Raw genomic sequence first — 52200 nt, forward strand, 5'->3', positions numbered from 1 at the left:
GCGTCTGTCGAACTCCAGTATCTGAGCCTTCAGTGCTCGCAACTGACTGCCGAGAGCAGCAAGACATGCACGGCCGACCTCTGGAAGCCGGCGGTCGGCTGTATCGGCGACGACTTCCAGCAGCTGCTCGACACCCCTGCGTCCGACAGGGGCGACGATCCCGAACTCGGCAAGATAGGCGCGGATCGAGTTGATCACGGCTGTCTGCTGGCGAATGAAGAGATGGCGCGCCCGGTGAAGCATCAGACAGCTCTGTTGCTCGACCGTCTTGGTCGGCACGAACCGCATGTTGGGTCTCGTAACCGCCTCACAAATCGCTTCCGCGTCCGTGGCATCGTTCTTCTGCCGCTTGACGTAGGGTCTCACATAAGCCGGAGGCATCAATCGCACCGAATGCCCCAACGCCTGCAGCTCGCGGGACCAATAGTGTGACGACGCGCAAGCCTCGATCCCGACGAGGCATGGGGCAGCTTCTGGAAGAACGCCAGGACGTGCCGACGCCTCAACTGACGGCGTATGACCACCTGGCCGGCTGTATCAACGCCATGCACTTGAAAGACCGACTTCGCGATATCCAGACCGATTGTCGAAATTGACTGCATAGCTTGCTCCTCCGAATCGTGGGAGCCTCAAACGGCGCCCACTCCTTGGCACTCTCGTGCCCGTGGAGGAGCCGTCCACAGCATCACAAGCCGACGTAGGCTAGGTGCGCGAGCGTCGACAATCGGCACGCCCTTAGCCGCAACATAGACTGTCTCGCTTTCCCGCCAGCCTGGGTCTTGAAGCCATTGACCCGCGCGCTTACTCGCAGTCCTGGTCGGCCGCCGTAACCTTTTTCTGAGACGGTGCGGGCTCGGCCGTGCCTGCCGTTGCCTTCTTTGATTGTTCAGTGGGCGCGGGACGGGTCTGCTCGACGGTGCCTGCCGTCCGATCCGGTGACTGCGCAGAGGGTGCGGGGTGGGTAGCCTTTGATTGTTCGGCAGCGGTGGGCTGGCTCTGCATCTGGCGCTGCGCATCTTCCGACGACGTTGCGGTATTCTCCGAGCCTTTGCTCATCGAAGATGTCGGCGGTTGCTGCCTGGAATCAGTTGCTGTGGAACCAGTGGTTTGTCCCGTATAGCCCGGGACATTCCCTGATCCTGCATCGCGGCTCACCGTGGTGCAGGGACCGGCATAAACGGAGTTGGCGCTGAAGGCGAGCACCGCACCTAAGATCATAAGTCTGTTAGCGATCATAAGCCCTTCTCCTTTAAACTCTCTGGACGATTGAACAAAAGGATGGCGCCTTTCGTTCCCGACTCGCGAGAGAGCCAACATTGGCGAGTGGCTGAGTTCACCGGGGTAAAATCGCCTACCTAAAGTAAGGCCGCTCAGTTGGCGGCCTCATTATCCTCGTCTTTTGCCCACTTCGCCTTTCGATACAGGTTTTCGCCATGGGATCGGAGCTGGAGGTTGTTTGAATCGATGTCGACGACGATAGATTGATGATTGACGTGCGACATGTTCTCCGAAGCTAGGAACCCCCCTGGAGCGGCCAAGTTAAGCCAAAAACCTACCTGTGAGGGAGACGAAGCCATGGCCCGCGCAACAGCCCATCCGGATCATCAATGCATCTCAAGCGAAGACATTCAAGGGACCGAAGTTTATGGAGCAGATGGAAAGAACATCGGTGAGATTGATCACCTCATTATCGACAAGGTGTCAGGTCGTGTGGCCTATGCCGTCATGAGCTTTGGCGGATTTGTTGGGTTGGGCCACAGCCATTACCCCATTCCTTGGGGAGCTCTAACATACGATACGTCGCTTAGTGGTTTTCGAACCAATATCACCGAACAACAGCTGAAGGACGCGCCTGAGTTCAGTGATGACTCGTGGCAGGATCGAGACTGGGAAACGCGGACCCACCAGTACTACGGGACACCTAGTTACTGGGAGTCGCGAGGTGGCTTAATACGCTAGGCAGCGCATGAGCCAGCCAACCCATTAAAAGGCCCGCAGTGTTGAAAACACTGTGGGTCTTTTTGTGGCCAGCTGGATGTCCGCTTAGGATCCAGCAGCTGATTTGACGGCATCGATTTTGGCGGTCCGCTATGGGCCACAACCAGACCTCAATCAACGTAGGGCGTGCCCCCTGCGGCCGCGAAGCAAAGCCTTCCACACCAGGTCGGCCTAAGTGGGAACTGCCTCGATAACCTGGAAGTGCGAGCCCGCGCGAGTCGTGCTGCGCGTTTCGAATCCGGCCATTCGACACAGCGCGGAATACTCGTCGTAGGTCCGTTCTAGCGCACCGAGCATGACGAGCATATTGAGATCACTGAATTTCGAGATTAGCCCCTCGTTCGGCGGCTCCACGACACGTTCAACGAGCAGCAATCTGGCATCAGCCGTCATGGCACGACGGCAGGTCTTCAGAATGGAAATTGCTTCCTCGTCATCCCAATCGTGGATGACCGCCCGCATCACGTAGGCGTCAGCACCCTCCGGGATGGTTTCAAAGAAACTGCCATCAACCACTTCGCATCTGTCGGCGACACCATGTCGCTTCAGAACTTCGGCCGCCTTGACTACTACGTGCGGCTGATCGAACAGCGTTCCGCGCAGGCTCTTGTTTGCGGCGAGAATTCCCGCCAGCAGTTGGCCTTGACCACCCCCGATGTCCGCGACGTGACGAAAGCGGCTGAAGTCGTAGGCGGCGATGGTAGCCTCGATGGCGCCGCGAGAATTGGCCGTCATGGCACGGTTGAAAATCGCGTTCTCATCTGAACGGGTGCTACGATACTCCCAGACGCTCTGACCGTTGAGGTGCCGAAAGGCGTTCTCGCCGGTGCGGACGCTGTGTTCAAGGTGGCCCCAGGCCTGCCAGGCATAAGGTCGGCCAGGCTGAACACCTTGCAGTGCTCGCATCCGCAGTGGAGCAGGCTATCGGTGAGAGCACGGGCAGCGACATCGCTCCTGATCTGCCGCCCAGGCCGCAATAATGTGGCGCCGCTTGACCGGGTCGCCTTAAGCTCCATCTCGTAATCGGGCATCGAATGCCTATTTTTCCCACATGCGTTCATTTGAGTTTTGCCTGCCGAGCAAGGGCATTTCGGTCCCGGCCGGCCCCGATTGGCTCCATGAGGTGAAGTACGACGGCTATCGCCTCCGTCTGGAGCGCGATGGCGACCGCGTGCGCCTGATCACGCGCGGCGGTTACAACTGGGCCGACCGATATCCTTGGATCACGGAGGCCGCGCGCAAGGTCCGCCAGAAGCACTTCGTGCTCGATGGCGAAGCGGTAGTGCTGGGCGTCGATGGTACCTCAGATTTCAACGCGCTTCACTCGCGCAAGCACGATGATGAGGTTCAGTTTTGCGCCTTCGATATTCTCGCCGAAAGTGGCGACGACCTCCGCATGCTTCCGCTGTCGATGCGAAAGGCGAATTTGGAGCGCTTGCTGGCGCGGCGTCCTGAAGGCGTGTTCGTCAATCCGTTTGAGCGGGGCGAGCTTGGGCCTGAACTGTTTCGCGCTGCCTGCAAGATCGGCCTTGAAGGATTAGTATCGAAACGCCGCGACCGGCCGTATCAGGCCGGGCGCAGCAAGTATTGGGTCGAAGTGAGAAACCGTAGTCACCCGGCGATGGAGCGAGTGCTTGACGCATTCGCATGATGACCTTAAGGCGAGAACCCAAATCACGCCGGAGACGATCAAGTGGCAAAAAAGACTAAGAGCAAGCGCAAAGAGTACACCAAGGACGACGTCAAACAGCTCAAGGCACATTCCAAGGCCCGCACCCCGGTGGCGAAGCTCTCAAAGCTGATGAAACGATCCGAGGGCTCGTTGCGTCAGAAGGCTCTCAGCCTTGGACTTGGGCTAGGCCATCAGCGTTAAGCGAAAGGCCCCGGCGTGCTTCACTCGCCGGGGCCTTCCTAGGATCATACCGTGACCCTTGGAACCCTTAAGCCTTGAAGAAGGTCGCAAGAGAAAACACGACAGCCAGAACAACGGTGATACCGATGGCTGTCAAGGCGGCCTGATTGGTTGAAACGTCGCGCATATCAAAGCCTCCGTCAGTTGGACACCCCTAGCACCGTCAAGGAGCGCTTGTTGTGGCCCGGCGTTTGAAACTCGATGGCTTGACCAACCGACAGGCCGATCAACGCAGCGCCGACGGGCGTAAGAACCGAGACGCGTTTTAATGTTATGTCCGCTTCATGCGGATACACCAACACCACGTCCCGGACTTCACCGGTCTTCTCATCGCAGTACCGGACCTGCGAGCCCATGCGGACCACCCCTCGCAGTTCGGAATTGTTCGCCACCACGCTTGCACGCTCTATCTCCCGCGCAAGGAAATGGGCCACGCGCGGAAAGAGTACCGCGCTCGAACTGGCCAGAGCGCTTAAACGCCTGGCCTCATCCTCCAACACTGTGACGGGCGGCAACACGATTTCAGGCTTGTCCTTGTAAGTAGTCTTGCTCATCACTTCTCTCCCTTCTTTAGGCGGCTGATGGTCCCGGATCATCGTCATCGAAAAGCGTTCTGTCCGGGAACGTGTGATTGCTAAACAGAACCCCGACAACATCATTCGGATCACCTCGACTGACGCGTTCGATCCTGACGACGTTGGTGCGCCCGAAGGCAAAGAAGGGAATTTCACTTCCGACCTTCAGCCCCACCAATGCTGCGCCCAACGGTGACATCACGGGGATTTGGGTTCACTCGGACGTGTAGTCTTCGGGATACACCAGTTGCCTCGTCTCACGCGGGAAACCCCAGTTGATCCAGAACGTCACCCACGAACCCATGGTGACGACGCTATCCAATCTGGCTGCGCGATCAGGGACGACTTCCGCACGGTTGATCTCACTCAACAGAAAACGTGCGTCCACGTGGCCTTGATTTGCTCCCACGTGCGCGAGCCTTTCCAAGCGGCGATGGTCAGACGCCGGAAGAGTGACGTTCGGGAAAAGCGGGTTGTTCACGACATGCCTCCTTGTTGGCTTCCCTCCCGGGAGAGCCACACACCAAATCTGATTGATGAAGGAAGGGGGTAAATCCGGACGGCACCAACTGCCGTCCGGCTAAGCTCCTGCTTGGAGCCGTCCGGCATGCAAGCAACGCCGCGCAACGCGCGGGTCGATGTCGAGGACGTGGATCATGTCCTAGCCAACATAGGACCTTCCGTTGTCCTTGTAACGCGACCAAAGAGCGCACACGCATGGAAGGCGTTGCACCGGCCTGTTCTAGCATCCAGCACGGATGCGCCCAAAGCAATGGCCCCAACGATGTTGCACGTCGGGGCCCTTCAGGATCATCAGGCCGGTTACATCCGCCGTGCCTTACGATCCTTGATGTCGTCGATTACCGCACGCGATCTGGCGCAGACCGTGGCAAGGCTGCGGTATCAGCGTGATCACATGCGGCGCGAAAGCGCTCGGCGACCAGCTCCGCCTTGCGCCACTCGGCTCGCCGCCGGCGCTCGGCCGCCAACTGTAGACCCGCGACCGTAGTTGCGATCACGTCGTCGATCTCCGCTCCCGTCAAGGTACGACGAATTTTCAGCACAATGCTCAAGGCCATGATGATCGGACCATGGGGCGGCAAGAGGTCGTGGGCTTGCTGCTCGCAGAATGCCAGGAAACGCTCGACCGCCTCCGCCGACTTGCAGACCAATGACGCGAGCGCGACCGCTTGCTCAACGTCACTAACAGACGGCACGGGCTCTCCTGGCAGAAGCATGCGCTCTGCGACGGATGCCGCAGCCAGTTCGATGCAGCGGTCAAGCACGCGCAAGTACACGTCTGCGGCATCGCTGCGATCTTCGCCCTCCTGCGGCATCAAATCCTGCAAATTGTCGCACAACTCTGGCACATCATCGCCGTCGTCATCGCTACCGAAGGCGACGCTGTGACGCGGCCCCCACACCAATCCGCCGTACTGGCCGGTCGGATCAGGATTGATTGTCGCTCCGCCGAGCGGTTTGCCAAGCAAGCAAGCGGCCACGGCGTGACCGGCCTCATGAATAGCAATCCGCTCGTCCTCACCAAAGCAATGAAAAGCCGTGTTTGCCCAGCCATCCTAACACGGCCGAGCAGACGAGAGAAAACAGGCCGGCCCACAGCCAAGAACGCCCACGGACTGCATTGATAGATCTTAGATACAGGACTGCGCCAAGCAATGTGCCGTAGTTCTTCCTGAAGTCTCCATTGAGCTTCGCAATCTTGGACAGCTCGGAAGAAGTCTCGACTTCAGCCGCCATGGCGCTGGTTCCTATCACGACAGTTAGAGCCAGCGCCTTATGAACCACTGTTTTGCCCGACAGAGCAAGCGGAATTTCGGTATATCGAAAGCCTCCTTTTTCGACTCGAGGTGCGCGCGTTTTCCACACCCACGACCGGCAGTAGCTCGCGCGCTTCCCGAGCCGCTAGGAATCGATAATTTGCAAGGTGCTCACGACGGCGCTTTGATCTCGGCATGCCTCGTCCTGTTCGACGCCACACGCCCGCGCATGTTGACGGCCGTCCCGTCAAGATCACCTTCGGCGAGATGCGCGAAATGGGCTTGCGTGGCGTCCTGGTTTATTGCCATTGCGGCCATCACGTTGCCTGGGATGCCGACCGTTGGCCTGACAATGTAAGGCTATCGGATCTCGAGCCGCGATTTGTCTGCCAGGGCTGCGGATCTCGCGGTGCCGACGTTCGGCCGGACTTCGAGCGGGGCAACCCGCAGTTTGCAATCATGGGGTACCGAAACATGCAATGATCAAAGGCTGGGGGCGCCCTTTCGAGGAGCCGATCGAGGTCGATGGTCGCAGCCTAGCCACGCTGCGCGAGGCCGGCGAGTACATCGCTGGGCTGCCGAAGAAAGAGCATAATGCGCCCGAGTGGCGCGCGGCGATGGAAGCCTTGCTCCTGGTGGTCGAGCGCGGCGGGCCGACGATGTTCGCCCGTATCGGGGTCATGCGGGCGCTGAACCGACACTACGTCCCGGAGCTCAATCCCAAGGGCAAGGAACCGCATTGGGGACGACGCAAGCTGAAGCGGGATCAATGAAGAAGCCGCCAACTGAGGCGGCCTCAATGCAGCAGCCTCTGACGGAGCTTCCTGATGATCTCCCGGAGTTCAGCAGCGTACTCTTCAACGGCCTGCCGCACCTCATCCAAGCGCGTCGGTCGAGGAGGTTGCGGCTTAGCTGAATCCGACTTGTCGGATTGGTTCATGGCCCCAGCGAGCGGGCGGGACCAAGCGGGGTCATTGAGCTAAATCAAAGACCGACGGCGACGGCTACATCGGCGGCCGCAACCGCACAGAGGGGGCAGCGAAAAAATCAACTAGGCGATTCACATATGTGGTTGCGAGAACCTTGAGGATCGGGAAAAATCGGCAATCCGGGGCTGGCTAGGCCATTTGATCTCGGAACTATTGAAACCCGGACGGGGCCGCTGACGGCAAGTCGGCGGCCCTTGTTTTTGAGGAACGACAAGGCGCCTGCCAAGTTTTCCCGGTGCCCTTCCCCAAGGGCACCCTGAGTGGCCCCAGCTCCAACGCCCCCCCGCGAGCTGGGGCCTTTTTTGCCGCCTCAATTGGCGGCCTCTTTCATGCACATCGAGACCCGCCCCTTCGCAGATCCGCAGGTTGCCGCGCGCAAGCTCCTCGAGCTTGCCGCCGGTTTCGAACCAATCAACGGCCGCATTCACATCGAGAAGATCAACGCGCGGTTCCTCTCCAAGAACGGCTGCAAGGCGACCGGCGCGGAGTTCGGCGCCGGCATTCGCTACGCGGTCGAGAAAGGCTGGCTCGAGCTGCATGAGAGCGGCACCTTTGTGAAGTTGCTTCCGCAGGGCGAAGATCTGCTCAAGCGCTGATGGCATGGCCCACCGCGTTCGCGCCGACCGGAGCGGCAGGCCGCACCGGAGGCGCTGCCATCGCGTGGGAAATTTACGGGTTGACATTCCTTGCAGGAACCACGCGGGCGCGCGGTATTTGAATCTCGCCGGCTCGCTGTCCGAGCTGGCGGAGCGGCCCCGGCCTACCCCAAACGCCCCCCTGAAGCCGGGGCCGTCTCTCCGCCACGGTCTGTGTTGGAGTTTGCGTATGCGTTCCTCGCCCTCGATCGTGCCGGCCGACCGCCTCGACCGCGACATCTATCTGGTCATCCAGGACTTCGGCGTCCGCGCCGGCTGCGCCTGGCGCGAGACCGACGAAACCGATACTGATCTCGAGACTATCCTCAGGCATCTCCTGTCAGGCCAGTACGCCCATCCGGTTCGGATTGCGTGCTTCAATCCGGGCGAAGGCTGGTCACGGGACGCCACCTCCGATGTCGCTGACGCGCTGGCACAGCGGGCAACTGATAACGACGTCGATATCCCGCCAGCGCTGCAGGAATTTATCGCCGCCAACGCCACTTCCCGCTTCGACGTGCAGCTCGCGCTGCCGCTGCTGGGTGCCACGTGATGCCAGGACAGACGCAGGCTAAGAACGACCCGATTGCCGTCGGTACGCGTTTCAGAATGAGCAAGCTTGGTGCCGCTCGATGTCCGGGGCTGGCTGATCGGAGTGGCATCGTCGTCGAAGTGGGCCGCCGGACCACGGGCCTCATCGTTCTGTTCGACGGTGCGCGAAGACCAACTTGCCTGCACAGAGACTTCATATCGCCCATCTCGGATGGGACGATCGCTGTCGCTTCAGACGAATGGTCACGTTAGCTTGGCCGGCCGGAGCCCGGGCGAGGTCAACCAATCGCTTAGATGCGTGCCAGTCTCTGCTCGGCCAGCCTCTCCTCAAGAGAGCGGACTTGCGCCTGTAATCCAGGCGGCAAAACATAAGGCCGCGTCGGTCGAGCGGCCTTAGCCAGCCTGCTTAGACTTCATTGCCAGCTCTACCTCATCAGCAAGCGTGCTCAAATGTGCGTGCAACCGACAGAGCGCCGATGGGCATGAAACGTTGCAAGCGGTCTCCAGGATCACCTTGCGGAGTACTCACAATTTGCCGCCGCTCAGTCTCCGACGAGACTCGATCGACGGTTCTTATCTCAAATCCTTTTGCGTAAACTTGCTCAAAGTGACTTCGGCACGTCCCAAGACCGTAACAGGAGAGGAAGTTATGAGCGACGTCGATCTTCCGGTAGCTGTCATCGGTGCGGGGCCGTTTGGCGTCTCAACCGCGGCTTACTTGCGGTCTCGCGGCGTGGAGTTCCGTATATTTGGCTCACCAATGCATCGCTGGCGGACGCAAATGCCGGCGGGCATGCTCCTCAAGTCTGAAGGATTCGCTTCCAACCTCGCGGATCCGGCCGGCCGTTGCACTCTGCAGCAGTTCTGTGAAGAGGAAGCGCTGCCCTACGAGGGTATACCCGTATCACGTGAAACATTTTCCCGATACGCCGTAGCGTTTCAGCAGCGGCTCGTTCCAATGGTTGAAGATGTATCAGTCACCATGCTGGATCGACAGACCAACAGGTTTCAATTGCGACTGGCCACGGGTGAAGAAGTAAGGGCCAAAAAGGTGGTTGTCGCAACTGGTCTGTCGCATGCCGAATACATCCCCGCTAAACTGGCGAAATTGCCTGCGGAGTTGCTGTCGCACAGCAGCAACCATCACGATTTGGACAAATTCAAGGGGCGCGAAGTAGTCGTCATCGGCGGCGGTCAATCCGCGCTCGAGACGGCGGCTCTCTTGAACGAGGCGCAAGCGACGGTAACGCTGCTGGTGCGGCGTTCGTCAATCGAGTGGCATGATATCCCCAAACCTGGGCCACGATCGTTATGGCAACGGCTGCGCCGGCCCGAGTCGCCGATGGGAAATGGGCTTAAATTATGGCTCTGCGCCGCCGCTCCGCTGGCGTTCTATCATCTGCCCGAGCAAATACGCGTCGATGTGGTGCGGACGTACGGGCAACGTCGCGGGACGTCTCTAGAGGTGCTTGGCCCATCGGGTTCCTGGTGGCTTAAAGAGCGGGTCGTGGGCCGTGTCCCGATACTGCTCGGTCAGGGCGTGCGAGAAGCCGAAGCGAAAGGCAGCAAAGTGGTTCTGCACGTCGATGGCCCAGAAGGGACGTCCCGCCAACTGATCGCTGACCACGTCATTGCCGCGACCGGCTATCGCTTCAATGTTGGATCACTCCCATTCCTGAGTCAGAGGCTGATATCCGAGTTGCGCTGCGTGCAAGATGCTCCGTCGCTGTCGCCCAGTTTCGAGTCCTCGATCCCGGGCCTTTATTTCACCGGCATAGCCAGTGCATACAATTTCGGACCGGTGATGCGGTTCTTATGCGGCACTCAGTATGCAGCCGAGCGCATCTCCAGCGCCATTGGCCGTGAGCAACGTCGCTCTCCGTCGTCAGTTTCTGTCGAAATTGCTTCCACACGCAATCGAACCGCTTGATGAAGCAAATGGCGAGTGCGAACGAAGGCTTGCCGCCCTTCCCGGTTCTCATCCTGAAAACGGGCCGCTATGCCCTGCATCATGGCGGCCTCGGTATCATTCGAACCTTGGGAATGCTCGATGTTCCAGTATTTACAGTCATCGAGGATCGCTTCGCACCGGCCGGCCTTTCCAAATATCTGACGGGAAAATTCGTTTGGGACACCCGCGACTTGCCAAGATCGCGGCTGCTCGAAGGACTGGAAAGGATTGGACGACAGCTGAAACTGCCGACCATCCTCATTCCAACGGACGACGTCGGCGCGATCCTGATTGCCGAAGAGGCTGTCACATTGCGGCAGTGGTTCTTGTTTCCGAAGCTGCGATCAGACATTCCACGGAGCTTAGCCGACAAATCTCAGCTGCACACACTGTGCAAGCAACTCGGGGTACCATGCCCTCAGGCAATATCACCCGGCACGATTTCAGAGGTCTACGAGTTTATTGAGACCGCAGCTTTCCCGGTTGTGGTGAAGCCATCGAAGCCATGGCTCAATCCTAAGATCAAACCCTCCATCGTTTCCTCCCCTCGGGCACTCCTAGATCTCTACCGCCGATCGGAAGCACAGGTTCCTCATAACCTGCTGATCCAGGAATACATTCGTGATGGCGAGGATTGGCTCTTTGATGGATATTGCGACGCGGACTCGAAGTGCCTGGCCGGCTTCACTGGCAGAAAGCTGCGCTCTTATCCGTCCCGCTTCGGTTCTGCAACATTGGGCAGATCTGTCACCAACCCCGCGCTCCTCCAACAGGCCGAGGCTCTCGTCAAAGCGGTTTCCTATGCAGGTATAATAGACATCGACTATCGGTTCGATAAACGAGACGGTCAATACAAGCTCCTCGACTTCAACCCGCGTATCGGCGCACAGTTTCGATTGTTCGAGGATAGCGACAGAATTGACGTTGCGAGAGCGCTTTATCGCGATCTCACGGGTCAGTGCGTGCGGCGATCGCCACAGATCGATGGCCGAGTATTTGTGGTCGAGCCCTATGACTGCCTAGCCAGCGTACACGACCTCTTGGGCCGCCAGCTCTCGGTCAGAGATTGGTGGCGATCACTCAAAGGCGCCCGGGAATTCGCCTGGTTCAGACGGAGTGATCCCTTTCCCTTCATCGTGATTTGGATACGCCTTGCCATGGCAGGCGTGGCGAAAGGGATACGTTTTTTGCATTACCTATTCCGGAGGTCGGAAGCCGAGGGCAGCAAAATCCGAAGAGCGCCCCATGGGTGACGCGCACCTGCACCTCCTGTTTCACTTGATTGAGAGTGGAGCGTTCGATCGGGTGCCCGGGTCGCTGGTCTCGCAAGGACCGTCGCCGCCAACCAGCCGCGGACCTGGCTAAAGCCCCAACTGACTGCAGCAGGTTTGAAGTAAGAAAACCAGAGAAGTTGTTTGGAATGTTTTTGCACTCTGCAACCTGCTGCGCAGGTTCTGCGCGATGTCAAGCAGCGCCGGATTGCTTTTCACGAAACGCTTGGCTTCGTTGACGGTGGATAGCATGATCTATTCGATCACTTCATCCGCGCGTGCGAGCAAGCTCGGTGAAAGGCTGATACCAAGCGATTTATCCGCGCGGGTATTGGCTGCAAGCCAGACCGACGTTGGAAATTCGATCGGCAGATCGCCTGGCTTTGCGGAAGCCTCACGTCAACCACCGTGACGTCGGGATGCTTCTGCAGGTACGCGCGGTGGCCCTCCTTTGCATTGAAGGCCTCCAGGATCTCGACGGAAGGGTCCGACGTGAACAAAGCCCGGCAGCCCGTTACCACAACGGGATGGTCGTCGACGATCAGTACCCGCATGTCTTTCTGGCCCTCATTATACGTCCTCACGTCCTCCAGTTGTGGAAAACGTCGCGAGCGCTGGAATGGTTCACTTTCCGAGCGTAGCTGGGCAATCCAACCAATGGAGCACGAAGTACAGCAGGCCTTCGCGGAACCTAAGCAAGAGCAGAACCGGTGGTTCATGCACCGTTCGAATCTCGAGCTTAGCCAGGCCCTTCCACGGGGACAACTGTGAAGCGGACTGCACGCCCAAACATCGAACGCCTTAACTTCGGTTTTTTCGGACACCAAAGAGTATCACGTTGATCTAATCATTAGTCAGAAGGCGGCGAACACCAAACTCAATACGGTTGCGCTGCGCAAGGGTGTGAACAGGAAGGCGTCGAGCGCGAGCGTGGATCGACCTCAGCGGCTTCGCCCAATCGCGGAGCCGCCGCCTTTTTGTTCCGTCCGCCCTCTCCGCACTGATCGCGTCTTGCGCCGCACGTACCAGGCCACCATCGAGATGACCAGCCAAGCAAGCGATGCACCTATGAAGGCGGCTGCGATGCTGGTTTCCGCCGTCAACGAAAAGACCATCGCAAAGGCCAGCATGCCGAGCGCGCCGAGCGCGGCGCCAGCGGAGTCGACCGCGGCCGCCGTTCGCCCGCGGCGCTCGCCGGCGAGGCCCGCCTCCCGCTTCCGGCGGATTTCATGCTTCTCGATCAGCGTGGCGCTGGCGCAGAAGATCGCCGGAAGGGCGAGGAAAAGCCCGCCGATAGAGGCTCCATAGCGACTGCTGACGAGGCCGGCGAAGACTGTCGCGGTGCCGCCGAGCGCGAATCGGATCAGGTATTCGTACCAGCGGCCTTCCTTGAGAGATGACGGCGAAAAGCGGATCGGCATCATGTCTGTCCCCCGGCAAGGGTCAGCACGCCGAAGGCTACGATCAGCCAGACGACGAGAGATAGCAAAGTGGCGGGCAACGCTCGCAGTCGGGCGCGAACGAGGATTTGACAAACGACGACGCTGTAGACGGCGAGCGCGATCGACCCCGCGAGCATCGCCTGAGCTTGCAGGGTCGCATAGTGCGCCCCGTGCTGGTGTACCGCAATCCCGAGCGTTGCGAGCGCGACCGAGGGTGCGGCCGCGAAGAGACCGGCGAAGCTCTTAGGACGTAGAAGATCTCCCAGCATCGCGAAAGCTGATACAACGGCGCCCCCAACGAGAAAGCGGACGATGTATTCGGTCATTTTGTCGTCTTCCAGAGTCTCCCGAGCGGCCCGCCGGCCCCGTAGACCGGATCCTTGCGCGGCGGCGGCACCTTCGGAATGCTCTTCAGGGCGCGTGGACGGTCCTCCACCGTCGTGCATTCGTCGTAAGTCCCCGCCGGCGGGTAGGCTCCGATGACGAGGAAGTCATCGTCTGCCCCCAGGCACTGGTGCCCTGTGCCGGCGGGCAGGACGGCGACATCGCCGGCCTTCAACGTGAATATTCTACCCTTCTTTTTTCCGCCAAATCGAACGCGCCCCTTGCCGCGCGCGATGCCGAGCACCTCATGGATCCGGGAGTGGTAATGAACGTAGTCGTAGATGGTGTTGCGCCAAGTATCGCCCCATCCGTTCGCCTCGAACAGGTCTTCGATCTCCGCCGCGGGGTCGTAGCGTTCATCGAGATTGACTGCCCGGCGATAAATGACTAGGGGCCATCGCGGATGATTGGGGATGAGACCGTCATCCTTGAAGCGGACAGTGTGCGGGTTTCGCGCTTGCGCGAAGTCCATAGCTTTCCGCTTACCGGGGCGCCGCAAACCGGTGGCGCGTTCCGCATACCGCTTTAGAGACTCAAGGGTCGGCATGATCGTTCTCCGTTGATGCATCGAGCGGGTAGCCGGTGCACAGCCGCAGGAACCGTTCAAGAGCCGCTCCCAATGCGAAACCTGCGACGACATCGCTCGCCCAGTGCGCCAGGACGACTAAGCGCGTCAGCGAGATGCCGACCGCAATGGCGCGGATCGCCCGACGGGGGCCGGCCGGCATCGCACCGGCCGCCGATGCCAAGGCTCCCATGTGCAGTGCGTGGCCGGAGGGAAAGGCGTCCTCACTTTTCCCGGAAAATGGGACGCCGTGGAGGTGTCCGATCACTGTCCTGCGGTCCGGTCGGGTCTGGTCGAACAGAAGCTTCAAACCATGGGGCAGCAGCGACGCCGCGACCGTGACCAGCAGAGCATGGTTGCCGGCGCGCCGCAGCGGCTCGCCTCGCCCCCGCGACGCAAGCCAACCAGCCGCCGCGAGGACCAGAAGGACCTTCTCGTCGGCGCCCCAAGTCAGGGCGCGGGCTACCATCTCTGGAGCCGGCGCAGTGTTACGGGCGATGAAGCGTGCGGCCACGACATCCGCTCTGGTCGGCCGGACAGTGACCGGAAAGCTTGGCCCTCTAAGGCGACTTGCTGAAACTCTAGCAATTTTGAACATGGCTCAAGCGATCAACTTCGCTCCATAAAGACCTCTGATCGCGCTCCGCTGCTTGTCATCGACAATCAGCCTTCCGCCGTATGATTCTCGCCCAACGCAAGCGAACGCTCGGAACAGCCCTTGCTACCCATTGCGGGTAGATCACATCGAACTCCCCGAGGATCCGTCGGACGCGAGCCGATGTCATGCCGCGTGAATGGGGAGTCCGCCGAAGTAGACGATGTGGCAGGCCTCTTCCTCCGCGGCTGTCACCTGTCGCTATTCCGCTGCCTGGACACTCGGTGAACTTTCCACCGGCGCGAGCGGAGATACGGCGGGCCCATTGAGCGCGGTACCGTCCGGCGCGAATTGAGAACCGTGGCAGGGGCAATCCCAACACTGCTCCAGCGAATTCCAATGCACGACACAACCAAGATGGGTGCAGCTCGCCGACAAAAGGTGCAATTTGCCATCGCGGTCGCGGCAGGCGGCAATCTTCTTCAATCCGCTGCGAACGAGCCGGCCCTCTCCCAGGCGGAGCCGCTCCACCGAGGCGAGTGCATCGGCGCTGAGATATTCGGCAAAGTTCTTGAGTGGCGTGATGTTCTCGCTGATGAACGTCGTGATATTCTTGAAGACCTTGCGCTCGGGTAAATAGACGGCCTCCCAGTTATTGCCGCCGATTGTAATCAGGTCCGCAATCAAGAGACCTGCCACCAGGCCGTTCGTCATGCCTTGCCCGGAATCGCCGCTGACGAGGAACACATGCTCTTCGTCCGGGCTGCGTCCGACGAAGCCGGTGAAGTCCGTGGGTTCGAGCACTTGGCCCGACCAGCGATGGGTGATCTTGCCGATCATCGGCAACCGCGCGCGCGTCCATTGTTCGAGCGCGGAAAAGCGCGCCTGACCATCGTCGGCTTCGCCGGACTTGTGGTCTTCACCACCGACGATCACGATGTCCTCATCCGCCGAGCTCGGCTGCAGGCGGACATAGTGATAGGGATCGAGCGTGTCCCAATACAGCGCATCCAGCAGCGAGCCCGCCGGGACTTTGGCCGCAATCACATAGGTGCGATAGGGCGCCTGTTTGGTATGGATCGCGACGCGCAGACTGACGGGCGAGTTCGTCGCAACGACGACGTCCGTGACCCGCACCTCGCCGCCTGACGTCCTCAGAACGATTTCTCCGCGGCCGTGCTCGATCGTCTCGACGCAGGTGTCACCGTAAAGCCTGGCGCCGCGCCGATGCAGCGCTTTCGCCAATCCGGCAAGGTATTTGGTCGGATGAAAGCGCGCTTGTCGGGGAAAACGAAGCGAGCGCGCAAAACCGCCGTGATGGATTGGTGTCGGATCGCTGCAAAGCTCGACGGGGATTCCCAGCTTCCTGCAGCTTTCGAATTCCTCATCCAGATGCGATGGCAACGTCTCCGGCGCCAACACCCAATAACCACCGACGCGGCGGAAATCGCAGTCAATGCCCTCGGCAGACTGGATCGCCTGCGCGCGGTCGATCGCGGCGGCGACGCTCTGGTAGTACAACCGGGCGCAATCCTCACCCCGAACCCTGATCAATTCCTTGTAGTCGTCGTCCAGGGCCGTTGCCAAATGGGCGGTGGTGCGCGCCGTCATTCCGCTGCCAATTCTGCCGCGGTCGAGCACGATGACCGAGCGCCCGCGCGCGGCCAGTTCATAGGCCACCGACAGACCGGCGATGCCGGCGCCGATCACGCCGACGTCGGCACGTGCCTGCCCCGAAAAGCGCGAAGCCGCCGGGATGAACGTCTCCATCCAAAGCGACTTGGTATCTTCATCCAGCACGTTCATGGCGTTTGTCCTCCGGAATACAAACGAAGGGCAAAGCGCAACCGTTCCTTTGAACAGAGGCCTCCGCGTTCGAGCCCATATGTGCCGACGAGGCCCGAATGGACTGTCATGGTGCAGCTTTAGCATTTGCGGAAAGAAGAATGCCTTCTCGCGTCCGAGGCCGGTCAGAGGATGCGCACATAGGAGGTGGCACGCCCGGTTCCGGGTTCTTCTGAGCCGATCAGAGATCAGAGTCGCGAGAAGCGTCCAATCCCCGCCTGGCGCTGCCGCCAACTGGCGTACAAAGCCCTCATGAGCCTCCATATTCGTTGTCGGGAAGCAACTCGTGGCGGTCGAACGCGAACTGTCACTCGAATGACCTTCTCGCCACGGACAGCTTCGGCCGCGGCCGCAGTGGATCGTGCGGACGCGATTAACGCTCCGCGGTACCGCGGCACAAAAAGAGCCCCGCCGAAGCGGGGCTCAGCATCACGTCCTCAATACTTCTTGCCTTGAGAATTGTCGGCCGGCTGGCTCGATGCCGGAGGATTGCTCTGGTTGGGCTGCCCGGACGGCATATTCTGGTTGGCGGCCGGCGGATTGTTGCCTTGGGGCGGAGGCGCCGCTTGTCCGGTCGTCTGACCGGAAGGCTGTTGCGTCCCGCTCTGTCCCGTCGTTGCCGGCTGGTTTTGCTGGGCCTGTCCGGTCGTTGCCGGTTGATTCTGCTGAGCCTGCCCGGTCGTTGCCGGTTGGTTCTGCTGAGCCTGCCCGGTTGTCGTGGGCGGGTTCTGCTGCGCTTGGCCCGTTGTCGGTTGGTCCTGCTGCGCCGGAGCATTGGCCTGACCGGTGTTCTGTCCGGTCGTGCCCTGTTGCGCCGGCTGCTGTTGGCTCGTCTGTCCCTGACCAGTCGTGGTCTGGCTCTGGGTGGCACTGATCTTGTTGGAGACGCCAAGCGCCGAGACCGTGCTGATATCGATCGAGCCGCTGGCCTGGATGCCTTGCTGCCGCTGGAAGGTGATCAACGCCTCGCGCGTCCGCGGGCCGAGCACGCCATCCGCCTCACCGGTCAGCAATCTGCGCTCGATCAGCACCTGCTGCACGACACGAATTTCCTCGGGGCTCAGATTAAGCGCAGCGGCGCTGCCGCCGCTGACACCGCCACCTCCACCGCCGATCCTGCCGGCGTGGCTGAACCGCGTCCGCGGCCCGGCCGGAACAACATCTACAATCCGGCGGCTGCGATCGAGGACCACGATCTCGTCGTCGACGACGAAGAAGCTGTCGTCGCGGAAGGCCGGGAACACATCGATCAGCGCCGGAAAGGCCGAGACGGACACCACGTTGATGCTTCTCGGCACCACCACGCCGGTATTGACCTGGAAGTTGATCGAGCTGGCGTTAACCCGCGCCACGTTGCGCGAGCTGAGCACCGACTGCTGCAGCGTTGTCTGCTGTTGCGCATTGACCGACACGCGGCCCGACATGCTCTGGGTCGTCGTACTCTGGTTTTGCGCCGGCGCAGTGGCTTGGGTGCCGGTCGCTGCGCCCTGGTTCTGCTGCGAGATCTGACCCTGCGTCGTCTGACCCTGCGTGGCCTGACCCGGGGCAGGAGCATTGCTCGGTCTGGTGTTGGCGCCGGTTGTCGTGCTCTGGTCCTTCTGGCCCTGTGGCGCCTTTTGCTCGGACTGTCGCGTCTGGTCGCGCTCGCCGCGCCCCTGTCCGACGGTCTGACTGTTTTGCTTGCCCGAGGACTGAGCCTTGTCTTGCGACTTTTGCTCGGATTGACGAGTTTGGTCGCGATCGCCACGACGCCGGCCGATGGTTTGGTCCTTTTGCCCCTGCTGATCCTTACCGGCCTGGCCTCTCTCCGTAACGCGGCCGCCCTCTCTCATACCTTCGCCACGCTCGGTGCGTGACTGACCGCCCGCAGGGCTTTCCGCCCGGCCTCCGCGTGGCTCCGCGGCCCGGCCCTGCGTCATGCCTTCACCGCGCGATGCACCGCCCGGACCTTGCGACGTTCCGCCTCCGGACTTGTCGTGCTCCGCGGCGCCGCCGGCACCCATTCCGCCGCCTCCACCTTCACGCATGCCTTGCGCCGCCGCCAGGCTGACGCCAGCGAGCAGCACTGCTGTGGACAACAGGAACCTACTCTTTCTCATGCTCATCTGCATCTCCTCCAATATTCATTGCTCGCAGTGTCTTCGATCGGCACTTTCGGATTCACAAAACTTGAAATCCATCGCGCGCTACGACGCGGCGCGAAGTGCAATCCGACTTTCTGTTCGGACAACGAGACGGTACTGGGAACGTTCCTGACCGCAGCACCAGACGGAACTGGTCAGGCTGAGGAAGCTTCATGTTCCCTACGGGGTAAGTCCAACAGTGCAGTCAGGATAGTTTTCTCGGGCGAGTCACCCGGACGAGGCAAGAAGCCGTTCAAGAAAAACCTTGCTTTGATGGCGGCCACAATGCGCTCGACAAGCTTGCCGGCGCCCTCGCGGCGGAGGGAGTGTCGGGACGCGCTGGCGCCGTCGCCCTCACGAGCCGGATATCGGTGGAGATGGTGCAAAGGATCGCCGCAATCGGCGCTCATCATCGCAATTTCAGCGCCTGCCGCGCTCGCAATACGGACGGCTGCAACGCCAACAGCTGGTCGGCATCGCAAGCGGACGCGAATAGAGTCTTCAGCCATTTCGCCGGAATTCTCTGATCCGGAATTCTCTGATGATGTGCCGCACGATTATCTGGCCCGAAAGGCCGCAATCGCTGCCCTGGCGTCCGGCGGCACCGCCACGATCGAATGGGCTGGCACGCCGGTCTGCCCACGGACTGGAGCCTATGGCACGGCCGTTCTCTTTGGCTCTAATCCGGCAAAGGCGATCCACTCCGGGAGCGGCGCGCCGTCGCGGTGCCGACCGCCGGCAACTGCCGCCGCCCAAGCGCTCACAGCCCCGAGCAGTGTGGCCGCGGCCAAGGAGAACGCGAGAACGATCGTGCTGCGACGCACATGAGCGATTGCTGTTTTCGAGCTCGCTATGGCCTGATCGACCCGCCGCTCGGAGTCGCCGGCCGAAAGGCCCGTCAGTGCCTGGATCTGCTGGATCAGATAGGTCCGGTCATCTCCGTTCACACCGTTGTGGCTCGACGAGGTCATGAGAATCCGGCCCGCCTCGGCGCGTTCGGCGCTGATCTCGGCATTCGCAGGCCGACGCGGGGAGCGCAACAGCCGATCGAGTTCGTAGCTCAGGAGCGGCTCGGCAACCGTATTGTTGGCCAATGTCGTCGATGAAGACGCGCGATTGACCGCGGCCGCGCCAACAATGCCTGCCAGGACAGCGCCAAGTAGAACCGCGAGCGCCCATGCCGCCAGCCCATGAAGTCCGTCGCGCATCTCCCTTTCGGCACCGCTCGTCGCATCGATGCCGCCGCGAACTCGCCCTGCAATGTAGCCGCCCAGACCAAAACTGACGATCGCCTGCAAGATCAAATAGAGCCCAGAGAGTAGCGACAGCGCGGGAGACGCGTCTCGCCAGGTTGGTGAGGTTGAGCTGACACCGAGACCGATGGCGACGCCAAAGGTCACCAGAATAAAGGTAAATGCCGTCGCGACGAACGCGCCTGCGACGATGGGCGTCCATCGCAAATGTCGCCCCTGATCGGGAATTGTCAGCGCTTCGTCTTCGATGAGCGTGGGAGCTTCGATGGTCATGATCGAAGTCCTCAGCGCAGACCGAAGAACGAAAGGATGGCCATTATCACGACGATCAGCCCGATCAGATAGATCAGCTGGTTCATTTCAGTCCTCCAGTTCCGCTCCGGCCTGATAATTGCACTTGGTTCGGAAGGTTCCTGTCGGATGCTAATGATGCCATGCAACACGCTAGCGCTATTCGCTGCGATTGCCGTGCGTCATTGCTGCGACTGTCGCCGAATAGGCTCTCGGCAGCTTATCGATTGGCTCGCCGTCGCTCAAACGCGCCCGTTAGCCCGTTCGCTTGCTCAATGGCCGCCTAGCGCCAGAAGCCGCTTCCCCGCCCCGACATTCTGCTTTCGGCACCCGTCGAGCGTAGGTTCAGCCGAAAACGGAAATAGCGAGAGAATACGGTTCGCACCTGGTAGCGTGATGCTATGTCCGCGATCGCAGGTAAAACCCGGTCCATCCAGGGAGTTTCCCAGAGGCCGCCAGGGGCGAAGATGTTCTGCATGTCAATGCAGAGGTGAACCGCATCCCGGATGTCGGGGATTTCCGACTCGCTGTCCCTCGTCGATGCACCACTTGCCCCACCCGGGATTCGAATGAGATCGTGAGGGCCCAGGTTCCGTTCCGAGCAGCCGCATGGAACCAAGCGATTGGCCGACCGTTGGGCGCGAATGGCGAGCGGAAACTGGCGCACTCGCGCCAGCAGGTTTGACTTCTCAGCTCGGCCTCCACCGCAGGGAAAACGACATGGCTGATGTCGCAAATCAAGTTGCCAATCGCATCCCAACCAACCTCGTCGTCAATGGCGTCAGGCGCACGCTGGACCTCGTGCCCTGGACCACGCTGCTCGACGCATTGCGTGACCATCTTGCGCTGACCGGCACCAAAAAAGGCTGCGATCACGGTCAATGCGGCGCCTGTACGGTGCTGGTCGATGGTCGGCGGGTCAATTCCTGCCTGACGCTCGCCGTCATGACGGACGGCGCGGAGATCACGACCATCGAAGGTCTTGCCAGGGATGGCGCGCTGCATCCATTGCAGCAGGCCTTCATCGACCACGACGCCTTCCAATGCGGCTATTGCACGCCGGGACAGATTTGTTCGGCGGCCGGTTTGCTCGCCGAAGGTCGCGCCGGGGATCCTGACGAGATCCGGGAGCTGATGAGCGGAAATCTCTGCCGCTGCGGCGCCTATCCCAACATCGTCGCCGCCATCCAGCAGGCAGTGGGGCGGCCATGATCAACTTCCAGTACTCCCGCGCCGCCGACGTCGCCGATGCGATCCTCCTGCTCACCGCCCATCCCGGTGCCAAGCTCATCGCCGGCGGCACCAATTTGATCGACCTGATGAAGAAAAACGTCGAGCAGCCGTCCTGGCTGATCGACATCTCTCGCCTGCCGCTCCGCAAGATCGAGGAAACGGCTGACGGAGGCCTGCGCATCGGCGCCTTGCTGCCGAACTCCGATCTTGCCTACCATCCGCTCATCGAGCAGCGCTACCCGCTGGTCGCCAGCGCCATCCTCGCCGGAGCTTCGGCGCAATTGCGCAACATGGCCTCCGTTGGCGGTAATCTGATGCAGCGAACGCGTTGCGCCTATTTTTATGATACGGCAACGCCCTGCAACAAGCGAACTCCCGGCAGCGGTTGCTCGGCGATCGACGGCCTCAACCGCAATCATGCGATCCTCGGCACGAGCGCCGCCTGTATCGCGACCAATCCGTCCGACATGAGCGTGGCGCTGGCTGCGCTCGGCGCGCTCGTGCACATCGCAGGCCCATCCGGTGAGCGGACGATGGCATTGACCGATTTCCATCGGCTGCCTGGCGACACGCCTCACATCGATACCAATCTCGATACCGCCGAGATCATCACGGCAATCGAACTGCCGCGACGCGGCTTTGCCCATAACTACAGCTATCTGAAAGTCCGCGACCGCCTGTCTTATGCCTTCGCCCTCGTCTCGGTCGCGGCCGCGCTCGAACTCGAGGGCAACGCGATCAGCGAGGCACGCGTGGCGCTCGGCGGCGTGGCCCACAAGCCCTGGCGCAGCTTTGAGGCCGAAGCGGCGCTACGCGGCCAAGCGGCAACAGTGGAGCATTTCTCGCACGCTGCCGATCTCCTGCTGCAGGGCGCGAGGGCCTCTGCCCATAACGGCTTCAAGGTCGAGCTGGCACGCCGCGCCATCGTGCGGACGCTGATGCAGGCCGCAAGCGCCACGCCGCAATCGCAAGCTCACAAGAAGATCGCGTGAGGGACCGATGAACGCCTATGTCGGAACAGCAACGTCTCGCGTCGACGGTCGGGCCAAGGTCACCGGGGCCGCCAAATATGCCGGCGAATTCACCGCCGACGGACTCGTCCACGGTTTCGTCGTCGAGGCCACAATTCCACGCGGACGCATTGCCCGCCTCGACACCAGCGAGGCGCTGAAGGTCACGGGCGTCCTCGACGTGCTCACCCATGCGCATCGCCCGCCGCTCGCCGACAAGGACGAGGCCTGGAAGGACGAGGTGGCGCCGGACGAAGGTTCGCCGTTCCGTCCGCTCTACGACGACAGCATCAAATTCAACGGTCAGCCGATCGCGCTGGTCGTGGCGGAGGAGTGGGAAACCGCGAAATTCGCCGCGACGCTGGTGCGTGTCGAATATCAGCAGGAACAGGCGTTTGCGACCGATCTCGAAGCCGGGCGCAACAAGGCGACTGAGGTGAAAAAGCCGCACGAGCCGCGGGGCGATGCCGCAGGCGCGCTCGCAGGATCGGCTGTGCGGCACGAGGCGGACTACTTCATTCCGACCGAGCATCACAATCCGATGGAGCTCTATGCAACCACGGTCGTCTGGGACGGCAACGGCAGGCTCACGGTCTACGACAAGACGCAAGGCGTCCTGAACGTCCACAAATATCTCTGCAGCGTATTCGGCAAAAAGCCCGATGAAATCCGCGTGCTCTCGCCCTATGTCGGTGGGGCCTTCGGCTCCGGCTTGAGGCCGCAATATCAGGTGGTGCTGGCAACGCTTGCCGCGCTCGCTCTGAAGCGCTCCGTTCGCGTGGTGCTGACGCGACAGCAAATGTACGGGCTCGGTCACCGGCCGGCGACGATCGAGCGCGTCGGGATCGGCGCCAAGCCTGACGGCACGCTCGAGGCGGTCACGCACGAGGCCACGGCCATCACCTCGCGGTACGAGGATTTCGCGCGCAACGACAGCGGCTGGGCGGAACAGCTCTACATGAGCCGGAACAGCCACTATTCCCACAAGCTCGCGCGCCTCGACGTCTCCACCCCCTGCGACATGCGCGCGCCCGGCGCAGCTTCGGGCGTCTGCGCGCTCGAATGCGCCATGGACGAGCTGGCCCTCGCGCTCAACCTCGATCCCATCGAACTGCGGCTGAAATGCTACTCGGATCGCGACCAGAGCGAAGACCTGCCCTACACCAGCAAGCAGCTGCGCGAATGCTACGCCCGCGGCGCGGAGGCCTTCGGCTGGAGCAAGCGCAATCCCGCCGCACGCTCGATGCGTGATGACAAGGAGCTGGTCGGCTGGGGTATGGCGACAGGCGTGTGGGAGGCGCTGCAGATGCCGGTCGCGGTCCGCATCGTGCTGAGCGCCAATGGCCATGCCGAGGTATCCTGCGCGGCGTCCGACATCGGCACCGGCACCTACACCATCGTGGCGCAGGTGGCGGCCGATGCACTCGGGCTGCCGATCGAGAACATTAGCGTCAAGCTCGCCGACTCGACCCTGCCGCAAGCTCCCGTCGAGGGCGGTTCCTGGATGGCTGCATCGAGCGCGCATGCGGTACTGGGAGCAGCCGAAGACATTCGCCAGGAGCTCGCGCGCCTCGCCAGTGCAATGCCCTCTTCGCCCCTCGCCGGTATCGATGCGGCCGAAGTCATCCTCGTCGACGGCACCATCGCCAGCAACGGCGAGAAGAGCCGTGCGGTCCCGATCACGGATGCGATGCGCTACGGCAAGCTCGAACGGATCGAGAAGCACAAGCTCAACCACTTCGCGGAGGACAAGTCGCACGCCCGCAACACGCATTCAGCCGTATTCGCAGAGGTGAAGATCGACGAGCAGCTCGGCGTCATCCGCGTCACGCGAGTCGTGAGCGCCGTCGCAGCCGGGCGGATTCTCAACACCAAGACCGGCCGCAGCCAGATCATGGGCGGCGTGGTCTGGGGAATCGGGATGGCCCTGCACGAGGAGACGGTGATGGATCACCGGTTCGGCCGGATTATGAACGCGAATATCGCCGAGTACCACTTCCCCGTGAATGCCGACATTCACGACATCGATGTGATCTTCGTCGAAGAGCGCGACGATCGCATCAACCGGCTGGGCGTCAAGGGTCTCGGCGAAATCGGCATCGTCGGCGTTCCCGCAGCAATTGCGAACGCCGTCTATCATGCCACCGGAAAGCGCATCCGCCGCTTCCCGATCACGCTCGACAAGCTCCTCGCCTGATGCGCTAGATAAGTGTTCCCGCAGCGAGGCTCGTCGCGCATCCATGCCGTATGGCCAGCGCGTCTTCTACGCGACCTGATGGAAGCGCATACCCGGACGTCGTAGTCCTGTGGCGCGCTCTGCGTATTCCTTCAGATCTTCAATGAGCGGCATGGTCGTCCGCCGGCGAGCGAGAGGACGGCTTCGAGAAGATGGCAGCCCGCGTAGCCCAACTGGAACAGCAGATGGGCATTCACGACCTGAACCAATTTACGCCGCGGTAACTGCAGAACGCCGTGCCTCCATCAGGCAAGCGGAGAATAGCGGATGTCGCAATCCCGAAAGGTAGGCAGCTTAACCTCGCCGGCGTTCCTCTTCGTGATGACCACGGGCGTCGTCAACCTGTTCGGCCGACATCACCTACTAAGGCGGCGCCAGCATCAACGGACCGTTCATGGCGACGCTAGGCGCCAGCGCCGCCATCGTCAGTCACGGCGGGGCTCGGCGAGTTTCTCGGCTACGCTCTGCGTTTGCCTGCCGGCTACGCGGCGGACCGGACTGGGCGCTACTGGCTAATCACGTTCATCGGCTACGTCATCAACCTCTTCGCGGTGCCGGCCATGGCGCTCGCTGGAAGCTGGCAGGTCGCGGCCGCGCTTGTCCTCGCCGAGCGGATAGGGCGCGCGCTGCGCAAGCCCACGGTGGAGGCGATGCTCTCCTACACGACGGGCGAACTCGGCAAGGGTTGGGTGTACGCGCTGAACACCTCGCTCGACGAGATCGGTGCGACCCTGGGTCCGCTCATCATCGCGCTGGTGCTCCTGCTGAAGGGGGACTTCCGGACCGGGTACGCCTTCCTGACGATCTCGGCCGTGATGGCGCTCGTGGCGTTGGTGGTCGCCAGGGTGAGCTTCCCATTGCCGTCGCGCCTTGGGCAGGGCGATACGGCGCCGGCCAAGGACTTCGGCAAGGCCTATTGGCTGTATATGCTGGCCGGCGCCTTGTTCGCCGCTGGGCTGATGAGCTTCGAACTGATCTCCTATCACCTGACCAAGGCGAAGATCACTTCCGAGCAGTGGATCCCGGTGATGCTCGCGATCTCGACCGGCTTCGGCGTGCTGGCGAATCTGGCCTTCGGAAAGGCCTACGATCGCATCGGGCTTCCGGTCGTGATCGCCGCAGTGAGCGTTTCGGCGGCGTTCTCGCCCTTCGTGTTTCTCGGCGGTTTCTGGCTTGTGCTGTTCGGCATGCTGCTCTGGGGCGTCGGCTACGCGATCCAAGACACGCTACTCAAGGCGATCGTCGCTGAAGTGCTGCCGGACGGAAAGCGCAATTTCGCATTCGGACTGTACTATGCGGGCTACGGCGTAGGCTGGCTTGTCGGCAGCATCGTGGCGGGTCTGCTGTACGAAAACTCGCGGGCCGCGCTGATCGCATTCTCCATCGTCGCTCAACTTGCCTCCGTGCCGGTCTTTGTCCTGGCGGGGCCGCAGGAGGGCTCGCGATGAGCGCGGGTCATTGGCGGACGCTACGCGCTGGCATTATCGTGCTGCGGTCACCTCGCCGTCCTTCTTGACGAAGCGGCCCTACCGGATCCTCCAGAATCCGGCACATTGGAAAATGTATGCGGCCGCGCGACAGCAAGCCAGCAAACCACCGCAAGGATCAGAAGACGTTCTCGTCGACCCCCAAAGTCAAAGCGCGGGCTACTTCCACCGGAGCTGGCGCAGTGTTGCGGACGATGGAACATCCGACCGCGACATCCGCTTTTGCCATGACCGGAAAGCTTGGTCGTCTAAGGCGACGCGCTTGGTACGGCTAGTTGGTCTTCGTGAGGTCACGCTCGGAATGCGAGCGAGGAATCTCTTGCAAGAGCATCCTTCACTTTCCTGGAACGGAAAGCCGCCGTTCCGGTTACTCCACCTTCAAGTGTGCTTGAGGCCCGGTCGGTTGATCGCCTGCCGAGGGGGGCCGAGTGGCAATATGAGCCGAAGTGGGACGACTTTCGCTGCCTTTTGATCCGAAGCGGATCGCGCCTTCGGATGCAGTCCAAATCGGGGCGAGAGCTTGCTCGTTACTTTCCGGAAGTGGCAGTCGCGGCCCTGAACCTTGCCGAAACACAATTTGCGCTGGACGGCGAGTTAGTCATTCCAATCGGCAAGCGCTTTTCGTTCGATGATCTGCTGCAGCGCATCCACCCAGCGGCAAGCCGCGTCAAACGGCTTGCCACGGAAACGCCGGCCGTATTTCTCGCGTTTGATCTTCTTGGCTGCGGGACCGACGACATTGCGGGGCTCCCGCTCACGAAACGGCGCCCTGCGCTGGAACGGTTCGCCAAACGGCATTTCAAGCGCAGCGAGATCTTTGTCCTCTCTCCGGCAAGTCGAAATCATACCGATGCCGAACGGTGGCTCGCTCGGGCCGGTGGTGGTAGCGATGGTGTCATCGCCAAACGCATCGATCTTCCCTACCAGACCGGCAATCGCGAAGGCATGCGAAAGATCAAACGCATCCGCTCCGCGGACTGCGTGATTGGGGGTTTTCGCTACGGAGAGAGGCGTACTGCCGGGCGCAAAGTCGTAGGCTCTCTCTTGTTGGGCCTCTATGATGAAAAGGGCCAATTGAACCATGTCGGGTTCACGTCCGGGCTCAAGTCTGCAGCGAAGGCGGCTTTGACGGATCAGCTTGAGACCATCGTGAGCGACCACAGCTTCACCGGAAACGCGCCCGGCGGCCGCAGCCGGTGGTCGACCAAACGATCGACGGAATGGCAGTCGGTGAAACCGAAATTCGTTGTTGAAGTTTCCTATGACCACTTCACCGCCGGACGATTTCGCCACGGCACCACGATCATCCGGTGGCGTCCTGACAAAAAGCCGCGCCAATGCACTATGGACCAACTTGAACAGTATTCGGTTCTGCCTGCGGCATTGCTTCGTGCTCCAGTGTAGGAACGTCTACGCCGGACAGCTTGGCTGCCCTCGCGCTCCCTCTCGACGTGCTGATCGCCGAAGACCGCCTCACCTGTCGCCGGTACGGTCCATCATGATCTGGATTGCCATGATCGTCCTCCTCGGAATGCTGATGGCCAAGGACCTGATCCAGTATCCAGCCGAAGCTATTTCCAGAGAAGAAGATTTTCATCGCGAACGCCTGTCGCCGACGTAGGTCAGTCGGCAGGTCAGACTGTTCGGCGAAGCGCACCTCGATCCTGCGGAGCGCTTTAGGGCCACGCCCGGCTTTGCCATGGCCGCGGCGACCGCGTCGGGTCGCCCGTCTCCCTGCGCAGCTCCATCATTCGCCCTCCGCTAACGCCGACGGGCTACCAATACTCCCAATAAGAACGCCAGCAAGAGCGATTGCAGCGGCGCCTCCACGGCCATCTTGCGCAAACGGTCGGACAACCGCAGTGCTGTCTGTTGGGAATCCGGCTCGCGTCGGCCTGGCGTCCCTACCACATCCCTCTCGCCGCATCGCTTCGAAACCGAGCTCAATACCGCCCTGATCGTTCACGAGGACAGAGGCTTCCGTCATTGCAGAGGCTCCCTCATGTCCATGCGCGTCCTCCCTGTGGTCGTAGCGAAGCAATTGCCCCCTGGACATCTTGGTTTCTAGTGACCGCACGTGTCCTCGCGCTCTTCGAAGTAGTCAACCCTTACGTCGACAACTCGCCGCCGATGCCCTATCCAGCGCCTATGATCCGAAACACGGAAGCCGGAAGCGAGATGACGCTGATGCACGAGGGAATGCCACCACCGCCGCGCACAGGTGGCCCGCCAGTCACCAACATTCGCAATACGTCACAGCCGCAGGAGCGGTTGGCTCAAGCATCAGAACCGCTGCTCCAGCTAGGTGTCCTGCAAACAAAAAGTCGCGCCGAGAGGAATAGGCGCGACCCTTCTCGAATTCGCCAAGGCCGTCGGTTACTTCTCTTTGATAACGGTCGTGCTGCTGCTACCAACAGTGCCTTCCTCGCAGACTTTGGTCTGCTTGATGCGGTCTTCAGCTTCCACGCGGGTCTTGAAGGCCATCGGACCGATCTGCGTCACGACTTCCTTGTCCGCCGGACGTGTGGTGGTAATCGTGCATTGATGGCTCGGACCTTGTACGACGTAGTACTCATCTGCTAATGCTGGGGCGGCGCATCCGATGATTAATGCGCCAGCAAGAAGAAGTGGTGCTTTCATTGTCGCCTCTCCATTTTGTACTGCCGAATGGAGGACGAGTGCGATCAAGAGAAACGCCGTGCGCTACTGCGCACACGATCGCTCATCCTTCATCCCCTCGGCGGTTCTGTAACTCGCCCGACAGTTCGGAGTTCCCCGATTTGTGATGGATCCAAGCCAGCACCAAACCTGCTGAGAGGTTGGTGCGCTATCCGCTAATTCAGTTTGCCCTTTTGGGCACCGGGCGATGGATGTGTGGCCTTCGCCGAACTGCGCGCCTCCATCGGGTCAGCCAGCATCCGGAAAAGCACTTTTTCCGCAGTCTCAACGATCCACACTCTTTCAATGCCGGGAAGGGCCACGCTGTCCGCGGCCGGACTTCCGGCGAGATGAATCATGTTTCGCACGGGCCGTTGCTCAGGAGTGGCGCCCCGTCTCGACCACTACCAGGTCGCCCTCTGACCGTCAGCATCAGCCCGTCGGCGTCGATCCATAACCCTGTCGCTGCAAGCCGCTCGAGCAAACGCAAACTCAAGTGCCAATGGGAGTCGAAACGGTAGTTGATTTTGAATCGAAACTGCAGTCGTACGTCATTCAGACGCCGAATGCCGATCCCATGGCATCGGAGTGGATGCACTCTCTTGCTTCAATTGCGATGACCGCGTGGCGACGACTGTGACGGTAGGTGGTGTCCATTCCGAATGTGTCCTTGTTATTTGTCATCCCGGTTATCATCGCTGGCGTTCGGCTTCGGCTTGGATCTCACTCTGCTCGGCGATACTTGACGCTCTGGCTTACAATTTTTTTCTTACTGAGCCTCGCCTCCAACGGGCCGCCGCTGCAGGAATAGCCACGGAGCCCGCCGTCGTCTTATCCGCGAGCGGCGTGTCATCGAAGCGTGCATAAAGGGTGGCCGGCCCGGGGTACACATCGACGCAACCGGCATCCCGCAGCGAGCTTTCCGTAAAGCCGCCGCAGAGGACGCCGATGGTCGGGATACCTGCCTTGCCAGCCGCGATGGAGTCGTACGGCGTGTCGCCGATTGCGACCGCTGCGCCGCCCTCGATGCCGAGCTTCTCCAGCACGATTTCGAAGATGTCCGGTGCCGGCTTGGACTCGTCGACGTCTTCGGACGAGGTCGCGACGTCCACCAGATCGACGATTCCAGCAATGGTAAGGTACTTCTCCAGCTCGTCCTTCTTAGCGGAGGAAGCGATGGCGATGCGAAGTCCTGCGCCTCGCGCGCGCCGCAAAAGGTCCGGAACAGCCGAGAAAGGACGGACGAGCGGTAGATACGCCGACTTGAAGCGCTTGCCGCGCCACTCATCGAGTGTCTTGCCATGGTCCCGTTGCGCGGCCTCAGAGAGAAACACAGGAATGAGCTTGTCTCCGCCTTTCCCGATCTGGCTTCGCGCCTGCTCGAACGTGACGTCGTGGCCGAATTCGACCATCGCCTCCTGCCAGGCGAGCGCGTGCAGGTCGACCGAGTCCAGTAAGGTCCCGTCGAGATCGAAGATGGCGGCTTTGGGCATCGCAAGGTTTCCGGTCCCAAGGAAGGGGGCGCCTAGCGCCGACGCGCGACCCAGATCCCAAGCAGAAACGCCACAAACAGGGATTGCAGCGGCGCCTTCAAAGTCATCTCGCGCAACTGTTCGGCCCAGCGCATCGCAGCATCCTGCGAATGCGACGGGCGACGGCTCGCATCCGCTTGGCGGATCGGCCTCGATGAGGCCTGCTCTATGCCGCCGTCATTATCCGTCAGCCCGGAAGCTTCCGTCATTGCCGAGGTTTCTTTCATATCCATGCGGCCCTCCTATGATGGTGTCAAAGCAACCGATCTCCCGACGGCTCGTTCCTACGCAGTCTTCCGCTGCGTCCCGGCGCTGACCTGCAGAAGCGACTGAAGCCTCTCATCCGAAGGACGCAACCCTACACCAAACGCATCCCAGAGGTATCTGGGTCGAGCCGAAGCTTCTGGCGGAGATCGAGTACCGGGCGAAGTCGGCAGAGGGCAAGGTCCGGAACCCCTTCTTCAAAGGAACTGCGGGAGGACCTGTGATGGATGCCTTCCGCTTTTGGCGATGGGCGGACAAGGCGCTCGAAAGTGGGCTAACCACCCCCGCTGAGCTCCATCGGGTGGTGATGCGCTCAGCCTGAAGCATAGGCAAAACCCCGCCACGGTGACGGCACGTCTTCAGGGACCGTCGGACGAGAGCGGAACGCCATCCCACACCGGCCAATAGAAGAACATCCCGCTCACGCTGCGAACCGATCCGGTGAACCGCCGTGGAGCAGCCGCTGCTAACGCGATCCGGCTCCGATAGAGTTGGCGCTCGCTTTCGGTTTTGGCACGCGCCAGCAGGAGGCGATAGTGTCCGATGACCCTTTCGCTGCCGCGGATGAGGAGCTCATGGACGTCGCTCATCGCCCAACCCCCATCCTTGTGGATCCTGACCTTCCGGAAGCGTGAAAGCGACGGGGAATTCGGCGGCCAGAGCATCGAGCGCGGTCTGCTCCTCGGCGAGCCGCCGTTCGATGAACTGACGTTCCAGCTCCGATAGCCTAGTCCGAAGCAGACGTCGATAGCGGTGGATGTTGTTGCGGTGCGCACGAATGCGCGGCAGATCTTCGTCGAGCATCGTCGTCACTCCTGACGGTCGTCACGGTCCTTCTGTGTTTAGAAAACCGGGAAAGAGAATTTCCCGGCGCAAAAATATTCGGGGCGATACCGGAGTCAAGTGTCCGGCGGTCGCCGAACATCCAAACCCTCGGCCAGATCACCAAGCGGCGTTTGCGGTGCCGCAATGGCCGCGGCTCTGCACCGCGACCGAGCGCCACATCATTTTTTTCGATCCGCCCCTTGAAACCACTTCTCGTTTTTCTAATTGATTTTTCGCCGCGACAGCGGTGTGCCGGGCGCCTTCACGGGTCCGGCACGGGCGCCCGGCCGGGTACCAGACCCGCTCTGACTCCAGCCTTGCGCTCCTTGTATCCATCTTGCTCTTTGGAGGACTTGGTTATGAGGACCACCTTTGACTTCGCGCCCCTGTGGCGCTCCACTATCGGCTTCGACCACCTGGCCGACCTCGTCGACAGCACGCTCCGCCAGGCGAGCGAAGACCACTATCCCCCGTACAACATCGAACGCACCAGCGAGGATCACTACCGGATCTCGGTCGCCGTCGCCGGCTTCGGTGCCGACGACATCGCCGTGACGGCCGAGCAGAATGCGCTCACTATCGAGGGCAGGAAGCCCGAGGAAGCGGCCGGCGAATACCTGTACCGGGGCATCGCCGCGCGTCCTTTCCGGCGCGTGTTCAACCTCGCCGACTACGTTCAGGTGAAGGAGGCCTCCTTCCGCGACGGACTGCTGATCATCGATCTCGTCCGCGAGGTGCCGGAAGCCATGAAGCCGCGCCGGGTCCAGATCGGAAGCGGCGCCTCTCCCGCCTCGCAGATCGAGCAGAAGAAGGCAGCCTGACGCCTGATCGAGGTTCGACAGCGGAACGCGGCGCGCGCAAGCGCGGCCGCGCTCCCTGGCCCATGCAACGAAGGAGAAAAACCATGGCAGTTCGTGATCTCATTCCCTGGTCCAGAAACCAGGAGCTCGCGCCGGCGCGCGGCAGCCACGATCCGTTCATGACGCTGCATCGCGAAATGAACCGACTGTTCGACGATGTCTTCCGCGGCTTCGGCAGGGCGGCCCTGTCGCCGCCCATGGAAGGGCAATTCGGCTGGCCCAAGATCGAGCTCAGCGAGACCGACAAGACGCTGACGATCTCGGCCGAGCTTCCCGGCATGACGGAGAAGGACGTCCAGATCGAAATCGCGAACGGGGTGCTGACCATCCGCGGCGAGAAGAAGAGCGAGCGCAAGGACGAAGGCAGATACTTCACCGAGCGCTACTACGGCTCGTTCCAGCGGCAGATCGCGCTCGAGGACGTCGCGGAGGACAAGGCCCAGGCCTCGTTCAAGAACGGCGTCCTGACGATCTCGCTGCCGAAGTCCGAGAACCCGCGGGCCGGCGTCAAGCGGATCGCGATCAACGCGCAGTAACGACGACGGGGGCGGCCGCGCCGCCGTCCGCCCGTCAGACGAGCGACACCTTCCCTAAGAAAGGAGCGTAAAGGTAAAGGGAGACCAACCGATGAGCGACACCAACACGAACAACGGCAATCTCAATCCATTCTTCCATCCGGCCGCACACTATGCGTCTCCGGAGGATGTCCTGAACGATAGCGAGCTCTCCGCGCCGGAGAAGCGGATCATCCTGTCGTCTTGGGCGTCCGACATGTTCGCCGTCGAATCCTGTCCCGCGCTTCGCGAGATTCCCGGCATGGGCCACACAATCCGGCTCGCCGACATCCTCGCGGCTCTGCGGCGGCTCGACGGCGAGGACGATCCGCCGCCCCCCGGGGGCGTGCCGATGCGGCTGCGGCGGCCCTGGGCCGCCGCGCAGCGGAGCTCCGCATGATGCTCACGCAGGCTGTCGTGACGATGGTTCTGCTGGGGCATGCTTCGGCGACGTGGGCCGTTCCGCTCATTGCTTTCATGAGCGAGTTGGGAGCTGGCGCTGGCGAAGCAATACGAAGCCAAAGGCGGCAAGCCTTCTCCAGCGTCCCGGTCCGACGAGCACCGTTGCCGCCGCTGCGCATCGTCTCGCAGGCCACGGCCCTACCCGGATCGGGCGAGGCTTGAGGGACCTCTCCCCCCTCGCCCTTGGCGGCTAGAGCGCCTCTCACTTGGCCCGATCGGCGGTCTTGACGCCGTTCATCATAGTCGACATGAGCAAACCCGTCGTGAACCAAACAATCGCTCTTGCCGTTGTCCGCATCCGGGCGCCTTCGACCGAGTGCGCCGAGAGACAATCATGAAGGCCGATTCACGCCAGCATTTCGATTCAGGCGGCGCTTGGGACCGGACCTACCTCGAGTCCTTGATCCGCCAGGATTTCGAGCGATGTCATCCAGGCGAGACCCTGGAGGATCTCAAGCGGCGCGCGTCTTTTTCGAAGGAGGACAGAGGCCTGCTGCGAGATTGGATGGCGGTAGCGGCCGCTCGCGCGGCGAAGGGATCGCCACCCTAACTGACGACCTCGTGCGCAGCTTCCCCTGATCCGCCGTCCACTGCCGAAGGCCCGATCGAAAAGGTTCGAGAGCCTTAGCACGATCCCAGTTCAGATAGGCGTGTCGAGTAGCTGCGACACACCGCGGCAGCCAATTGCGCCGGCACGAACGGCTTCTCGATCAGCACGCTGTCCGCAACACCCTGCGATTCCCACTCTCGCGCGTTGGCGCCCGTCATGTAGACCACGGGAAAGTCAGGCGTGATTTCCCTGATCTGCCGGGCCAGCTCCCATCCGCTGATGCCGTCACCCGGATTGACGTCGGTCAGCAGCGCGCGACACCGCTCCCGGCCATCGCGAAAGGTGGACAGGGCCGCCTCTCCCGAATGGACCATGCAGGCCTGGAAGCCGCCGTCCGATAGGGCGTCCTCGATGAAACTGCAGATCGGAGCTTCATCCTCTACGACCAGCACGCGAACGGGATCGCCCACTTCCAAATCTCCTTTCCCTCGCCTTACGGCCGCGCGCCGCGTTCGCGGCAGACCCGGCATCGGACAGCTCGTGCCGCCTCAAGCCACCGGCACGCCGTAGTAGGCGTTCACGGAGCGCGTGGTGGCGGGGTCGCTCCAATTCCAACTGCTCTCGTCGGCATACTGGGTGATGCCGGTGACATAGCCGCCGAGGTTGGTGTCGTACTTCAGCGCCTGCCAGGGCAGCGGATAGTGATCGTCGCCGATGCCGAGCAGGCCGCCGAAGCTCAGCACCGCGTACGACACCTTGCCGCTGATCTTGTCGATCATGACGCGCTCGACGTAGCCGACCTTTTCGCCGTCGACCCCGTAGACATTCGTGCCCTCGACCTTGTCGCTTCCGATCAGGCTGAAGGTCTCGCGATCTTCCATGGTCATGTTGACCTCCCGGATGTTGTCTTCTGGAGTCAACGGGAGGACGATGGCCCCGTTCCTGGCTGAAAGCGTCGGTGGCCTTGTTCTGGATGAGCGGAGTTCGAGGATGGAGCTGGCCGAGCTGGAGCGCGAATTTTTGAGGAAGCTGCTCGGCGAATCCTGGGTCAGCCCGCCGATGTTCGACCATGAGATCGTGGCACGGCTGGTGGAGCTGGGTCTCGTGGAAACCGAGCCGCTTCCATCTGGCGATATCGAATACCGGATCACTGACGCGGGCCGAGCGGCGGCTACCGCGTAAACGTAGATCGGCAGATGCAGCAGGTCCTGAAGGGCATCGGCCGGTGATCAAAAGGGTGGAACGGAGGCAAGGCTGGGGCGGCATCGTCGGAGCTTGCACGGCACTAGGCCGCACACGCCTCAGGACCAGCCACGGGGAGTGCGGATCTTAGCGCCCTGTGATGGCGATCGCCGGACAAGGACGCCGACGGAATTCAGGCCTCCAGCCCCAGGCTCGCGCCACATCCTGAAGTTCGTTTTTGCTTCGCCCCCGCTGCGCCCTTCCGACGACCTTCTTCGGGTCGCATGATGACCTGTTCAAGCGCATCCAGCCGACCTATCGCGGGCGACCCTTCCAAACTACGCGCGGCCTTCGCGGATAAGGCGGCAACGGCCGAAATCTTGGTCTGCCGCGCAGCGTGGCTACGGAGAATGGAGTGGTAAATTTTCACGTAGTCCGATGCCATGCGACGGGAGGAGAACCGCTCCTCGAAGCGCATCCGGATCGCTTTCCGGTCCAACGCCAACAGCTCTGGAATGGCCTGCACCGCCTCATCGAGGCTTGAGACGATGCGCCCGGTCAGCCCGTCCTCGACGATCTCCGGGACCGATCCGCAGCGGAAGGCAAGCACCGGCGTTCCGCAGGCCATGGCCTCGATCATGACCAGCCCGAACGGCTCGGGCCAATCGATGGGGAAAAGCAATCCGGCCGCCCGGCCGAGAAACTCGGTCTTGGCGCTCTCGTTGATCTCGCCAACGAACTCGACGTCCGTCCCGTTCAAGAGTGGCGCGATGACCTGCTGGAAGTAGGCCTCGTCGACCTTATCAACCTTCGCCGCAATCTTAAGCGGCACGCCCGCAGCCCGCGCAATGGCAATGGCGCGGTCGGGCCGTTTCTCGGGCGAGATGCGACCAAGAAACGCAAGGTAGCCGCCCGCCGACGTCCAGGTCGACTTGTGAAGATCGACCGGGATGCCGTGATATACGGTTCCGACGAATTTCGCGCTGGGCAATGGCGCCCGTTGCGCGTTGGAGATGGAGATCAGCGGCATCTCCGAAAACCAGCGATAGAACGGCATGTGATCGGCAAGGTCCTGCCGGCCATGCAGCGTCGTCACTGTCCGTCCGGACTCCGATCGGAACAGAGGAAAGTGCAAGTAGTCGACGTGAAAGTGCAGGATGTCGAAATCGTCAGCGCGCTCCCGCACCTTGTCGAGCATCAGCGCGTGATGCGGGATCGGGTCGCGGGCGTCCGGATCGAGGCGCAACGCCCGGGGCACGCACGGAACGAGTTCGGCGGAGGTGATGGAATCGCCGCTGGCGAAAAGCGTGACCTGATGACCTTGCCTGATCAGCTCCTCGGTCAAATATGAAACGACCCGCTCCGTTCCGCCATACAGCCGTGGCGGGACGCTCTCGAAGAGCGGCGCAATCTGCGCGATCCTCATTCATTCCTCCCGTACAGCCAGTCACACCCGTTAAAGGCCGACGCCAGTTCAGTGGCCCCGAGCGCGGGGATGACCCGCGAGCCGTCGGTCTGGACGTGGCGCGCCTGCACGGGCTTCTTTCTGTCGATGCTCCAGGTCTTCGCATCCTGTTGCAACCGGCTCGTCCAGCGCTGCTCCAGACGGTCGATTACGTAACGGGGTAGACGGATATCTTCCATGGGATCCTCCTCACGCCGCCAGCACCCGCGACGTGGAAAACCGTCGCTTTGGCTTTCCGCCGGGCGGATTTCGCGGATTGCGTGGGCCGCCATCCAGATCGCATAATGCATCCAGGATGGCATCGATGCTGACAGGCGCCTTCAGTCCATGGGGCGCACGAAGCCCCGGACATGACGCAATCGCCGAAGCGTCGGAAGCCCAGGAGGCGAGGATCGCCCGCTTCTCGGCCAGCGAAAGCGACGGATGCCTAACCACGTCCTTGGGATGCTCGAAGACGGTGCCGGGGTGCAGGAGCGCTTGGAAGTCGAAGACGTTGTCGGTGGCGGTCGTCGGCCGCATGTTTTCCTCCCTTCGAAGACGAGTGGATGGACGGCCCGTAGACCGGGCCGCCGCAATACGTACTGGTTCAAGCCGCCCTGGATTCGAGCTTGTGCAGGTTGTCCGGCGTCGCTCCATTGATGGCGATCCGTCGCGGCTTCATGGCCTCGGGAATCTCCCGGACGAGTTCGATCTTGAGCAGACCGTTGTCGAAGGACGCGTTCTTGACCTGAACGTAGTCGGCCAGGTTGAACTGGCGCTTGAACGCGCGGGTCGAGATGCCGCGGTACATAAATTCGCGTTCAGTCTTGTCCGTCTTGTTGCCCTCGATCGTCACGACGTTCTGCTCGGCCGTCACCGAGATTTCGTCGGGAGAGAAGCCGGCCACCGCGAGCGAAATCTGGTAGCGATCGTCGCCGAGCCGTTCGATGTTGTAGGGCGGGTAATTGTCCTCGGTCGCGCGCTGGGCGGATTCAGCGAGGTCGAAAAGGCGGTCGAAACCGATGGTCGAACGCCAGAGCGGTGAGAAGTCGTAACTGCGCATAGCCAGATCCTCCACGGAGCAAAATGGTTACGAGCGGCACCGGACACGACCGGTGCCCGTCTCTGGATTCGCCGAGCCCGTCAGGCGCCCGGAGAGCCGCCCTGCGGCGGCGACTCGAAAATTAGAGAAACCGAGTTTGGTTTCAAGGGAGGGCCGGAAAATTTTCAGCCATCCGGGGCCGTCTAGATAACGGGCTTCCGCAGTGCCACCAGGGCGGGGCTACATGAGGCCCGCTCCGAGTCTTTGCCCGTCGTCGGCCGACGCGGCGATGTTCGACTTTCCAGGAGCCTTCGTGTGGCATGACCGGTCCGTCGGCCGGTCGCTTCTCTGTCCTACACTCCTCTTGAAACAAAATCGCCCCATCCTAGTTTTTGTGCAGCCACGCGGGTGCGTGGCGCCGGATGCCTCTCGGGTCCGGCAGACGCCATCGGGCAGAATCCGATGTTGCTCCTATCCATATTGCTCAGAGGAGGATGTGGTTATGAGAACCTACGATCTATCACCCTTCTGGCGTTCGACCATCGGGTTCGACCGCCTCTTAAATCTGGTGAACGATACGGTAGACAACGGCGACACTTACCCGCCGTATGATATCGAGCGCACCAGCGAGGACCAGTACCGGATTTCGCTGGCGCTGGTCGGCTTCACCCCGGACGACGTGGCGATCACCGCAGAGCGCTCGACGCTCACGGTCGAAGGCCGCAAGACCGACGAGGATGAACGCGACTACCTGTATCGTGGAATCTCCGTCCGGCCCTTCCGGCGCGTATTCAACCTGGCCGACTACGTCCAGGTCAAGGACGCGACGTTCGAAGACGGCCTGCTCAGGATTGCCCTGACTCGGGAAATGCCGGAGGCGCTGAAGCCGCGTCAAATCGCGATCGACGTTGCCGGCAACGACCACCAGAGGAGCGATCGGAGGCAGGCGGCCTGACACTGGCTGCTGCCCATCGAACCGCTGCGCGGCTAGGTCCGCGCTGCGGACTGCTGGCCCATTGACGACCAAACCCAAGAAAGGAGGACCACAATGGCACTACGCGAACTCATTCCGTGGAACAACGGCTCCCGCAATCTGCCTGCGCGACGCACCGAGGTAGACAACCCGTTTCTCTCGCTGCATCGCGAGATGAATCGGCTGTTCGACGACGTGTTTCGCGGCGTCGATATCGGCCAGTTCGCCCCGCCGGCGACAATGGGGTGGCCGAGCGTCGAGTTCAACGAGACCGACAAGGAAGTGAAAGTTATCGCCGAGCTTCCCGGCATCGAACAGAAAGACGTCGAGGTCGAACTTGCCGACGGCGTGCTGACGATCAGCGGCGAGAAGAAGAGCGAAACGAAAGACAAGGAGCGTCGCTTCAGCGAGCGCTACTACGGACGTTTCGAGCGGCGCATTCCCGTCGACGACGTCGACCAGGATAAAGTCGCCGCGTCCTTCAAGGACGGGATCCTCACCGTCACGCTGCCGAAGTCGCCTACGGAACAGCGGAAGGTGAAAAGGATCGCAATCAACGGAAAGTAAGACGAAGCGGACGGGAGCCCAGCTCCCGCCCGCCCGGCTCGAAGGAGGCGTTCATGAACGTCACGCCTTTATCGGCACATTCGGACTTTACGGCGCGCCGGCCCGTCCCGGAGCCGGTGGTGACGAAGTCGGTATTTCCGGCGGATGCGCAGGCCGTGATCTACAAGCCTACCCCCTCGCCGATGACTTCGGGACGTGCGCGCGCCCAGCGCTGGACGCTGCGTTTCGAGCGCCGCTCGGCCCCGTACATCGAACCCCTGATGGGTTGGACCGGCGACGACGATCCCCTCTCGCAGGTCGAACTTTCGTTCCCGTCCGCCGAAGCCGCCATCGCATATGCGCGCCGCCAAGGTCTGCAATACTCAGTGGAGGGCTTGCCGGCGCAGGGGGCGAAGCCGCGCCTGATTTCGGACAATCCCGACGTTGAGGGCCCAGCCGCCAGCCAGCAGCGCCGCCGGCGGCTGGAATGGATTGAGCGGACCCTTGGGCGGGAGGTGATCCGCCACGGGTTCGGGCCTGGGGCTGAACCTGCCGAGAGCTACGCGGATCCGCACCAGGTGCTGCTGGACAGCAATCTGTCGCCAACGCGAAAGCGCGACATCCTGCGGCGCTGGGCTCTTCATGCCTCTCAGATTGAGACGGAGCACTCGAAAGGCAACTTGCTGGCGACGCCTTCCCATCTCCAGGAGGTGATCGACGCGCTACTCGATCTCGAGGAGCCGCAGATTACGGAAGCATCCTTCGAGCATGTCGACAGAAAGGCAAGCTGACTTCGAGCGCAGGTGGTCGGCCCGCTCACGGCGGGGCGCCTAACTTGGCAAAGGCCTATCGCACTCAAGCGGACGTGTTGAAGGCTAAGCGAAAGCAGGAAAAGAAGCGACGACGACCCAGGCATCTGAAATTGGCCTTTGATCTTCAAGCCGCAGGATCGGCAACAATGGCGCGCTTTCTGATTACTCTCGGCATTGTAAGTCTAATGGCCGGCCTGCTGTGGCCTTATCTCAGCCGGATCGGTCTGAGTCGGTTGCCCGGCGACGTCGTGATCGAACGGGAGAGTATGACGTTCTATTTCCCTTTGATGACATGTTTGCTTTTGAGCGCAGTGCTCAGCCTGGTCTATTGGGTCCTGAACCGCTGAAGAGCGCAGCCCAAGCGGAGCTTGGTCTGGCCATGCGTGCACCTCGCCGGTGCTTCTGGCACCGCGCCTCAGTTTGCCTTCATCTGAAATTGGCGATCGAATGGTGCTTCGCCGGCGCCATCTCCAAAGGACTCGATGCAGCGACTTGCGGGCTTGGCGGCTCAATCTCCGCCGGTTTTGACCCGTCGGACGAACCCAGAATGTACAGGAGGCCGGCGACCAACATGAGACCTGCGCACAGCACCGCCAGACCAGCAGTCACCACGTCGCGATAGTCGTCCATGTTCGTCGTTCTTGGCGGGTTCTACATTCGCTGACGCCTCAATCCGCAGTCAGCTCCGGAGCGAGGGCGATGAATGGAAGATCTCTTTCCAATTAACTGGTCGAGCCAAATCCGCCGTTCAAGACCGCGGTTGGCAGTCAGACGGCCGGAGTGACAAAAATTTTTAAAAGACCTCTTGAACGGCCGTTTTTCGGATCCTAGGTCGTTTTCGCCCGGGGGCCGGTTGCCCGGACCCGGTTTTTGGACATCGCTGAACTGACATGGAGGATGTGTATGCATTTCCGCCCGCTGCACGACCGCGTGCTTGTGCGCCGCATTGATGCCGAGGAAAAGACCGCCGGCGGCATCATCATTCCCGACACCGCAAAGGAGAAGCCGCAGGAAGGCGAGATCATCGCCGCGGGCTCCGGTGGCAGAAACGAGCAAGGCCAGTTGATCCCGATCGATGTCAAGCCGGGAGACCGCGTTTTGTTCGGCAAATGGTCGGGTACTGAAGTGAAGATCGACGGCCAGGACTACTTGATCATGAAGGAGAGCGATCTTCTGGGCGTGGTCGACAAGACCGGCTCGGTCAAGAAGGCCGCCTGAGCACAACTTGCGAAGCCGACAGTCATCGAGGAGAGAGGAGCAACGAACATGGCTGCCAAGGAAGTGAAATTCTCCACAGACGCCCGTGACCGGGTGTTGCGGGGAGTGGATACGCTGGCGAATGCGGTCAAGGTCACGCTCGGCCCCAAGGGGCGGAATGTCGTGATCGAGAAATCCTTCGGTGCGCCGCGCATCACCAAGGATGGCGTGACCGTCGCCAAGGAGATCGAACTGGAGGACAAGTTCGAGAACATGGGCGCGCAGATGGTGCGGGAGGTCGCCTCCAAGACGAGTGACCTCGCAGGCGACGGGACGACCACCGCGACCGTACTGGCCCAGGCCATCGTCAAGGAAGGCGCGAAATCCGTCGCCGCCGGCATGAACCCGATGGACCTCAAGCGCGGCATCGATCTGGCCGTAGAAGCCATCGTCAATGATTTGAAGGCGCACGCCAAAAAAGTCACCACCAACGAGGAGATCGCCCAGATCGCGACCATCTCGGCCAATGGCGATATTGAGATCGGCCGCTTTCTCGCCGACGCCATGCAGAAGGTCGGTAACGACGGGGTCATCACCGTCGAGGAGGCCAAGAGCCTCGATACCGAGCTCGAGGTGGTCGAAGGCATGCAGTTCGATCGCGGCTATGCGTCACCCTACTTCGTCACCAATGCCGAGAAGATGCGGGTCGAGTTCGAAGACCCCTACATCCTCATCCATGAGAAGAAGCTGTCGACCCTGCAGTCCATGCTGCCGCTGCTCGAAGCCGTCGTGCAGTCCGGCAAGCCGCTGCTCGTCGTTGCCGAGGATGTCGAAGGTGAAGCGCTCGCGACCCTCGTCGTCAACCGGCTGCGCGGCGGGTTGAAGGTCGCGGCCGTGAAGGCGCCCGGCTTCGGCGATCGCCGCAAGGCCATGCTGGAGGACATCGCGATCCTGACGGGTGGCCAGGCGATCTCGGAGGATCTCGGCATCAAGCTCGAGAACGTCACGCTCAAGATGCTCGGCCGCGCCAAGAAGGTCGTCATCGACAAGGAGAACACGACCATCGTCAACGGTGCGGGGTCCAAGAAGGACATCGAGGCCCGCGTCACCCAGATCAAGATGCAGATCGAGGAGACTACCTCCGACTACGATCGCGAGAAGTTGCAGGAGCGGCTTGCGAAGCTCGCCGGCGGCGTCGCGGTGATCCGCGTTGGTGGCGCGACCGAAGTCGAGGTCAAGGAACGCAAGGATCGCGTCGATGACGCGATGCACGCGACCAGGGCGGCAGTCGAGGAAGGCATCCTGCCCGGCGGCGGCGTCGCGCTGCTGCGCGGCCTGAAGGCGCTCGATGCCATCAAGACCGTGAATGCCGACCAGAAGGCCGGCGTCGACATCGTGCGCCGCGCGATCCAGGTGCCGGCGCGGCAGATTGTGCAGAACGCCGGCGAAGACGGCTCGCTGGTGGTCGGTAAGCTGCTGGAGAACTCCAGCTACAATTGGGGCTTCAATGCCGCCAGCGGCGAATACCAGGACCTGGCGAAGGCAGGCGTGATCGATCCCGCCAAGGTCGTTCGCACCGCGTTGCAGGATGCGGCTTCCGTCGCCGCGCTGCTGATCACGACGGAAGCGCTGATCGCCGAGAAGCCGAAGAAGTCCGAGCCGGCGCCCGCAGCGCCGCCGATGGACTTCTAGTCAAGATCGAGCCCGGCCGCCACCGGCCGGGCTCAACCACTAACCAAAAGAGAAAGGAACGCAAAGCACAAGGAGACCCAGATGAGCACACGCATGCAATCTCGATCGCGCAAGAGCGGGGCGACTGTAATGCATTGGCTCATGTTCGCCCTCAGCCTTCTCACGATCGCCTGGATCAGTTTTCGACCGATTGGAGGATGAGATGATCAGAGATCAAGCCATTGTCTCCGCTCATGCGGAGAACCGCAAACAAGCCTTCGGACAGCGCGTGGTCCGCGGGATTCTCACGGCCTCGATGACAGCGGTCCTGGTCCTGCCGTCGCTGGCGGCTTGGGGGGTGGATGGCCCGCGCAGCAAGCCGGAGTCGGGGCAGGTTTTCGGGACGATCGCGCTGCCGCCGATCCCGTATCTGGATTCGATGCCCTGGTTGACGTGGGGCGCCGGCGTGAACACGTTGAAGGTCGACATGCTCCTTTCACCGATCCTGGACCCATCGGGAATCAAGCTTATGCCGGAAGACCGCAATAGGGAGAGACCAGCGATCGGCTAGTTTCATTCACTCACCGGGATGCGATCTCGACCGATTGCGCTGATCGCATCCCCCGGCCGGCTCCCCCCTCGCTATTCGATCATGTCGGACGTACTGACCAGCGTCCGGTTTCCGCCTGAGACGCTCGTATTTGAGCGGGCCGCCAGGGTCCGATCCTTCGTGGTTGAGGGCCAACGCAGAGCAATCGAGCATTGCGGCGACTTCTCAAAGCACAGGATCTCGCTGCAGAACATCGCCAAAGGCTCACCCGGTTGGTCGAACTGGCCGAAGCGGAATTGCAGCGTTTACACGCCTGACGATCGAACTCAGTACGATATTGCCGCATCGCTTACCGACGCAGGGGCGTCTGGTAAGGCCCCTGAAGACCCCTCGATGGCTTTGCCTAATTTTGAAGACGTGCTCCGTGGCTCGGTAACATTGGGTTAGTTTTCGGACAAAAATTCTCCGCTCTCTACTTGAAACCGAAAGGCGATTTGCTAGTTTTCTGCTCGCCGCGACAAGCGGTCCGGGCGCCCTAGGGGCCCGGCGGAGACGGGCGCCGGAGGTGTCCGACGCCTGCTCGTACCCATCTTGCTCCTTGGAGGATTTGGCTATGAGGACTTACAACATCAGCCCCCTGTGGCGATCAACTATCGGCTTCGACCGCGTGTTCGATCTGGTCGACGCGGCCCGGCACACCGCCGGCGAAGCCAACTACCCACCCTGCAATGTAGAACGCCTGTCTGACGACCGGTATCGGATTTCGCTGGCTTTGGCCGGTTTCTCCCCCGATGAAATCACCGTGACGGCCGAACAGAGCGTGCTCACCATCGAAGGTCGCAAGGGCGAAAAAGGACGGCGGGACTTCGTCTATCGAGGCATCTCGTCGCGACCTTTCAAGCGGCAGTTCGGTCTGGCTGCCCACGTCCGGGTCGAGGGAGCACGGTTCGACAACGGCCTGCTGCAGATCGAGTTGGTTCGCGAGATTCCGGACGCCATGAAGCCTCGCCGGATCCCGATTGACAATCTGGCCGCATCCGACGTCCAGCAGATCGAGCGCGAAGCGGCCTGACGGCTTGGTTGTTCGACGGGCTCACCACAAGGCCGAGCCGCTTACCGGCCGCCGCACCTGTGCCGGCGTGTCCGTGCGCGTGCCCCTCGATCAAGCGAGATCGAGCCGGTCGATTGAGGCCCGATGAAACGAGTCCAATTCCTTAGCTCTAATGGGGTTTGCAAGATGTTTAACAATGCCGCTCTACCTGCCCCGTCTGTCGACGCTGGGCTGTCGAAATATCTAGTCGAGATCCGTAAGTTTCCCTTGCTCACGCCCGAGCAGGAGCTCGCCTACGCAAGGCGCTGGCGCGAGCACCGGGATCGCGACGCAGCGTACCACCTGGTGACCAGTCATCTCAGGCTCGTCGCCAAGATAGCGATGCGCTATCGCGGTTACGGCCTCCCGATCGCGGAAATTGTCTCGGAAGGAAACATTGGCTTGATGCAGGCTGTGAGGCGGTTTGATCCGGATCGGGGCGTTCGCCTTGCCACCTATGCGATGTGGTGGATCAGGGCCTCCATCCAGGAGTACATCCTGCGGTCCTGGTCGCTGGTCAAGATCGCCGCGAGCGCCAGCCAGAAAAAGCTTTTCTTCAAACTGCGGAGGGCCAAAAGCGCGATCTCTGCGCTACAGGACGGCGATTTGCGTCCGGAGCAGGTCAGGCTAATTGCTGAGCGTCTCAAGGTGGCTGAACGAGACGTTGTCGCCATGGACCGCCGCCTGCGTGGAGACGCTTCCTTGAATGTACCGATCCACGACGAGGATGAGGGCGGACAAACGTTGGATTGGCTTGTCGATCCCGCGCCGACTTGTGAAATCACGTTGGCCGAGGAGCAGGAGGCCAAGCAGCGTCGTCTGGCCCTCGCTAACGCCCTCGCCAACCTCAACGCTCGCGAACGCAACATCTTCACCGCGCGCTGGCTGAACGAGGAGTCGACGACCCTTGAAGAACTTGCCGCGGAATATGGAGTATCCCGCGAACGGGTTCGCCAGATCGAGGAGCGAGCGTTTCAAAAGGTAAAGGCTGCGATGCTGACAAGTCGACATGAGGCCAATGGCCCGCCGTCTTCCCGCGCGAAAGAAATGAAGCAGGGGGTGGCGCGGGCCTAAGCCCGCAAAAAGATCACTGGACCGATCGCCATGTTTACTCCGTTGGTCATTCTTCTCGTGATGGCAAACACAGCCGCAGCGACTGGAGCAGTCGTTGTCGCCTTGCAGGCCGCGATGTTCGAGACAGGTTGTGCGGCTCGCCGGCGTTGACGGTGGAGGGAGCCGGCATCGCCAACACCGACTTGTCTTGACAACAGGTGGGATTGCGGGCGCAGCATGAGAGGCGGATCCCGTATCCTCTCCAATTCGCGGACGTCGAAAGCCAGACACGCGGTAGTTATGACTTGGTGAGCCGGAAAGTGATCGCTCTTCGCGAGAATCCGGGCGACCGCGAGCAAAACCATATCGGCGGATTCCCCGGTCGCTGAAAATCGTTGATCGCCCACTTGAAATCGAATCGGCTTTTTCTAATTTTTAGCGTGCCGCGACAAGCGGTCCGGGCGCCCTTCGGGGGCCCGGCGGAGACGGGCGCCGGAGGTGTCCGACGCCTGCTCGTACCCATCTTGCTCAGTGGAGGATTTGGCTATGAGGACCACCTACGATTTCGCTCCCCTTTGGCGGTCGACCATCGGCTTTGACCGTCTGTTCGATCTTGTGGACGCCGCGCAACAGGCCGGCACGGAGGATAACTATCCCCCATGCAACGTCGAGCGACTGAGCGAAGACCGCTACCAGATTTCGCTGGCGGTGGCTGGCTTCTCGGCCGATGAAATCGCGATCACCGCAGAACAAAGCGTGTTGACGGTCGAAGGCCGGAAGTCGGAAAAACAGCAGCGCGAGTTCCTGTACCAGGGAATTTCGTCTCGGCCCTTTAAGCGGCAGTTCAATCTGGCGGACTATGTCCAGGTCAAGGGAGCCTCGTTCGACAACGGCTTGCTGCAGATCGAACTGGTGCGCGAGATCCCCGAGGCCATGAAGCCGCGCCGGATTTCGATCAGCGGTTCGTCCGCTTCGAACGTCCGGCAGATCGACGGCAAGGCGGCCTGACCGCCACGCAACGCGCACATCAGCGAAGAACAGACTTCCGCGGCGATTCGCGGCGGAAGTCGCCTGAATTGAGGAGAACACACCATGGGTATCAAGGACCTCATTCCGTGGAATAACGGCGGACGAGAGGTCGGCATTCACCGCGGAGCCGATGTGAATCCGTTTCTTACATTGCATCGCGAGATGAACCGGATGTTCGACGAGGTATTCCGCGGCTTTGATCTTGCGCCGTTCGGATCGAGCCGGGGACTGAGCGGGCTCGGCTGGCCCCAGATCGACATCGATGAAACGGACAAGGAGGTGCGCATCACCGCTGAGCTGCCCGGCCTGGAGGAGAAGGACGTCAGTCTCGAAATCGCGAATGGAGTTCTTTCGATCTCCGGCGAGAAAAAATCCGAATCGGAAGCCAAGGCACGTCGTTTCAGCGAACGATACTACGGCCGATTCGAACGGCGTATCCCGCTGGAGGGCATCGACGAGGACAAAGTTTCGGCCGCGTTCAAGAACGGCGTCCTGACCATAACCGTGCCGAAATCCGCCGAAGCCAAAAATGTCCGCCGCATCGCGATCAATCGCAATGGCTGACACTTTCCAACGTCCGGGCGTGCGATCGTCGGGACGTTGGAATTCCCCCTCTACAAAACTCGTTTACTCACCATGTCGAAGAACTCATCAGTAATAAAGGATCGACGGTTCGCCGCAGTCTTGCTCCTTTGCGCCTCTATCGCGTGGTCGCCCGTGCTCGCACAGGTTCCGGACATCAGGGGCGGCCAAATCCCGACCCTTGCGCCTGTGGTAAGGGAAACCACCCCTTCGGTCGTCAACATTTCGGTGCACGCCCGGGTCAAGGAGGACAATCCGCTCTACCGCGATCCCGTCTTTCGAGAGTTTTTTGATCTTCCCAAGCAGCTTGAAAAGGAAGTCCAGGCAACCGGCTCGGGCGTAATCGTCGACGCCGAACGCGGCTATGTACTCACCGCCAATCACGTCGTTGCGCAGATCTCTAAGGCCCAAGTCACGACCAAAGACGGACGAAAGTTCGACGCAAAATTGGTTGGGCGTGACCCTGCAACCGACGTTGCCGTTCTTCAACTGCAAGGACTAAGAGGTAACCTCAAGGCCATCCCGTTGGGTGACAGCGATCGGATCGAGGTCGGTGATTTCGTGATCGCGATCGGGAACCCCTTCGGCTTGGGTCAGACCGTAACTTCGGGAATTGTCAGCGCCCTCGGCCGAACCGGCCTTGGCAAGCAAGGGTATGAGGACTTCATCCAGACCGACGCATCCATTAATCCCGGAAATTCGGGCGGCGCCCTGATTAACCTGAGGGGACAACTTGTCGGGATCAATACGGCGATCATTTCTCCGGGCGGGGGTAACGTCGGAATCGGATTCGCTGTGCCGATCAACATGGCCCGCCGCGTCATGGAGCAGCTTGTTCAATACGGCGAAGTTCGTCGCGGCCAGATCGGCATATCCATCCGCGATCTTGGAGTCGATCTTGCGGCCAAGGAGAGCTATCAAGGGGCGCTGATCGCGGAGATTGCCAGTGGTTCGCCGGCGGAGCAAGCGGGGCTGCAAAAGGGCGACATCGTGAAGGCTGTCGATGGCACGCCGATCCGGAGCGCGTCCCAGCTTCGCAATTTGATTGGCCTTACCCCAGTCGGTAGCCGCGTCGAGCTTCGGTTCGAACGCAATGGCGCTGCTCGCAGCGCGAGCGTCGAGGTGGGTCCAGCAAAAGCTGTGCCCGTGAGACGCACGGCCGATCAATGATAACGAATGGCGCGGCGACGGGTTTTCAAAGCAGTACGGCATGAGTACTCGGGGGAGATGTAGGTGGTCAAGGATCGCAAGAGTGAAGAAGAACTGCGCCAGATGATGCTGGCGGCCGCTCGCAAGCACGAAGAGTGCGGCGAGTTGGAGGATCTTTTCATATTTGGTCCTACGCCGCGCCCCGATGCAAATTGGGGCTTTGGGATCGCCGGAAAGGACAACAAGGTATCCGTGGCCTGTTATGCGCGCCTCGACCAGATTGCCAGTGACCTGCAGGCTAAATACGAACTGCATCCGGTTAGGGCGAGCCGACGCGACATCGAAGCAAGGGTTTGGTCCCTGGTGCGTGACCATCCAACGCTCGGGGCGTCACTGTCGCGCACCGGAGGCGCTTACGAAGTCGCCACGTTCAGGGAACTGGAGGGTCGACCGAATTGGACAATGGAATGGCTCACTGATGATCGGCTGGCTAAAGCTGCCTTCGAACGGGTCGTCAGGTCCGTTCAAACGCAAATTGAGCTGGAATAAGCTGTTGCTCCTACGGTTTGAGGCGCTGGAGACCATTTGCCGGAAGCTCCCCGCGGCGTCGATCAAGAAACCCGCAAATACGTTGTCCAAGCGCTCCTGCGGGCCGCGAACGGCCATGCCAATCTGGGCGAGGCGGAGGCCGTCGCCCGGGAGGGCGTTGCGGGAAGCTGACGGCAAATCGGTGACGGACGACGCCTTCTTACGCTGGCCTGAGATGGGCTCCATTACGAAGCCTTGGCCCTTGCCCGCGCTGCGACCAGATCGCGTCGACGCCGCTTCTGGTCCCGCTTGCGTCGGCCCGTCGCGACGGGGGATGCCGCCGGTGTCGCCGCAGGCGTCGAGGCATCGGTCGCCCGGATGGGAGGCTGCTCGGTAGCCGGCACGGCAACCGGCCGCGCCTCCATGATCTCGAGAACGGCGCGGCCTTTCTCGGTGATACGCCAGCCGCCGTCGAGCCTCTCGACGAGACCTTGCGAGAAGATGTCCAGCTCGGGCACGCGCGCAGCCAGCCGCTTGGTGCGTTCGGCCCAGTCACGTCCGCTGGTCGCCAGAATCGCCATGTCGCGCTTGAGGTCGGCCATGACGGCGAAGCCGTCCGGATAGCTCACCAGGATTTTCAGGACCGTGACCTGAAAATTCATCCCCGCCCCCTGCGCTCAGCGCCATATGGTTGGCGCCCAGGGCTTTGCGCCCGGCTCGCCTCAATCGTTCGTGGAGATTTCGCCCTTCGTTGCGGCTTCCAAAATCTTCGAAGCGAGGTGCGCGCGCATCCCGATCTCGCACCCCGAGATGCTCTTGCAGACTTCATCGAGGACCGCACGCAAGAGTGCTGTGGTAGGCGCGTCGAACATTAGGCGACCTCCTACTTCGGAGGCGGCGGCTTGGGCATCGCCGACAGCAAACGAATCTTGAGCTTGCCGCCCTCGGTCACGTAGGTCGCCGTCCAGATACCTCCCGTCTCGATGGGCGCGCCGTTCTGATTTTTGCCTGCGAGGCGGTACGCCCCTATGGCAAGCGCCATGTCCGACCCCAGCGGCCATGCCTGGTCGACCGTGATCTCCTCGTGGTCGAACCCAGCCTTGAACGCGCCTTGGTAGAATTCCGCGATGTCGGAACGCGGACCGGCCGGATTGACGTGGATCCCGCCCGCCGCGAACAGGGCGGCAATTCCCGCACCGTCCTGCTTGTTGAAGCTTGCAGCATATTCCGAAGCGATCGCTTCGACCTTCTGCTTCGGATCACCGTCAGCGGCCATTGCTGACAGCGAAACGATCGCAACGAAGAGGCATGAGAAGCAGGCCCGCAGCATCGCAATTCCTCCCTGAAAATAGACATCAAAAAAGCTCGACCCAGAACAAGGATCAATTTGACATCAAATACGGATGGTCGGCAATCGTCGAGACCGCTGCGGTGCAGCATCAACGCCCACCCATGGCGCCTCGATCTGGATTGGCGCTGGCACCAGGCCGCCCTCGACTTCGGCTGCATGCTCAGCATCAATCCGGACGCGCACTCGATCCCGGAGCTCGACCACATGCACTGGGGCGTCGAGATGGCCCGGAAGGGCGGCATTCCCGCCGACCGTGTCCTGAACGCGATGACGCTTCCGGAGATCACGCGCTACCTCCGCCAGAAGCGGCGCTCGCTCGCCCGGGCGGCCTAATGTCGCCAGCGCACGATGGCTCGCTGGAGGGAAATGTGGTTGCGGTCGCCACGGATCGCGGTCACGATTTCAGCAAAATTCCGCACATCGTGCTAGTGGCCCATGCGTAGAAGGCGACGTCCACGTCAGCGCGTTCGCAGCACCGGTACCTTGCCCGCCGCCAGCCTCGCCTACCCAATCTCCAACACAAGCGCCACTCACCCGCAAACTGTGGCAAGTCATTTCAGTGAAAGGTTGGTGCCAGCCGTGACCAGCCGGCGCGCCGCATGCCCTCGCGGAAGGCTCGCAAGATGAGCGCGAGGGTCTCGGCCTCGGTCAGCATTTCCACTTCGCCATTCGAATGAATACGAAAGCCAACGCGCGACTCACTTTCAAGCGACGTCCGGGTCTTCTTTGTCATCATGATCGCCTTTATGGGTTTCGTCGATCTGGCTCACAAGGCCCGCAGCCGTCATACGCGCAGCAGTCCAGGCCGGATCGGCAATTTCTTCGAGGGCTGCGCGAACAGCATCATCCACAACCTTGAAACATTCTTCCTGCCGACGCATAGCGAGCAAATAGGCGGTCTCGCCAGGTAAGTTGAGCAGTCGATTGCGCATGCCGACGAGACTTTGCTCCAGACAACGGCAGACGGATTCAAGCTGCACAAGTTGGCCTGCTTCGAAAGCGTCCTGGCGTTCCTCGCGGCGACGTTTCGCGGCCACAAGGCGCGTGCGCTCTTCGGTTAGCCTGCTACCGGCAGCACCGCCGCGACCGGCGGCGACGGACCGCAGATGCGCCAAAACCTCTCGACGGACCTGATCGAGATCATACTTCCCGGAAGGCTGCCGGGTGATCACGCCCTCGGCGAGGTAAGAATCAAACTGTGAGCGCGAGCAGCAAATATGAGCTGCCGCCTGAGCTATCGTCGCCATTTTCCTACTGACCCCTAATTTTGTACTATACGGTACAAATATCGTGCGCGCAAGTGCGACCCGCATGTGCCCGGGCCTGGGAAGGACCCGATTGAGACAATTTCCATGCAGCGGTTTCTGCCTACGGCACTTGGCTATGACCTCGCTAGGTAGCGTCGCGCAACTGCTGCGCCATTGCTTCAGCTCTGGCTTTGGGCATCGTATGCAGGATCAACGTCGGCTCCGGCCCTGCCTGCTCCACATCGGTAGAAGCGACTTTCCGCACGGCTTCCAGCGCCACCTGAGGTGTCACCGATTCCGGGACGGACATCTGATAACGGCCGTTCTTGAGGATGAAGAAGCCGAACTCAACGAGGATCGCGAACTCCGTCCCGAAATTGCCGGTCAAGTCTCCGATTTCAATGGCCAACGCGATGTTCGGATTAGTGGCATGGAAGGGCCAGACAGGATCATGCCGCGATGCGCTTACAACCTCCAAAGCGGCGGCTTCGATGGTCGGTTCAGTAGCCATGTGGAAATGAGACGCGCGAACGTGTGCTTCGCCCGCATTTGAGAGACTAAGGCCGCCGCTTTTGCCAGGAGCCATGATCCCACAAAGCGACAATCGGGGGCCGGCGTCATTTCAACCACTATGTAAAACCTATCGAAAAATTCATCCATATTCATTCTGCCTCCAATAGCTGGGACTACCTCGAACCGAGCGTGACGCGTCCTCTCGCCCTGCCCGCGCACAGCGGGGGAACCCGACGCACCGGTTCGTAATCGGTTCTCGCTTGGGAAAGGGGAATGTGGGGAATGTTAGAGCCCGCGGCTCCGAGAATTTTCTCGAAAACCAGTAAGAGCTCACTCCCAAAATTCGCGCATTTTCCTGCGACGAGGCTGTAAACTTTCCCCTCTTTCCCCTCTTTCCCCTCTTTCCCCTCT

67 protein-coding genes and 6 pseudogenes (1 of these 73 cut by a window edge) are annotated in these 52200 nt (G+C 61.3%); 36 read left to right on the forward strand and 37 right to left on the reverse strand.

Going from position 1 to position 52200, the window contains the following annotated elements; genetic code table 11:
- Both ACE10W_RS28730 and ACE10W_RS28735 read right to left on the reverse strand, forming a co-directional pair.
- Positions 1-602: pseudogene (locus ACE10W_RS28730) on the reverse strand (IS110 family transposase) (it extends 429 nt beyond the left edge of the window).
- Between the two features lie 199 nt (positions 603-801).
- Entirely contained in the window at positions 802-1236 is a 435-nt protein-coding gene (locus ACE10W_RS28735) for a hypothetical protein (RefSeq protein WP_271552112.1), read from the reverse strand.
- A 339-nt stretch (positions 1237-1575) separates the two neighbouring features.
- On the opposite strand from ACE10W_RS28735, the gene ACE10W_RS28740 reads away from it, so the two are divergent.
- Positions 1576-1959, forward strand: coding sequence for a PRC-barrel domain-containing protein (locus tag ACE10W_RS28740; RefSeq protein WP_074077689.1), 384 nt, complete (start codon positions 1576-1578; stop codon positions 1957-1959).
- 210 nt (positions 1960-2169) lie between these two features.
- Here ACE10W_RS28740 and ACE10W_RS28745 read toward each other — a convergent pair whose 3' ends face one another.
- Positions 2170-2904: a methyltransferase gene (locus ACE10W_RS28745; RefSeq protein ID WP_271552111.1), complete on the reverse strand. Its 735-nt coding sequence runs from the start codon at positions 2902-2904 to the stop codon at positions 2170-2172.
- Between the two features lie 145 nt (positions 2905-3049).
- Between ACE10W_RS28745 and ACE10W_RS28750 the strand changes: the two genes are divergently transcribed.
- Together ACE10W_RS28750 and ACE10W_RS28755 are read left to right on the forward strand one after the other, a co-directional pair.
- Positions 3050-3649, forward strand: a complete 600-nt coding sequence (locus ACE10W_RS28750; protein WP_375762217.1) for an RNA ligase family protein — start codon at positions 3050-3052, stop codon at positions 3647-3649.
- Between the two features lie 42 nt (positions 3650-3691).
- Entirely contained in the window at positions 3692-3871 is a 180-nt protein-coding gene (locus ACE10W_RS28755) for a hypothetical protein (protein ID WP_028171517.1), read from the forward strand.
- Positions 3872-4050: 179 nt separating this feature from the next.
- On the opposite strand, the gene rnk is transcribed toward ACE10W_RS28755, so the two are convergent.
- The 5 genes from rnk to ACE10W_RS28780 all read right to left on the reverse strand — a co-directional run bounded on the left by rnk (position 4051) and on the right by ACE10W_RS28780 (position 6243).
- Positions 4051-4464 carry a nucleoside diphosphate kinase regulator gene (gene rnk / locus ACE10W_RS28760; RefSeq protein ID WP_039185241.1) on the reverse strand — a complete coding sequence of 138 codons (414 nt, stop codon included), beginning with the start codon at positions 4462-4464 and terminating at the stop codon, positions 4051-4053.
- A 16-nt stretch (positions 4465-4480) separates the two neighbouring features.
- Positions 4481-4675 (reverse strand): hypothetical protein, encoded by a 195-nt coding sequence (locus ACE10W_RS28765; protein WP_129557624.1) that lies wholly within the window; start codon positions 4673-4675, stop codon positions 4481-4483.
- Positions 4676-4699: 24 nt separating this feature from the next.
- A complete protein-coding gene (locus tag ACE10W_RS28770) occupies positions 4700-4966 on the reverse strand; it encodes a hypothetical protein (RefSeq protein ID WP_157862135.1) in 267 nt (88 codons plus the stop codon).
- A gap of 379 nt (positions 4967-5345) precedes the next feature.
- A complete protein-coding gene (locus tag ACE10W_RS28775; RefSeq protein WP_162185843.1) occupies positions 5346-5975 on the reverse strand; it encodes a hypothetical protein in 630 nt (209 codons plus the stop codon).
- Between the two features lie 49 nt (positions 5976-6024).
- Positions 6025-6243 (reverse strand): hypothetical protein, encoded by a 219-nt coding sequence (locus ACE10W_RS28780; protein ID WP_271552110.1) that lies wholly within the window; start codon positions 6241-6243, stop codon positions 6025-6027.
- A 215-nt stretch (positions 6244-6458) separates the two neighbouring features.
- Between ACE10W_RS28780 and ACE10W_RS28785 the strand changes: the two genes are divergently transcribed.
- From ACE10W_RS28785 to ACE10W_RS28810, 6 genes are all read left to right on the forward strand, one after another.
- Positions 6459-6746, forward strand: a complete 288-nt coding sequence (locus ACE10W_RS28785; protein ID WP_011087938.1) for a hypothetical protein — start codon at positions 6459-6461, stop codon at positions 6744-6746.
- Positions 6743-7036 (forward strand): hypothetical protein, encoded by a 294-nt coding sequence (locus tag ACE10W_RS28790; RefSeq protein ID WP_271552109.1) that lies wholly within the window; start codon positions 6743-6745, stop codon positions 7034-7036. Before ACE10W_RS28785 ends, ACE10W_RS28790 begins: the two co-directional genes overlap by 4 nt.
- Before the next feature lie 545 nt (positions 7037-7581).
- On the forward strand, positions 7582-7848 hold the full coding sequence (locus tag ACE10W_RS28795; RefSeq protein ID WP_028171513.1) for a hypothetical protein: 267 nt from the start codon (positions 7582-7584) through the stop codon (positions 7846-7848).
- A 229-nt stretch (positions 7849-8077) separates the two neighbouring features.
- Positions 8078-8440, forward strand: coding sequence for a hypothetical protein (locus ACE10W_RS28800; RefSeq protein ID WP_028171512.1), 363 nt, complete (start codon positions 8078-8080; stop codon positions 8438-8440).
- Positions 8441-9088: 648 nt separating this feature from the next.
- On the forward strand, positions 9089-10369 hold the full coding sequence (locus tag ACE10W_RS28805) for an NAD(P)-binding domain-containing protein (RefSeq protein ID WP_271552108.1): 1281 nt from the start codon (positions 9089-9091) through the stop codon (positions 10367-10369).
- A complete protein-coding gene (locus ACE10W_RS28810; RefSeq protein ID WP_271552107.1) occupies positions 10369-11643 on the forward strand; it encodes a hypothetical protein in 1275 nt (424 codons plus the stop codon). Before ACE10W_RS28805 ends, ACE10W_RS28810 begins: the two co-directional genes overlap by 1 nt.
- Before the next feature lie 108 nt (positions 11644-11751).
- Here the strand turns inward: ACE10W_RS28810 and ACE10W_RS28815 are convergent, their stop codons facing one another.
- The 8 genes from ACE10W_RS28815 to ACE10W_RS28850 all read right to left on the reverse strand — a co-directional run bounded on the left by ACE10W_RS28815 (position 11752) and on the right by ACE10W_RS28850 (position 18597).
- Positions 11752-11913 (reverse strand): hypothetical protein, encoded by a 162-nt coding sequence (locus ACE10W_RS28815; RefSeq protein WP_156149845.1) that lies wholly within the window; start codon positions 11911-11913, stop codon positions 11752-11754.
- An 11-nt stretch (positions 11914-11924) separates the two neighbouring features.
- On the reverse strand, positions 11925-12380 hold the full coding sequence (locus ACE10W_RS28820) for a response regulator transcription factor (protein ID WP_370198462.1): 456 nt from the start codon (positions 12378-12380) through the stop codon (positions 11925-11927).
- Between the two features lie 222 nt (positions 12381-12602).
- Entirely contained in the window at positions 12603-13085 is a 483-nt protein-coding gene (locus ACE10W_RS28825) for a DUF3147 family protein (protein WP_011087956.1), read from the reverse strand.
- Positions 13082-13429 carry a DUF3147 family protein gene (locus ACE10W_RS28830; protein ID WP_028171510.1) on the reverse strand — a complete coding sequence of 116 codons (348 nt, stop codon included), beginning with the start codon at positions 13427-13429 and terminating at the stop codon, positions 13082-13084. The genes ACE10W_RS28825 and ACE10W_RS28830 overlap by 4 nt, the downstream gene beginning before the upstream one ends.
- Entirely contained in the window at positions 13426-14034 is a 609-nt protein-coding gene (locus ACE10W_RS28835) for a cupin domain-containing protein (protein ID WP_028171509.1), read from the reverse strand. The genes ACE10W_RS28830 and ACE10W_RS28835 overlap by 4 nt, the downstream gene beginning before the upstream one ends.
- The gene (locus ACE10W_RS28840) at positions 14021-14650 is read right to left on the reverse strand and encodes a phosphatase PAP2 family protein (protein ID WP_011087959.1); all 630 of its coding nucleotides are present in this window, start codon (positions 14648-14650) and stop codon (positions 14021-14023) included. Before ACE10W_RS28840 ends, ACE10W_RS28835 begins: the two co-directional genes overlap by 14 nt.
- 258 nt (positions 14651-14908) lie before the next feature.
- Positions 14909-16453, reverse strand: a complete 1545-nt coding sequence (locus tag ACE10W_RS28845; RefSeq protein WP_028171508.1) for an FAD-dependent oxidoreductase — start codon at positions 16451-16453, stop codon at positions 14909-14911.
- Positions 16454-16929: 476 nt separating this feature from the next.
- Positions 16930-18597, reverse strand: coding sequence for a peptidoglycan-binding protein (locus ACE10W_RS28850; protein WP_231166502.1), 1668 nt, complete (start codon positions 18595-18597; stop codon positions 16930-16932).
- 293 nt (positions 18598-18890) lie between these two features.
- On the opposite strand from ACE10W_RS28850, the pseudogene ACE10W_RS28855 reads away from it, so the two are divergent.
- Positions 18891-19068, forward strand: a pseudogene (locus ACE10W_RS28855) (formate dehydrogenase accessory sulfurtransferase FdhD); the annotation flags it as partial.
- A gap of 200 nt (positions 19069-19268) precedes the next feature.
- Here ACE10W_RS28855 and ACE10W_RS28860 read toward each other — a convergent pair.
- A complete protein-coding gene (locus ACE10W_RS28860) occupies positions 19269-20141 on the reverse strand; it encodes a hypothetical protein (protein ID WP_011087963.1) in 873 nt (290 codons plus the stop codon).
- A 379-nt stretch (positions 20142-20520) separates the two neighbouring features.
- Positions 20521-20637 (reverse strand): annotated as a pseudogene (locus tag ACE10W_RS28865) (cysteine hydrolase); the annotation flags it as partial.
- Between the two features lie 242 nt (positions 20638-20879).
- On the opposite strand from ACE10W_RS28865, the gene ACE10W_RS28870 reads away from it, so the two are divergent.
- The 6 genes from ACE10W_RS28870 (at position 20880) to ACE10W_RS28895 (ending at position 27746) form a co-directional block, all read left to right on the forward strand.
- Positions 20880-21371 carry a (2Fe-2S)-binding protein gene (locus tag ACE10W_RS28870; protein ID WP_028171505.1) on the forward strand — a complete coding sequence of 164 codons (492 nt, stop codon included), beginning with the start codon at positions 20880-20882 and terminating at the stop codon, positions 21369-21371.
- Entirely contained in the window at positions 21368-22384 is a 1017-nt protein-coding gene (locus ACE10W_RS28875; protein WP_011087966.1) for a xanthine dehydrogenase family protein subunit M, read from the forward strand. The genes ACE10W_RS28870 and ACE10W_RS28875 overlap by 4 nt, the downstream gene beginning before the upstream one ends.
- Before the next feature lie 7 nt (positions 22385-22391).
- The gene (locus ACE10W_RS28880) at positions 22392-24599 is read left to right on the forward strand and encodes a xanthine dehydrogenase family protein molybdopterin-binding subunit (protein ID WP_271552106.1); all 2208 of its coding nucleotides are present in this window, start codon (positions 22392-22394) and stop codon (positions 24597-24599) included.
- A 509-nt stretch (positions 24600-25108) separates the two neighbouring features.
- Complete coding sequence (locus ACE10W_RS28885) at positions 25109-26086, forward strand: MFS transporter (RefSeq protein ID WP_271552105.1); 978 nt, start codon at positions 25109-25111, stop codon at positions 26084-26086.
- Positions 26087-26509: 423 nt separating this feature from the next.
- Positions 26510-27529 carry an ATP-dependent DNA ligase gene (locus ACE10W_RS28890; protein WP_304564132.1) on the forward strand — a complete coding sequence of 340 codons (1020 nt, stop codon included), beginning with the start codon at positions 26510-26512 and terminating at the stop codon, positions 27527-27529.
- A gap of 94 nt (positions 27530-27623) precedes the next feature.
- Positions 27624-27746, forward strand: coding sequence for a hypothetical protein (locus tag ACE10W_RS28895; RefSeq protein ID WP_257784482.1), 123 nt, complete (start codon positions 27624-27626; stop codon positions 27744-27746).
- A 755-nt stretch (positions 27747-28501) separates the two neighbouring features.
- Here the strand turns inward: ACE10W_RS28895 and ACE10W_RS28900 are convergent.
- From ACE10W_RS28900 to ACE10W_RS28915, 4 genes are all read right to left on the reverse strand, one after another.
- A complete protein-coding gene (locus ACE10W_RS28900; protein ID WP_028171502.1) occupies positions 28502-28765 on the reverse strand; it encodes a hypothetical protein in 264 nt (87 codons plus the stop codon).
- A 194-nt stretch (positions 28766-28959) separates the two neighbouring features.
- A complete protein-coding gene (locus ACE10W_RS28905; protein ID WP_162185844.1) occupies positions 28960-29142 on the reverse strand; it encodes a hypothetical protein in 183 nt (60 codons plus the stop codon).
- Positions 29143-29538: 396 nt separating this feature from the next.
- Positions 29539-30276, reverse strand: coding sequence for an HAD family hydrolase (locus ACE10W_RS28910; RefSeq protein WP_271552104.1), 738 nt, complete (start codon positions 30274-30276; stop codon positions 29539-29541).
- Between the two features lie 32 nt (positions 30277-30308).
- Complete coding sequence (locus ACE10W_RS28915) at positions 30309-30548, reverse strand: hypothetical protein (protein WP_271552103.1); 240 nt, start codon at positions 30546-30548, stop codon at positions 30309-30311.
- Between the two features lie 78 nt (positions 30549-30626).
- Here ACE10W_RS28915 and ACE10W_RS28920 point away from each other — a divergent pair.
- Positions 30627-30803 (forward strand): annotated as a pseudogene (locus tag ACE10W_RS28920) (DNA ligase); the annotation flags it as partial.
- Between the two features lie 135 nt (positions 30804-30938).
- Here the strand turns inward: ACE10W_RS28920 and ACE10W_RS28925 are convergent.
- Both ACE10W_RS28925 and ACE10W_RS28930 read right to left on the reverse strand, forming a co-directional pair.
- Positions 30939-31169 (reverse strand): hypothetical protein, encoded by a 231-nt coding sequence (locus ACE10W_RS28925; protein ID WP_271552102.1) that lies wholly within the window; start codon positions 31167-31169, stop codon positions 30939-30941.
- Positions 31153-31383 (reverse strand): hypothetical protein, encoded by a 231-nt coding sequence (locus ACE10W_RS28930; protein ID WP_375762218.1) that lies wholly within the window; start codon positions 31381-31383, stop codon positions 31153-31155. Before ACE10W_RS28930 ends, ACE10W_RS28925 begins: the two co-directional genes overlap by 17 nt.
- Before the next feature lie 380 nt (positions 31384-31763).
- Between ACE10W_RS28930 and ACE10W_RS28935 the strand changes: the two genes are divergently transcribed.
- The 4 genes from ACE10W_RS28935 to ACE10W_RS28950 all read left to right on the forward strand — a co-directional run bounded on the left by ACE10W_RS28935 (position 31764) and on the right by ACE10W_RS28950 (position 33830).
- On the forward strand, positions 31764-32225 hold the full coding sequence (locus tag ACE10W_RS28935; protein WP_060912337.1) for an Hsp20 family protein: 462 nt from the start codon (positions 31764-31766) through the stop codon (positions 32223-32225).
- Positions 32226-32308: 83 nt separating this feature from the next.
- Positions 32309-32800: an Hsp20/alpha crystallin family protein gene (locus ACE10W_RS28940; protein ID WP_028171500.1), complete on the forward strand. Its 492-nt coding sequence runs from the start codon at positions 32309-32311 to the stop codon at positions 32798-32800.
- Positions 32801-32891: 91 nt separating this feature from the next.
- On the forward strand, positions 32892-33218 hold the full coding sequence (locus ACE10W_RS28945) for a hypothetical protein (RefSeq protein ID WP_028171499.1): 327 nt from the start codon (positions 32892-32894) through the stop codon (positions 33216-33218).
- A 396-nt stretch (positions 33219-33614) separates the two neighbouring features.
- The gene (locus ACE10W_RS28950; RefSeq protein ID WP_028171498.1) at positions 33615-33830 is read left to right on the forward strand and encodes a hypothetical protein; all 216 of its coding nucleotides are present in this window, start codon (positions 33615-33617) and stop codon (positions 33828-33830) included.
- 74 nt (positions 33831-33904) lie between these two features.
- Here ACE10W_RS28950 and ACE10W_RS28955 read toward each other — a convergent pair whose 3' ends face one another.
- Together ACE10W_RS28955 and ACE10W_RS28960 are read right to left on the reverse strand one after the other, a co-directional pair.
- Positions 33905-34300 carry a response regulator gene (locus ACE10W_RS28955; RefSeq protein WP_039184693.1) on the reverse strand — a complete coding sequence of 132 codons (396 nt, stop codon included), beginning with the start codon at positions 34298-34300 and terminating at the stop codon, positions 33905-33907.
- Positions 34301-34378: 78 nt separating this feature from the next.
- On the reverse strand, positions 34379-34717 hold the full coding sequence (locus ACE10W_RS28960; protein ID WP_028171497.1) for a PRC-barrel domain-containing protein: 339 nt from the start codon (positions 34715-34717) through the stop codon (positions 34379-34381).
- Positions 34718-34760: 43 nt separating this feature from the next.
- Here ACE10W_RS28960 and ACE10W_RS28965 point away from each other — a divergent pair, with 43 nt between their 5' ends.
- The gene (locus ACE10W_RS28965; RefSeq protein ID WP_231166504.1) at positions 34761-35012 is read left to right on the forward strand and encodes a hypothetical protein; all 252 of its coding nucleotides are present in this window, start codon (positions 34761-34763) and stop codon (positions 35010-35012) included.
- Positions 35013-35205: 193 nt separating this feature from the next.
- On the opposite strand, the gene ACE10W_RS28970 is transcribed toward ACE10W_RS28965, so the two are convergent.
- The 4 genes from ACE10W_RS28970 to ACE10W_RS28985 form a co-directional block, all read right to left on the reverse strand.
- Positions 35206-36438, reverse strand: a complete 1233-nt coding sequence (locus ACE10W_RS28970) for a glycosyltransferase family 4 protein (protein ID WP_011087973.1) — start codon at positions 36436-36438, stop codon at positions 35206-35208.
- Positions 36435-36656: a hypothetical protein gene (locus ACE10W_RS28975; RefSeq protein WP_028160473.1), complete on the reverse strand. Its 222-nt coding sequence runs from the start codon at positions 36654-36656 to the stop codon at positions 36435-36437. The genes ACE10W_RS28970 and ACE10W_RS28975 overlap by 4 nt, the downstream gene beginning before the upstream one ends.
- Before the next feature lie 10 nt (positions 36657-36666).
- Positions 36667-36996 (reverse strand): hypothetical protein, encoded by a 330-nt coding sequence (locus ACE10W_RS28980; protein ID WP_011087974.1) that lies wholly within the window; start codon positions 36994-36996, stop codon positions 36667-36669.
- 67 nt (positions 36997-37063) lie between these two features.
- On the reverse strand, positions 37064-37519 hold the full coding sequence (locus ACE10W_RS28985; protein ID WP_028160472.1) for an Hsp20 family protein: 456 nt from the start codon (positions 37517-37519) through the stop codon (positions 37064-37066).
- 481 nt (positions 37520-38000) lie between these two features.
- Between ACE10W_RS28985 and ACE10W_RS28990 the strand changes: the two genes are divergently transcribed.
- The 4 genes from ACE10W_RS28990 (at position 38001) to ACE10W_RS29005 (ending at position 40176) form a co-directional block, all read left to right on the forward strand.
- Complete coding sequence (locus tag ACE10W_RS28990; RefSeq protein WP_304564131.1) at positions 38001-38453, forward strand: Hsp20 family protein; 453 nt, start codon at positions 38001-38003, stop codon at positions 38451-38453.
- Between the two features lie 93 nt (positions 38454-38546).
- Positions 38547-39038 carry an Hsp20/alpha crystallin family protein gene (locus ACE10W_RS28995; protein WP_011087977.1) on the forward strand — a complete coding sequence of 164 codons (492 nt, stop codon included), beginning with the start codon at positions 38547-38549 and terminating at the stop codon, positions 39036-39038.
- 53 nt (positions 39039-39091) lie between these two features.
- Positions 39092-39808 (forward strand): ETC complex I subunit, encoded by a 717-nt coding sequence (locus tag ACE10W_RS29000; RefSeq protein ID WP_011087978.1) that lies wholly within the window; start codon positions 39092-39094, stop codon positions 39806-39808.
- Between the two features lie 44 nt (positions 39809-39852).
- A complete protein-coding gene (locus ACE10W_RS29005) occupies positions 39853-40176 on the forward strand; it encodes a DUF2905 domain-containing protein (RefSeq protein ID WP_304564130.1) in 324 nt (107 codons plus the stop codon).
- 79 nt (positions 40177-40255) lie between these two features.
- Here ACE10W_RS29005 and ACE10W_RS29010 read toward each other — a convergent pair whose 3' ends face one another.
- The gene (locus ACE10W_RS29010; protein ID WP_011087980.1) at positions 40256-40459 is read right to left on the reverse strand and encodes a hypothetical protein; all 204 of its coding nucleotides are present in this window, start codon (positions 40457-40459) and stop codon (positions 40256-40258) included.
- A gap of 273 nt (positions 40460-40732) precedes the next feature.
- Between ACE10W_RS29010 and groES the strand changes: the two genes are divergently transcribed.
- From groES to ACE10W_RS29055, 9 genes are all read left to right on the forward strand, one after another.
- Positions 40733-41047, forward strand: coding sequence for a co-chaperone GroES (groES, locus tag ACE10W_RS29015; protein ID WP_028171493.1), 315 nt, complete (start codon positions 40733-40735; stop codon positions 41045-41047).
- 48 nt (positions 41048-41095) lie between these two features.
- Positions 41096-42718, forward strand: a complete 1623-nt coding sequence (gene groL / locus ACE10W_RS29020; protein WP_011087983.1) for a chaperonin GroEL — start codon at positions 41096-41098, stop codon at positions 42716-42718.
- 202 nt (positions 42719-42920) lie between these two features.
- On the forward strand, positions 42921-43268 hold the full coding sequence (locus tag ACE10W_RS29025; RefSeq protein WP_011087984.1) for a hypothetical protein: 348 nt from the start codon (positions 42921-42923) through the stop codon (positions 43266-43268).
- Between the two features lie 592 nt (positions 43269-43860).
- Positions 43861-44319 (forward strand): Hsp20 family protein, encoded by a 459-nt coding sequence (locus ACE10W_RS29030; RefSeq protein ID WP_011087986.1) that lies wholly within the window; start codon positions 43861-43863, stop codon positions 44317-44319.
- A gap of 165 nt (positions 44320-44484) precedes the next feature.
- Positions 44485-45411, forward strand: coding sequence for an RNA polymerase sigma factor RpoH (gene rpoH, locus ACE10W_RS29035; RefSeq protein ID WP_011087987.1), 927 nt, complete (start codon positions 44485-44487; stop codon positions 45409-45411).
- Positions 45412-45936: 525 nt separating this feature from the next.
- Positions 45937-46398 (forward strand): Hsp20 family protein, encoded by a 462-nt coding sequence (locus ACE10W_RS29040; RefSeq protein WP_011087989.1) that lies wholly within the window; start codon positions 45937-45939, stop codon positions 46396-46398.
- Between the two features lie 84 nt (positions 46399-46482).
- A complete protein-coding gene (locus ACE10W_RS29045) occupies positions 46483-46983 on the forward strand; it encodes an Hsp20/alpha crystallin family protein (protein ID WP_304564129.1) in 501 nt (166 codons plus the stop codon).
- 72 nt (positions 46984-47055) lie between these two features.
- Positions 47056-48171 (forward strand): trypsin-like peptidase domain-containing protein, encoded by a 1116-nt coding sequence (locus ACE10W_RS29050; RefSeq protein WP_011087991.1) that lies wholly within the window; start codon positions 47056-47058, stop codon positions 48169-48171.
- A gap of 63 nt (positions 48172-48234) precedes the next feature.
- A complete protein-coding gene (locus ACE10W_RS29055) occupies positions 48235-48699 on the forward strand; it encodes a hypothetical protein (protein WP_011087992.1) in 465 nt (154 codons plus the stop codon).
- A gap of 224 nt (positions 48700-48923) precedes the next feature.
- Here the strand turns inward: ACE10W_RS29055 and ACE10W_RS29060 are convergent, their stop codons facing one another.
- The 3 genes and pseudogenes from ACE10W_RS29060 to ACE10W_RS29070 all read right to left on the reverse strand — a co-directional run bounded on the left by ACE10W_RS29060 (position 48924) and on the right by ACE10W_RS29070 (position 50008).
- A complete protein-coding gene (locus tag ACE10W_RS29060) occupies positions 48924-49340 on the reverse strand; it encodes a hypothetical protein (protein WP_011087993.1) in 417 nt (138 codons plus the stop codon).
- A gap of 15 nt (positions 49341-49355) precedes the next feature.
- Positions 49356-49550: pseudogene (locus ACE10W_RS29065) on the reverse strand (hypothetical protein).
- 11 nt (positions 49551-49561) lie between these two features.
- A complete protein-coding gene (locus ACE10W_RS29070; RefSeq protein WP_011087994.1) occupies positions 49562-50008 on the reverse strand; it encodes a DUF4440 domain-containing protein in 447 nt (148 codons plus the stop codon).
- Between the two features lie 108 nt (positions 50009-50116).
- Between ACE10W_RS29070 and ACE10W_RS29075 the strand changes: the two are divergent.
- Positions 50117-50362 (forward strand): annotated as a pseudogene (locus ACE10W_RS29075) (DNA polymerase/3'-5' exonuclease PolX); the annotation flags it as partial.
- Between the two features lie 223 nt (positions 50363-50585).
- Here the strand turns inward: ACE10W_RS29075 and ACE10W_RS29080 are convergent.
- The 3 genes from ACE10W_RS29080 to ACE10W_RS29090 form a co-directional block, all read right to left on the reverse strand.
- Positions 50586-50762, reverse strand: coding sequence for a hypothetical protein (locus ACE10W_RS29080; protein ID WP_156149846.1), 177 nt, complete (start codon positions 50760-50762; stop codon positions 50586-50588).
- On the reverse strand, positions 50734-51276 hold the full coding sequence (locus ACE10W_RS29085; RefSeq protein WP_028171487.1) for a hypothetical protein: 543 nt from the start codon (positions 51274-51276) through the stop codon (positions 50734-50736). Before ACE10W_RS29085 ends, ACE10W_RS29080 begins: the two co-directional genes overlap by 29 nt.
- A 145-nt stretch (positions 51277-51421) precedes the next feature.
- Entirely contained in the window at positions 51422-51787 is a 366-nt protein-coding gene (locus tag ACE10W_RS29090; RefSeq protein ID WP_271551047.1) for a hypothetical protein, read from the reverse strand.
- Positions 51788-52200: the final 413 nt, after the last annotated feature.

It is taken from the genome of Bradyrhizobium sp. B025 (genome assembly GCF_042257955.1).
Taxonomy (GTDB): domain Bacteria; phylum Pseudomonadota; class Alphaproteobacteria; order Rhizobiales; family Xanthobacteraceae; genus Bradyrhizobium; species Bradyrhizobium diazoefficiens.

Excerpts from the sequence above, each read along its gene's own strand:
- ACE10W_RS28975 (WP_028160473.1), bottom strand. The coding sequence starts at position 36,656 with ATGGAAGATATCCGTCTACCCCGTTACGTAATCGACCGTCTGGAGCAG.
- ACE10W_RS28845 (WP_028171508.1), bottom strand. The coding sequence starts at position 16,453 with ATGAACGTGCTGGATGAAGATACCAAGTCGCTTTGGATGGAGACGTTC.
- ACE10W_RS29090 (WP_271551047.1), bottom strand. The coding sequence starts at position 51,787 with ATGGCTACTGAACCGACCATCGAAGCCGCCGCTTTGGAGGTTGTAAGC.
- ACE10W_RS29040 (WP_011087989.1), top strand. The coding sequence starts at position 45,937 with ATGAGGACCACCTACGATTTCGCTCCCCTTTGGCGGTCGACCATCGGC.
- ACE10W_RS29000 (WP_011087978.1), top strand. The coding sequence starts at position 39,092 with ATGAACGTCACGCCTTTATCGGCACATTCGGACTTTACGGCGCGCCGG.
- ACE10W_RS28900 (WP_028171502.1), bottom strand. The coding sequence starts at position 28,765 with ATGAAAGCACCACTTCTTCTTGCTGGCGCATTAATCATCGGATGCGCC.
- ACE10W_RS29045 (WP_304564129.1), top strand. The coding sequence starts at position 46,483 with ATGGGTATCAAGGACCTCATTCCGTGGAATAACGGCGGACGAGAGGTC.
- ACE10W_RS28795 (WP_028171513.1), top strand. The coding sequence starts at position 7,582 with ATGCACATCGAGACCCGCCCCTTCGCAGATCCGCAGGTTGCCGCGCGC.
- ACE10W_RS28940 (WP_028171500.1), top strand. The coding sequence starts at position 32,309 with ATGGCAGTTCGTGATCTCATTCCCTGGTCCAGAAACCAGGAGCTCGCG.
- ACE10W_RS28820 (WP_370198462.1), bottom strand. The coding sequence starts at position 12,380 with ATGAACCACCGGTTCTGCTCTTGCTTAGGTTCCGCGAAGGCCTGCTGT.
- ACE10W_RS28870 (WP_028171505.1), top strand. The coding sequence starts at position 20,880 with ATGGCTGATGTCGCAAATCAAGTTGCCAATCGCATCCCAACCAACCTC.
- ACE10W_RS28905 (WP_162185844.1), bottom strand. The coding sequence starts at position 29,142 with ATGATTCATCTCGCCGGAAGTCCGGCCGCGGACAGCGTGGCCCTTCCC.
- ACE10W_RS28935 (WP_060912337.1), top strand. The coding sequence starts at position 31,764 with ATGAGGACCACCTTTGACTTCGCGCCCCTGTGGCGCTCCACTATCGGC.
- rpoH (WP_011087987.1), top strand. The coding sequence starts at position 44,485 with ATGTTTAACAATGCCGCTCTACCTGCCCCGTCTGTCGACGCTGGGCTG.
- ACE10W_RS29010 (WP_011087980.1), bottom strand. The coding sequence starts at position 40,459 with ATGGACGACTATCGCGACGTGGTGACTGCTGGTCTGGCGGTGCTGTGC.
- ACE10W_RS29030 (WP_011087986.1), top strand. The coding sequence starts at position 43,861 with ATGAGGACTTACAACATCAGCCCCCTGTGGCGATCAACTATCGGCTTC.
- ACE10W_RS29060 (WP_011087993.1), bottom strand. The coding sequence starts at position 49,340 with ATGAATTTTCAGGTCACGGTCCTGAAAATCCTGGTGAGCTATCCGGAC.
- ACE10W_RS28860 (WP_011087963.1), bottom strand. The coding sequence starts at position 20,141 with ATGACCATCGAAGCTCCCACGCTCATCGAAGACGAAGCGCTGACAATT.
- ACE10W_RS28850 (WP_231166502.1), bottom strand. The coding sequence starts at position 18,597 with ATGAGCATGAGAAAGAGTAGGTTCCTGTTGTCCACAGCAGTGCTGCTC.
- groES (WP_028171493.1), top strand. The coding sequence starts at position 40,733 with ATGCATTTCCGCCCGCTGCACGACCGCGTGCTTGTGCGCCGCATTGAT.
- ACE10W_RS28810 (WP_271552107.1), top strand. The coding sequence starts at position 10,369 with ATGAAGCAAATGGCGAGTGCGAACGAAGGCTTGCCGCCCTTCCCGGTT.
- ACE10W_RS28740 (WP_074077689.1), top strand. The coding sequence starts at position 1,576 with ATGGCCCGCGCAACAGCCCATCCGGATCATCAATGCATCTCAAGCGAA.
- ACE10W_RS28785 (WP_011087938.1), top strand. The coding sequence starts at position 6,459 with ATGCCTCGTCCTGTTCGACGCCACACGCCCGCGCATGTTGACGGCCGT.
- ACE10W_RS29025 (WP_011087984.1), top strand. The coding sequence starts at position 42,921 with ATGATCAGAGATCAAGCCATTGTCTCCGCTCATGCGGAGAACCGCAAA.
- ACE10W_RS28750 (WP_375762217.1), top strand. The coding sequence starts at position 3,050 with ATGCGTTCATTTGAGTTTTGCCTGCCGAGCAAGGGCATTTCGGTCCCG.
- ACE10W_RS28735 (WP_271552112.1), bottom strand. The coding sequence starts at position 1,236 with ATGATCGCTAACAGACTTATGATCTTAGGTGCGGTGCTCGCCTTCAGC.
- ACE10W_RS28840 (WP_011087959.1), bottom strand. The coding sequence starts at position 14,650 with ATGTTCAAAATTGCTAGAGTTTCAGCAAGTCGCCTTAGAGGGCCAAGC.
- ACE10W_RS29070 (WP_011087994.1), bottom strand. The coding sequence starts at position 50,008 with ATGCTGCGGGCCTGCTTCTCATGCCTCTTCGTTGCGATCGTTTCGCTG.
- ACE10W_RS28950 (WP_028171498.1), top strand. The coding sequence starts at position 33,615 with ATGAAGGCCGATTCACGCCAGCATTTCGATTCAGGCGGCGCTTGGGAC.
- ACE10W_RS28790 (WP_271552109.1), top strand. The coding sequence starts at position 6,743 with ATGATCAAAGGCTGGGGGCGCCCTTTCGAGGAGCCGATCGAGGTCGAT.
- ACE10W_RS28965 (WP_231166504.1), top strand. The coding sequence starts at position 34,761 with ATGGCCCCGTTCCTGGCTGAAAGCGTCGGTGGCCTTGTTCTGGATGAG.
- ACE10W_RS28830 (WP_028171510.1), bottom strand. The coding sequence starts at position 13,429 with ATGACCGAATACATCGTCCGCTTTCTCGTTGGGGGCGCCGTTGTATCA.
- ACE10W_RS29050 (WP_011087991.1), top strand. The coding sequence starts at position 47,056 with ATGTCGAAGAACTCATCAGTAATAAAGGATCGACGGTTCGCCGCAGTC.
- ACE10W_RS28835 (WP_028171509.1), bottom strand. The coding sequence starts at position 14,034 with ATGCCGACCCTTGAGTCTCTAAAGCGGTATGCGGAACGCGCCACCGGT.
- ACE10W_RS28970 (WP_011087973.1), bottom strand. The coding sequence starts at position 36,438 with ATGAGGATCGCGCAGATTGCGCCGCTCTTCGAGAGCGTCCCGCCACGG.
- ACE10W_RS28910 (WP_271552104.1), bottom strand. The coding sequence starts at position 30,276 with ATGCCCAAAGCCGCCATCTTCGATCTCGACGGGACCTTACTGGACTCG.
- ACE10W_RS28925 (WP_271552102.1), bottom strand. The coding sequence starts at position 31,169 with ATGAGCGACGTCCATGAGCTCCTCATCCGCGGCAGCGAAAGGGTCATC.
- ACE10W_RS28980 (WP_011087974.1), bottom strand. The coding sequence starts at position 36,996 with ATGCGGCCGACGACCGCCACCGACAACGTCTTCGACTTCCAAGCGCTC.
- ACE10W_RS28945 (WP_028171499.1), top strand. The coding sequence starts at position 32,892 with ATGAGCGACACCAACACGAACAACGGCAATCTCAATCCATTCTTCCAT.
- ACE10W_RS28745 (WP_271552111.1), bottom strand. The coding sequence starts at position 2,904 with ATGCGAGCACTGCAAGGTGTTCAGCCTGGCCGACCTTATGCCTGGCAG.
- ACE10W_RS28915 (WP_271552103.1), bottom strand. The coding sequence starts at position 30,548 with ATGGATATGAAAGAAACCTCGGCAATGACGGAAGCTTCCGGGCTGACG.
- ACE10W_RS28990 (WP_304564131.1), top strand. The coding sequence starts at position 38,001 with ATGAGAACCTACGATCTATCACCCTTCTGGCGTTCGACCATCGGGTTC.
- groL (WP_011087983.1), top strand. The coding sequence starts at position 41,096 with ATGGCTGCCAAGGAAGTGAAATTCTCCACAGACGCCCGTGACCGGGTG.
- ACE10W_RS28930 (WP_375762218.1), bottom strand. The coding sequence starts at position 31,383 with ATGCTCGACGAAGATCTGCCGCGCATTCGTGCGCACCGCAACAACATC.
- ACE10W_RS29085 (WP_028171487.1), bottom strand. The coding sequence starts at position 51,276 with ATGGCGACGATAGCTCAGGCGGCAGCTCATATTTGCTGCTCGCGCTCA.
- ACE10W_RS28825 (WP_011087956.1), bottom strand. The coding sequence starts at position 13,085 with ATGATGCCGATCCGCTTTTCGCCGTCATCTCTCAAGGAAGGCCGCTGG.
- ACE10W_RS28800 (WP_028171512.1), top strand. The coding sequence starts at position 8,078 with ATGCGTTCCTCGCCCTCGATCGTGCCGGCCGACCGCCTCGACCGCGAC.
- ACE10W_RS28880 (WP_271552106.1), top strand. The coding sequence starts at position 22,392 with ATGAACGCCTATGTCGGAACAGCAACGTCTCGCGTCGACGGTCGGGCC.
- ACE10W_RS28960 (WP_028171497.1), bottom strand. The coding sequence starts at position 34,717 with ATGACCATGGAAGATCGCGAGACCTTCAGCCTGATCGGAAGCGACAAG.
- rnk (WP_039185241.1), bottom strand. The coding sequence starts at position 4,464 with ATGAGCAAGACTACTTACAAGGACAAGCCTGAAATCGTGTTGCCGCCC.
- ACE10W_RS28780 (WP_271552110.1), bottom strand. The coding sequence starts at position 6,243 with ATGGCGGCTGAAGTCGAGACTTCTTCCGAGCTGTCCAAGATTGCGAAG.
- ACE10W_RS29080 (WP_156149846.1), bottom strand. The coding sequence starts at position 50,762 with ATGACAAAGAAGACCCGGACGTCGCTTGAAAGTGAGTCGCGCGTTGGC.
- ACE10W_RS28875 (WP_011087966.1), top strand. The coding sequence starts at position 21,368 with ATGATCAACTTCCAGTACTCCCGCGCCGCCGACGTCGCCGATGCGATC.
- ACE10W_RS28895 (WP_257784482.1), top strand. The coding sequence starts at position 27,624 with ATGATCTGGATTGCCATGATCGTCCTCCTCGGAATGCTGATGGCCAAG.
- ACE10W_RS28805 (WP_271552108.1), top strand. The coding sequence starts at position 9,089 with ATGAGCGACGTCGATCTTCCGGTAGCTGTCATCGGTGCGGGGCCGTTT.
- ACE10W_RS28985 (WP_028160472.1), bottom strand. The coding sequence starts at position 37,519 with ATGCGCAGTTACGACTTCTCACCGCTCTGGCGTTCGACCATCGGTTTC.
- ACE10W_RS28995 (WP_011087977.1), top strand. The coding sequence starts at position 38,547 with ATGGCACTACGCGAACTCATTCCGTGGAACAACGGCTCCCGCAATCTG.
- ACE10W_RS28815 (WP_156149845.1), bottom strand. The coding sequence starts at position 11,913 with ATGCTATCCACCGTCAACGAAGCCAAGCGTTTCGTGAAAAGCAATCCG.